Annotated in this window: 52 protein-coding genes and 2 pseudogenes (2 of these 54 only partly in view); 36 read left to right on the top strand and 18 right to left on the bottom strand. The window is 54.0% G+C overall.

Annotated elements, in window-relative coordinates; all coding sequences use genetic code 11:
* On the top strand, window positions 1-503 hold the 3' portion of the coding sequence (locus IB237_RS14430) for an SGNH/GDSL hydrolase family protein (RefSeq protein ID WP_192489341.1). It extends 127 nt beyond the left edge of the window; 503 of the gene's 630 nt are visible here — the last part of the coding sequence; its start codon lies beyond the left edge, outside the window; its stop codon occupies window positions 501-503.
* A 91-nt stretch (window positions 504-594) separates the two neighbouring features.
* Window positions 595-2,193: an ABC transporter substrate-binding protein gene (locus IB237_RS14425; protein WP_192489340.1), complete on the top strand. Its 1,599-nt coding sequence runs from the start codon at window positions 595-597 to the stop codon at window positions 2,191-2,193.
* 80 nt (window positions 2,194-2,273) lie between these two features.
* On the opposite strand, the gene IB237_RS14420 is transcribed toward IB237_RS14425, so the two are convergent.
* The 3 genes from IB237_RS14420 to IB237_RS14410 are packed head-to-tail and all read right to left on the bottom strand — an operon-like array spanning window position 2,274 to window position 5,244.
* A complete protein-coding gene (locus IB237_RS14420) occupies window positions 2,274-3,308 on the bottom strand; it encodes a sensor histidine kinase (RefSeq protein WP_192489339.1) in 1,035 nt (344 codons plus the stop codon).
* Between the two features lie 8 nt (window positions 3,309-3,316).
* A complete protein-coding gene (locus IB237_RS14415) occupies window positions 3,317-3,754 on the bottom strand; it encodes a response regulator (RefSeq protein ID WP_192489338.1) in 438 nt (145 codons plus the stop codon).
* On the bottom strand, window positions 3,751-5,244 hold the full coding sequence (locus IB237_RS14410; RefSeq protein ID WP_246787917.1) for a CHASE3 domain-containing protein: 1,494 nt from the start codon (window positions 5,242-5,244) through the stop codon (window positions 3,751-3,753). Before IB237_RS14410 ends, IB237_RS14415 begins: the two co-directional genes overlap by 4 nt.
* 696 nt (window positions 5,245-5,940) lie before the next feature.
* Here IB237_RS14410 and IB237_RS14405 point away from each other — a divergent pair.
* From IB237_RS14405 to IB237_RS14390, 4 genes are read left to right on the top strand one after another with little or no spacing between them, the layout of a single operon-like run.
* Window positions 5,941-7,539, top strand: a complete 1,599-nt coding sequence (locus IB237_RS14405; protein ID WP_192489337.1) for a peptide ABC transporter substrate-binding protein — start codon at window positions 5,941-5,943, stop codon at window positions 7,537-7,539.
* Between the two features lie 51 nt (window positions 7,540-7,590).
* Window positions 7,591-8,514: an oligopeptide ABC transporter permease OppB gene (gene oppB, locus IB237_RS14400; protein WP_192489336.1), complete on the top strand. Its 924-nt coding sequence runs from the start codon at window positions 7,591-7,593 to the stop codon at window positions 8,512-8,514.
* A complete protein-coding gene (locus IB237_RS14395; protein WP_192489335.1) occupies window positions 8,507-9,637 on the top strand; it encodes an ABC transporter permease in 1,131 nt (376 codons plus the stop codon). Before oppB ends, IB237_RS14395 begins: the two co-directional genes overlap by 8 nt.
* Before the next feature lies 1 nt (window position 9,638).
* Entirely contained in the window at window positions 9,639-11,240 is a 1,602-nt protein-coding gene (locus IB237_RS14390; protein ID WP_192489334.1) for an ABC transporter ATP-binding protein, read from the top strand.
* A gap of 67 nt (window positions 11,241-11,307) precedes the next feature.
* Here the strand turns inward: IB237_RS14390 and IB237_RS14385 are convergent, their stop codons facing one another.
* Both IB237_RS14385 and IB237_RS14380 read right to left on the bottom strand, forming a co-directional pair.
* On the bottom strand, window positions 11,308-12,339 hold the full coding sequence (locus IB237_RS14385) for a cyclopropane-fatty-acyl-phospholipid synthase family protein (protein WP_192489333.1): 1,032 nt from the start codon (window positions 12,337-12,339) through the stop codon (window positions 11,308-11,310).
* The gene (locus tag IB237_RS14380) at window positions 12,336-13,145 is read right to left on the bottom strand and encodes a DUF1295 domain-containing protein (protein ID WP_192489332.1); all 810 of its coding nucleotides are present in this window, start codon (window positions 13,143-13,145) and stop codon (window positions 12,336-12,338) included. Before IB237_RS14380 ends, IB237_RS14385 begins: the two co-directional genes overlap by 4 nt.
* A 237-nt stretch (window positions 13,146-13,382) precedes the next feature.
* Between IB237_RS14380 and IB237_RS14375 the strand changes: the two genes are divergently transcribed.
* The 9 genes and pseudogenes from IB237_RS14375 (at window position 13,383) to IB237_RS14335 (ending at window position 20,544) form a co-directional block, all read left to right on the top strand.
* Window positions 13,383-13,751 carry a DUF2147 domain-containing protein gene (locus IB237_RS14375; protein WP_192489331.1) on the top strand — a complete coding sequence of 123 codons (369 nt, stop codon included), beginning with the start codon at window positions 13,383-13,385 and terminating at the stop codon, window positions 13,749-13,751.
* Between the two features lie 53 nt (window positions 13,752-13,804).
* Complete coding sequence (locus IB237_RS14370) at window positions 13,805-14,818, top strand: alpha/beta fold hydrolase (RefSeq protein WP_192489330.1); 1,014 nt, start codon at window positions 13,805-13,807, stop codon at window positions 14,816-14,818.
* Window positions 14,819-14,854: 36 nt separating this feature from the next.
* Window positions 14,855-15,520 (top strand): annotated as a pseudogene (locus IB237_RS14365) (methyl-accepting chemotaxis protein); the annotation flags it as partial.
* A 263-nt stretch (window positions 15,521-15,783) separates the two neighbouring features.
* Window positions 15,784-16,539 (top strand): FadR/GntR family transcriptional regulator, encoded by a 756-nt coding sequence (locus tag IB237_RS14360; RefSeq protein WP_192489328.1) that lies wholly within the window; start codon window positions 15,784-15,786, stop codon window positions 16,537-16,539.
* Between the two features lie 69 nt (window positions 16,540-16,608).
* Window positions 16,609-16,923: a cupin domain-containing protein gene (locus IB237_RS14355; RefSeq protein ID WP_192489327.1), complete on the top strand. Its 315-nt coding sequence runs from the start codon at window positions 16,609-16,611 to the stop codon at window positions 16,921-16,923.
* A gap of 109 nt (window positions 16,924-17,032) precedes the next feature.
* Complete coding sequence (locus tag IB237_RS14350) at window positions 17,033-18,055, top strand: ABC transporter permease (RefSeq protein WP_192489326.1); 1,023 nt, start codon at window positions 17,033-17,035, stop codon at window positions 18,053-18,055.
* The gene (locus IB237_RS14345) at window positions 18,055-18,942 is read left to right on the top strand and encodes an ABC transporter permease (protein ID WP_192489325.1); all 888 of its coding nucleotides are present in this window, start codon (window positions 18,055-18,057) and stop codon (window positions 18,940-18,942) included. Before IB237_RS14350 ends, IB237_RS14345 begins: the two co-directional genes overlap by 1 nt.
* Window positions 18,943-18,946: 4 nt before the next feature.
* The gene (locus IB237_RS14340; protein WP_192489324.1) at window positions 18,947-19,783 is read left to right on the top strand and encodes an ABC transporter ATP-binding protein; all 837 of its coding nucleotides are present in this window, start codon (window positions 18,947-18,949) and stop codon (window positions 19,781-19,783) included.
* Window positions 19,783-20,544: an ABC transporter ATP-binding protein gene (locus IB237_RS14335; RefSeq protein WP_192489323.1), complete on the top strand. Its 762-nt coding sequence runs from the start codon at window positions 19,783-19,785 to the stop codon at window positions 20,542-20,544. The genes IB237_RS14340 and IB237_RS14335 overlap by 1 nt, the downstream gene beginning before the upstream one ends.
* A 208-nt stretch (window positions 20,545-20,752) precedes the next feature.
* Here the strand turns inward: IB237_RS14335 and IB237_RS14330 are convergent, their stop codons facing one another.
* The 8 genes from IB237_RS14330 to IB237_RS14295 all read right to left on the bottom strand — a co-directional run bounded on the left by IB237_RS14330 (window position 20,753) and on the right by IB237_RS14295 (window position 30,311).
* Complete coding sequence (locus IB237_RS14330; RefSeq protein ID WP_192489322.1) at window positions 20,753-21,799, bottom strand: glutathione synthase; 1,047 nt, start codon at window positions 21,797-21,799, stop codon at window positions 20,753-20,755.
* A gap of 9 nt (window positions 21,800-21,808) precedes the next feature.
* A complete protein-coding gene (locus IB237_RS14325) occupies window positions 21,809-23,683 on the bottom strand; it encodes a flavohemoglobin expression-modulating QEGLA motif protein (RefSeq protein ID WP_192489321.1) in 1,875 nt (624 codons plus the stop codon).
* The gene (locus tag IB237_RS14320) at window positions 23,680-24,498 is read right to left on the bottom strand and encodes an N-formylglutamate amidohydrolase (protein WP_192489320.1); all 819 of its coding nucleotides are present in this window, start codon (window positions 24,496-24,498) and stop codon (window positions 23,680-23,682) included. The genes IB237_RS14325 and IB237_RS14320 overlap by 4 nt, the downstream gene beginning before the upstream one ends.
* 301 nt (window positions 24,499-24,799) lie before the next feature.
* Window positions 24,800-25,621, bottom strand: a complete 822-nt coding sequence (locus IB237_RS14315; protein WP_192489319.1) for a sugar phosphate isomerase/epimerase — start codon at window positions 25,619-25,621, stop codon at window positions 24,800-24,802.
* Window positions 25,618-27,063, bottom strand: a complete 1,446-nt coding sequence (locus tag IB237_RS14310; RefSeq protein ID WP_192489318.1) for an enolase C-terminal domain-like protein — start codon at window positions 27,061-27,063, stop codon at window positions 25,618-25,620. Before IB237_RS14310 ends, IB237_RS14315 begins: the two co-directional genes overlap by 4 nt.
* 1 nt (window position 27,064) lies before the next feature.
* A complete protein-coding gene (locus IB237_RS14305; RefSeq protein ID WP_192489317.1) occupies window positions 27,065-28,228 on the bottom strand; it encodes a dihydrodipicolinate synthase family protein in 1,164 nt (387 codons plus the stop codon).
* Between the two features lie 11 nt (window positions 28,229-28,239).
* The gene (locus tag IB237_RS14300; protein WP_192489316.1) at window positions 28,240-29,382 is read right to left on the bottom strand and encodes a Gfo/Idh/MocA family protein; all 1,143 of its coding nucleotides are present in this window, start codon (window positions 29,380-29,382) and stop codon (window positions 28,240-28,242) included.
* Window positions 29,383-29,615: 233 nt separating this feature from the next.
* Complete coding sequence (locus IB237_RS14295) at window positions 29,616-30,311, bottom strand: TetR/AcrR family transcriptional regulator (RefSeq protein WP_192489456.1); 696 nt, start codon at window positions 30,309-30,311, stop codon at window positions 29,616-29,618.
* A 118-nt stretch (window positions 30,312-30,429) separates the two neighbouring features.
* On the opposite strand from IB237_RS14295, the gene IB237_RS14290 reads away from it, so the two are divergent.
* From IB237_RS14290 to IB237_RS14265, 6 genes and pseudogenes are all read left to right on the top strand, one after another.
* Window positions 30,430-31,719: an ABC transporter substrate-binding protein gene (locus IB237_RS14290; RefSeq protein WP_192489315.1), complete on the top strand. Its 1,290-nt coding sequence runs from the start codon at window positions 30,430-30,432 to the stop codon at window positions 31,717-31,719.
* Between the two features lie 108 nt (window positions 31,720-31,827).
* Entirely contained in the window at window positions 31,828-32,679 is an 852-nt protein-coding gene (locus IB237_RS14285) for a carbohydrate ABC transporter permease (RefSeq protein WP_246787955.1), read from the top strand.
* A complete protein-coding gene (locus IB237_RS14280; RefSeq protein WP_192489314.1) occupies window positions 32,672-33,547 on the top strand; it encodes a carbohydrate ABC transporter permease in 876 nt (291 codons plus the stop codon). The genes IB237_RS14285 and IB237_RS14280 overlap by 8 nt, the downstream gene beginning before the upstream one ends.
* A 17-nt stretch (window positions 33,548-33,564) precedes the next feature.
* The gene (locus IB237_RS14275) at window positions 33,565-34,578 is read left to right on the top strand and encodes a Gfo/Idh/MocA family protein (protein WP_192489313.1); all 1,014 of its coding nucleotides are present in this window, start codon (window positions 33,565-33,567) and stop codon (window positions 34,576-34,578) included.
* Window positions 34,571-35,638, top strand: coding sequence for a Gfo/Idh/MocA family protein (locus IB237_RS14270; RefSeq protein WP_192489312.1), 1,068 nt, complete (start codon window positions 34,571-34,573; stop codon window positions 35,636-35,638). The genes IB237_RS14275 and IB237_RS14270 overlap by 8 nt, the downstream gene beginning before the upstream one ends.
* Window positions 35,639-35,675: 37 nt before the next feature.
* Window positions 35,676-36,751: pseudogene (locus tag IB237_RS14265) on the top strand (ABC transporter ATP-binding protein).
* Window positions 36,752-36,768: 17 nt separating this feature from the next.
* On the opposite strand, the gene IB237_RS14260 reads toward IB237_RS14265, so the two are convergent.
* Both IB237_RS14260 and IB237_RS14255 read right to left on the bottom strand, forming a co-directional pair.
* Entirely contained in the window at window positions 36,769-37,821 is a 1,053-nt protein-coding gene (locus tag IB237_RS14260; protein WP_192489311.1) for a polysaccharide deacetylase family protein, read from the bottom strand.
* 26 nt (window positions 37,822-37,847) lie between these two features.
* A complete protein-coding gene (locus IB237_RS14255) occupies window positions 37,848-39,053 on the bottom strand; it encodes an ATP-grasp domain-containing protein (protein ID WP_210323944.1) in 1,206 nt (401 codons plus the stop codon).
* Between the two features lie 258 nt (window positions 39,054-39,311).
* On the opposite strand from IB237_RS14255, the gene IB237_RS14250 reads away from it, so the two are divergent.
* From IB237_RS14250 to IB237_RS14215, 8 genes are all read left to right on the top strand, one after another.
* Window positions 39,312-40,136: a class I fructose-bisphosphate aldolase gene (locus IB237_RS14250; RefSeq protein ID WP_192489310.1), complete on the top strand. Its 825-nt coding sequence runs from the start codon at window positions 39,312-39,314 to the stop codon at window positions 40,134-40,136.
* A gap of 27 nt (window positions 40,137-40,163) precedes the next feature.
* The gene (locus IB237_RS14245) at window positions 40,164-41,318 is read left to right on the top strand and encodes a Gfo/Idh/MocA family protein (RefSeq protein WP_192489309.1); all 1,155 of its coding nucleotides are present in this window, start codon (window positions 40,164-40,166) and stop codon (window positions 41,316-41,318) included.
* Window positions 41,318-41,989, top strand: a complete 672-nt coding sequence (locus IB237_RS14240; RefSeq protein ID WP_192489308.1) for a D-lyxose/D-mannose family sugar isomerase — start codon at window positions 41,318-41,320, stop codon at window positions 41,987-41,989. Before IB237_RS14245 ends, IB237_RS14240 begins: the two co-directional genes overlap by 1 nt.
* A complete protein-coding gene (locus IB237_RS14235) occupies window positions 41,989-43,038 on the top strand; it encodes a carbohydrate kinase family protein (protein ID WP_192489307.1) in 1,050 nt (349 codons plus the stop codon). Before IB237_RS14240 ends, IB237_RS14235 begins: the two co-directional genes overlap by 1 nt.
* Before the next feature lie 65 nt (window positions 43,039-43,103).
* A complete protein-coding gene (locus IB237_RS14230; RefSeq protein ID WP_192489306.1) occupies window positions 43,104-44,066 on the top strand; it encodes a substrate-binding domain-containing protein in 963 nt (320 codons plus the stop codon).
* Window positions 44,067-44,139: 73 nt separating this feature from the next.
* A complete protein-coding gene (locus IB237_RS14225) occupies window positions 44,140-45,642 on the top strand; it encodes a sugar ABC transporter ATP-binding protein (RefSeq protein ID WP_192489305.1) in 1,503 nt (500 codons plus the stop codon).
* 15 nt (window positions 45,643-45,657) lie between these two features.
* Window positions 45,658-46,644: an ABC transporter permease gene (locus IB237_RS14220; protein ID WP_192489304.1), complete on the top strand. Its 987-nt coding sequence runs from the start codon at window positions 45,658-45,660 to the stop codon at window positions 46,642-46,644.
* A 13-nt stretch (window positions 46,645-46,657) separates the two neighbouring features.
* Window positions 46,658-47,671, top strand: a complete 1,014-nt coding sequence (locus tag IB237_RS14215) for a hypothetical protein (RefSeq protein WP_192489303.1) — start codon at window positions 46,658-46,660, stop codon at window positions 47,669-47,671.
* A gap of 19 nt (window positions 47,672-47,690) precedes the next feature.
* On the opposite strand, the gene IB237_RS14210 is transcribed toward IB237_RS14215, so the two are convergent.
* From IB237_RS14210 to IB237_RS14200, 3 genes are all read right to left on the bottom strand, one after another.
* Window positions 47,691-48,710 carry a LacI family DNA-binding transcriptional regulator gene (locus tag IB237_RS14210; protein WP_192489302.1) on the bottom strand — a complete coding sequence of 340 codons (1,020 nt, stop codon included), beginning with the start codon at window positions 48,708-48,710 and terminating at the stop codon, window positions 47,691-47,693.
* 75 nt (window positions 48,711-48,785) lie between these two features.
* A complete protein-coding gene (locus IB237_RS14205; protein WP_192489301.1) occupies window positions 48,786-49,088 on the bottom strand; it encodes a DUF6522 family protein in 303 nt (100 codons plus the stop codon).
* Between the two features lie 105 nt (window positions 49,089-49,193).
* Window positions 49,194-50,420, bottom strand: a complete 1,227-nt coding sequence (locus IB237_RS14200; protein WP_192489300.1) for a Xaa-Pro peptidase family protein — start codon at window positions 50,418-50,420, stop codon at window positions 49,194-49,196.
* A 235-nt stretch (window positions 50,421-50,655) separates the two neighbouring features.
* Between IB237_RS14200 and IB237_RS14195 the strand changes: the two genes are divergently transcribed.
* The 7 genes from IB237_RS14195 to IB237_RS14165 form a co-directional block, all read left to right on the top strand.
* Window positions 50,656-52,179, top strand: coding sequence for an ABC transporter substrate-binding protein (locus IB237_RS14195; RefSeq protein ID WP_192489299.1), 1,524 nt, complete (start codon window positions 50,656-50,658; stop codon window positions 52,177-52,179).
* 173 nt (window positions 52,180-52,352) lie between these two features.
* A complete protein-coding gene (locus IB237_RS14190; protein WP_192489453.1) occupies window positions 52,353-53,318 on the top strand; it encodes an ABC transporter permease in 966 nt (321 codons plus the stop codon).
* Window positions 53,315-54,178, top strand: coding sequence for an ABC transporter permease (locus tag IB237_RS14185; protein WP_246787915.1), 864 nt, complete (start codon window positions 53,315-53,317; stop codon window positions 54,176-54,178). Before IB237_RS14190 ends, IB237_RS14185 begins: the two co-directional genes overlap by 4 nt.
* Window positions 54,175-54,984, top strand: coding sequence for an ABC transporter ATP-binding protein (locus tag IB237_RS14180; protein ID WP_192489298.1), 810 nt, complete (start codon window positions 54,175-54,177; stop codon window positions 54,982-54,984). The genes IB237_RS14185 and IB237_RS14180 overlap by 4 nt, the downstream gene beginning before the upstream one ends.
* Entirely contained in the window at window positions 54,981-55,733 is a 753-nt protein-coding gene (locus IB237_RS14175; protein ID WP_192489297.1) for an ABC transporter ATP-binding protein, read from the top strand. Before IB237_RS14180 ends, IB237_RS14175 begins: the two co-directional genes overlap by 4 nt.
* A gap of 62 nt (window positions 55,734-55,795) precedes the next feature.
* Window positions 55,796-56,395: an ANTAR domain-containing response regulator gene (locus IB237_RS14170; RefSeq protein ID WP_192489451.1), complete on the top strand. Its 600-nt coding sequence runs from the start codon at window positions 55,796-55,798 to the stop codon at window positions 56,393-56,395.
* Between the two features lie 64 nt (window positions 56,396-56,459).
* Window positions 56,460-57,671, top strand: partial view of a CmpA/NrtA family ABC transporter substrate-binding protein gene (locus tag IB237_RS14165; RefSeq protein WP_192489296.1) — the 5' portion only. Its footprint extends 84 nt past the window's final position; 1,212 of the gene's 1,296 nt are visible here — the first part of the coding sequence; it begins with the start codon at window positions 56,460-56,462; its stop codon lies beyond the right edge, outside the window.

Below are 57,671 nucleotides of genomic sequence, written 5' to 3'. Positions count from 1 at the left end.
TCCTTTCAGAAGGGCTTGGCGGCCGGACCACATGTTATGATGACCATGCCGGGCCGGCGTGCCGCAATGGCGCCAAGGCGCTGGAAGTAGCGCTGGCAAGCCATATGCCGCTCGACCTCGTTATCATCATGCTTGGCACAAATGATATCAAACCAACCCATGGCGGGCGTGCCGAACCCGCCGTGACCGGCATCCGCCGGCTTGCGCAGATCGTTGATACGTTCCCTTACAAGCCGCGTGATGCAAAGCCAAAGCTGATGATCGTTGCGCCACCTGCCTGTGTTGCCGGTGCGAGCGGCGTTCCGGCGGCCGGACGCGATATTGCAGAATCGCAGCGTCTTGGCCCCCTATATCGCAAACTTGCCACAGAACTTGGCCATTTCTTCTTCGATGCTGGTTCTGTAGCAAAGTCATCCCCGGTTGATGGTGTTCATCTGGAGGCTGACGAAACTGCAAAGATAGGAAAAGCACTGGCAGCACCTGTTGGTGAAATCCTTCGCTGATCCATCCGGGCCTGTGGAGGAACAGGCCGGTCTGTATATTGAAAACTTGGAGAGCCGTCATTCCACAGGAAACGGCAAATTGGGAGGAAATATGAGACACTTTCTTGCTACAGCGGCCCTCGGCGCGCTTTTGATCGGCGCTTTGCCAATCAATTCGTTTGCCGAGACACCCAAGGATCAGCTCGTCGTTGCGACAACAATGAGCAATATTCTGACGCTTGATCCCGCTGCAATTACCGGCCGTGAAACCGTTCAGGTACTCAACAATACCTATGACACGCTGGTCATTCTGTCGCCAGAAGACCGCAGCATCCAGCCGCGTCTTGCAGAGCGTTGGGAAGTCGCCGAAGACCGCATGTCCATTCGCTTCCATCTGCGCAGTGATGCCAAGTTTGAATCCGGCAATGCCGTGACTGCACAGGACGTTGCCTGGAGCCTGAAGCGTCTGCTGGTTCGCAATCTTGCGCAGTCTTCGTTCCTAAAAACCCGTGGTTACAAGGTTGAGAACGCTGACAAGCTGTTTGTTGCTGAAAACGACAACACATTTGTCCTCAACCTGCCGCAGCCGGATGACCCGAGCCTGCTGCTGATGATCCTTGCCCAGAACGGTCCAGGCTCAATCATCGACAGCAAGACAGCTCTGGCCAATGAAAAAGACGGTGACCTTGGTGCCAGCTGGCTGACCCTGAACTCGGCGGGTTCTGGGCCTTTCAAGCTGACCCAGTGGAAGTCGAATGAATTTATCATTCTCACTCGTAATGATGACTACTGGGGTGAAAAGCCCGCGATGAAGCGCGTTCTCATGCGCCATCTGCCTGAATCGCAATCCCAGCGCCTGATGCTTGAAAAGGGTGATATCGACGTAGCATATTCCTTGCAGGCGCCTGACCTGCGTTCGCTTGAGGCAGACAAGGATATTGCCATTGAATCGACGCCCGGTTCGGGCTTCTATTACCTCAGCGTCTCGATGAAAGACGAACGTTTCGCCAATAAGAAAGTGCGCGAAGCATTGCGTTACCTGATCGATTACGAGGGTCTCGATAAGGCAATCATGCCGTATTACGGCAAACTGCATCAGCGCCCGATCAGCACCGGTTTCCTCGGAGCGCTGCCGGATGAAGGTTACAAACTGGATATCGAAAAGGCCAAGGCTCTGCTGGCCGAGGGTGGCTTCCCGAATGGTTTCAAGACAACGCTGCGCGTTCTCTCAGAAGATCCGTTCATGAAAGCCGCAACGGCCATCCAGAACACACTGGCACAGGCCGGCATACAGGCTGAAATCATCAGCGGTTCTGGCGACCAGATTTACGGTGCGATGCGTGAGCGCAAGTTTGAACTGCTGCTTGGTCGCGGCGGTGGTGGCCAGCAGCCACACCCTGACAACAATCTGCGTTCTATCGCCTACAATCCGAACAATGCAGACGATGCAAAGCTAACCAACTATCAGGGATGGCGCACCAGCTTCTACGACGAGAAGCTGAACAAGATGATCGAAGATGCGTTGCTTGAGCGTGATATCGCCAAGCAGGGCAAGCTCTACGAAGACATTCAGACCTACATGGATGAAATCGTCATGTCGATCCAGCCGTTCTCTGAAGTCGTTGACACCGCTGCTTTCCGTAGTGACGTGAAAGGTATGATTGTCAGCCCTTGGCTTTCGCGTTTTGAAAGTATCAGCAAGGATCGTTGATCCCGCCTTATCCTCCCAAAGGCACAGAAAGGCGCGTGTTACCACGCGCCTTTCTGCTTTAGGTTTGAAACCTATGCCGCTTAGATGACGACAGGGACTGCCCAGGTCAGGCGAACATGTCCGCCTGGTGTGCTGTCATCGTAATCCAGTGTCGCATCCAGTGTTTTGCACATGGCCTTGATAAGCTTAGTGCCTAGGCCGGTGCCCTTTGGAGCTGCCGATGGATTGAAACCGATCCCGTCATCATCGACACACAGCTGAAGCTGGTTGTTCTCCATCTGGCGTAACGTGACTCCAATCTGTCCCTTGCCTTCCGGGTAGGCATATTTGAGGGCGTTGGAGACCAGTTCGGTGACGATCACACCCAGCGCCACGGCCTGATCGGCGGTGACAAACACTGCCCTCAGGTCGGTGGTAACATTGATGTCAGAGGATGCGCCACCAGTGCGTTGCAAGTCGTCAATCAAGGCGCCGAGATAGACATCGAGGGCGACAGCGCCGACATTTTCCGAGGTGTAAAGACTGCGATGAACGCCAGCGATTGCTGCAATGCGACTTTGGGTTTCGTGAAGCGCGTTCTTGGCTTCATCACTGATGACGGTGTTGGTCTGCAAGCGGATCATGGCCGAAACAAGTGACAAACTATTGGCTACACGGTGGTTCATTTCCGCCACCATCAGTTCTGCCCGTTCCTTAGCGACGATCAGCAACCGGTCGGCCTCGTCCTTTTCCCGTCTTAGTTTGGCATTGTTCAGTGCCTGATCGATAGCACTGGCCAAGAGCGGGAAAAAGTCGTCGGTTACGGTTTTGATGACGTAGTCCGCAGCGCCGCCCTTAAGCGCGTTGATGGCAATCTGCGCATCGCTGGACCCTGTTACATAGAGAATTGGAACCAGTGTAGATTTACAGCCAATTTCTTCTAGAAAATGTAAGCCAGTCTTGTCCTGAAAATAATGATCCAGGACAACTGCGTCGTAGGTGTCGGCCATGAAGGCCTCAATGCCGGCTGCAACGGAGGCTGCATGAGTTACACTGTAATCGTAGCGACCAAGAATACGCTGCGCCAGCCTTGCCAATGCCGGATCGTCGTCGATGTATAAAATGCGAGCCGGCATTGAATTCCTCAAGGCACCTGAATAACGGAGAAAAACAGGCCCAGATTGCGGATGGCGGTTGCGAATCCATCATAATCGACCGGTTTGGTAATATAGACGTTTGCGCCAAGGTCATAACATTTTTGGATTTCACGTTCGTCGTCAGTTGTTGTCAACACCACGACCGGAAGCCGGCGCGTGTGTTCATTTGTCTTGATCTGCTCAAGGATATCGATGCCCGACATGTCCGGCAGGTTCAAATCCAACAGAATTAGCAGATAGCGGTCCTTGCTCGGCAGACCATCACGGTTTTCGCCGAGAATGTAGTCGAGCGCCTTCTTGCCCAGGGTGAAGGGGACGATTTCGTTATTGACGCCGGCACGGCGGACATTTTTCTCGATAAGACGGGCGTGTCCCTCATCGTCCTCGATCATGACGATAGTGACTTCCTGGCCAGAAGCTTTCATAGCTCGTTACTCCTTGGGATTTTGGTCAAATCTGAAGGCAAAATCAGCCGGAAAGTGCTGCCTTTGCCTGGTTCAGAATCCACCGTAATGTCTCCTCCTAAATTTCTTATTAGTGACCGGACGTGGGCAAGTCCAATTCCTTCGCCTGGTTGGTCCTGCTCACCTGCACGCCGGAACAACTCGAAAATGCGCTCCAGGTCTTGACGTCCGATCCCGCGACCATTGTCTTTGATGTCAATGCGCACACGGCCATGTCCATTGCTGTAACTTCTGACGGAAAGCTGCAAGGGTCGACCTGGCTGCTGGTATTTTACCGCGTTGTCGAACAGGTTGCCAAAGATTTGGTCTAGCGAAATGCGATCGCTGATAACGTGCCGCACGTCCATCGAGATGGAGATATCGCCACCTGAACTGGTGACCTGGTGATGGACGCTGGCTGATGCCGTGTCCAACAAGGACTGAAGGTCTATCTTTTCGGGGGTAAGCTTGCGGCGTCCGTCGCGGGAAATCTTCAGGATGGCATTGATCAATTGATCCATTTTGCGCGTCGATGAACGAATGAAGGTGATTGCCTCCGGCAAGTCTTCCTCCACGGCAAGACGGGCATTGCGAATGTCCTGCTCGTCAGGCTTTTTTTCATCCGCCAGAACATAGGCGGTCAGGTGTTTGACCGAACTTTCAAACTCGCTCAGAAAGCCCATGATATTGACTAGGGGCGCACGCAAATCATGGGTCACGATATAGGCGAAACGCTGGATTTCCTGGTTGGCGCGAATAAGGTCTTCAGTGCGTTCGTTCACGCGTTCTTCCAGCCCCTTGTTTAGATACGCCAGTTCAGCCTGGGCGCTTGAAAGTGCACGAATGTGCTGCACGATGATCGCAAGCGCGCCACCAACAACGCCCAGTATGGCAATAGCAGCTGTTATCGTCAGCCATTGCAATATTCGCGCGATATCGATCTGCTCAGAAACAATGATGCGCAACCTATCGTCTACCGTTGTCTGGTAGGTGGAGAGGATATCGCGAATTTCATCCATGTATCGGAGACCAGAATCGGTCCTGAGTAGCGAGATAGCGCCGTCAAAATCGCCATTCTCGGCGAGGGCAAGCGTGCGGTTTGTCTCTTCAATTTTTGCGTCTGTAAGCTTGTCCAGTTCTGGCAGCTTCGCGGCAAGTACTGGGGTATCGGAAAGGCTTTCCCGCAGCTTCGGCCTGATATCCGGCAGTCGCGCCATGGCTTCGTTGTATGGTTCGAGATATTTTTCATCTCGCGAAAGTAAATAACCTCGCTGACCAGTTTCAGCGTCTTGCATGGACGTCAGCATATTAAGGACCTGCGCACGGATGGTGCGTAGCTGAAGAATTTCCCGTGAATAATCGTTGTTGGCATTAACGAGCCATAACGATGAACCAACCATAACGATAAGCAGAGCAATCCCTGCAACCAACATGAGCAGGGTTGATCGTGCAAAGTTTGTCATTCGTGCCATGAAAGATCCGGGTCAGGTAAATTGCCTCAAACATCGAAAGGCAAGGGGAGGGTAGGTATGAGGGAGAGACGTATCACACTTCTGTCAGAAATGTTGCGTGGTTATATGATGAAGTGTTGTTCGTCTCATGTTCTTGCCCGTTTCACGTAATGCGACCCAAAGTAACGTGTCGAACGCATTTTCGTTCCAAGCGCTGCTCGGTTTTTTTTGTTCGATGCTGTGATTTGTCCGATACGCAACGTTTCATCACGGCTCTGTCGCGGCGTTGGTGCATTATTTTGTCCTGCGGCGGAAAAACTACGTACCGAATTGTGGAAAACTGTACGGTCTATTTTGCGGGCTCGTTACAATCCAAAACTGTATTTCAGACCTGTTGTCATTTGTGCCTCGTCGACTGAAACGTTGCAGTGTATATGAATGTTTCAATAATGCCCGGATTGGTCGTCTATTGTTGCGAACTCCAGTGAGTGTTTGAATTTTTGTTGCGCGTAACGGCGTGCTTTTTCTTTGGTCTTATCAACTCAGGCTCTATGTATAAATTTCCTTCAAATAAATGATCGCACACCTATGCAACCTATGAGGGATTAAATCCTGTGTGTTCAGCGCTGAATTGATGTCATTCGATGTGAAGTATCTTGCTTTCCATTCAAAACTGTCATTCCTTGCCCATTCCTCGAAAAATCTGGGAGATAAAAAATGAACTCATTCAAAACAACAACAAGAGCAGCTGTTCTGCTCGGTTCCCTCCTCATTGGCGCAAGTTCAGCCTTGGCTGAGACCGTTCTTCATCGTGGCAACTCGGGTGAGCCACAGACCCTCGATCAGGCGCAGACTTCGATCAATATCGAAGCGTTCATTGTCAAAGACCTCTATGAAGGTTTGACGATTTACGACGCTCACGGCAAGATCATTCCTGGTGCGGCAGAAAGCTGGACCGTTTCTGATGATGGCACCGTTTACACTTTCAAGCTGCGTGCCAACGCAAAGTGGTCGGATGGAACGCCTGTAACTGCGCAGGACTTCGTTTTCTCCTACAAGCGCGTTGAAGACCCAGCCACTGCTGCGAAATACGCGAACATTCTTTATCCGATCAAGAATGCCGAGAAGGTCAACAAGGGCGAAGCGCCTGTTGACGAACTTGGCGTCAAGGCCGTGGACGAAAAGACGCTCGAAATCACGCTTGAGCGTGCGACGCCATTCTTCCTCGAGCTTCTGGCTCACCAGACTGCATTGCCGGTTTCGCAGGCAAGCATTGAAAAGAACGGCAAGGACTTTGTTAAGCCCGGCGTGATGGTGTCCAACGGCGCCTACAAACTTCAGGCACACGTTCCAAACGACAGCTTGACTGTTGTTAAGAACGAGAATTTCTGGGACGCAGAAAACGTCAAGATCGACAAGGTCGTTTTCTACCCAATCGAGGATCAGGCTGCATCGGTTCGCCGTTTTGAAGCCAAGGAAATGGATCTGGCCTACAACTTCTCGGCAGATCAGATCGACCGCCTGACAAAGGCTTACGGCGATCAGGTTCACGTTTCGCCGACGCTGGCAACCTATTATTACGCTTTCGACACCCGCCAGGAGCCTTACAGCGATGTTCGCGTTCGTCAGGCCCTGTCCATGGCCGTAGACCGTGACTTCCTTGCCAAGGAAATCTACAGCGGTTCGCAGGTTCCTGCCTACTCCATGGTTCCTCCTGGTATCGACAGTTACGGTGAGCCATCAAAGGCCGACTTTGCTTCGCTCTCGCAGCTTGATCGCGAAGACAAGGCTATCGAACTGATGAAAGAAGCCGGTTACGGTGAAGGCGCAAAGCCGCTGGAAATCGAAATCCGCTACAACACCAACCCGAACCATGAGCGTGTGGCAACCGCAATCGCGGATATGTGGAAAAACACATTCGGTGCCAAGGTTTCCCTGGTTAACCTCGATGTATCCTCGCACTACGCTTACCTGCAGGAAGGTGGCAAGTTCAACGTAGCCCGTGCTGGCTGGGTTGCTGACTATGCCGACGCTGAAAACTTCCTTGCGCTTTCGGTTTCCACAAATACGACGTTCAACTACGGCAAGTTCAAAAATGATGAATATGATGCGCTGATGAAGAAGTCGTATGAAGAAGCCGACATGACTGCGCGTGCAAAAATCCTGCATGAAGCAGAGGCTATCCTGTCTCGCGAGCAGCCGGTTGCTCCGCTTCTGACTCAGGCTGATCTTTGGCTCGTTTCCAGCCGCGTAAAGGGCTGGGAAGATAACGCTGCAAACGAGCATTTGAGCCGTTTTCTGAGCATCTCTGAGTAACAATAAGTGGCACGGCGGCGTCCCGCCGTGCCATACCGGAGTTAACGAACCATGTTATCATTTATTCTGCGCCGATTGGCGAGCGCGGTGCCGACGCTGTTTATTGTCGTCACGATTTCGTTTTTCCTGATGCGCTTTGCGCCGGGTGGACCTTTCAACCTTGAACGTCCGTTACCGCCTCAGACGATGGAAAATCTGATGAGGACCTATCAGCTGGATCAGCCATTGTGGCGCCAGTACATTCACTACATCACCAATGCCGTGACCGGTGATTTTGGACCGAGCTATATCTACAAGGACAACACTGTCGCCGAGTTGATCGGAAAAGGTCTGCCTTATTCGCTCGAACTTGGCTTTTACGCGCTGCTTTTGGCACTCGTCGGCGGCGTATTGGCTGGTACATTGGCTGCCTTGAGGCAGAACAGTACCTTTGATTTTTCACTCATGTCGGTTTCGACCGTTGGTATTACCGTACCGAACTTCGTTGTCGGTCCCGTGCTGACGCTGGTTTTTGCCGTTCTGCTTGGTTGGTTGCCAGCCGGTAGCTGGGGCGACGGATCGCTGCGTTATCTCATTCTGCCCATGATCGCACTTGCCCTGCCACAGCTGGCGGTGATTGCACGTCTGACACGTGGTTCGATGATCGAAGCGCTCAGGATGGACCACATTCGCACCGTCAAGGCCTATGGTCTTCCTGCAAGAACGGTTGTCATCATCCATGCGATGCGTGCCGCCATGTTGCCGGTTGTTTCTTACCTTGCACCGTGTGCTGCAGCCTTGCTGACCGGTTCGGCTGTCGTTGAAACGATCTTCACTATCCCAGGCGTAGGGCGCTACTTCGTGCTTGGCGCTATCAACCGTGATTATACGCTTGTTATGGGCACCGTTGTTCTCATTGCGATCTTCGTTATCGTTTTCAATCTTGTGGTCGACATCCTTTACGGCCTTCTTGATCCGAGGGTTCGCCATGACTGATATGTCTGCAAACACGGCTCCGCTGCCGGCTACAAAAAGTCGCAGCCTTTTCCAGCTTGCCGCTCAGCGGTTCCGTAGAAACCGTGCGGCAATGGCCGGTTCGATCATGCTGGCGCTGATTGCGCTTTTTTCTTTCCTTGGTCCACATTTCCTGAACCACACCTATGACCAGGTGTTCCCATCCTATGTGTCCATCCCGCCGAGCCTTGAGCCACGTCCGGATGTCACCAATCTTCAGGGTGTTGTTGAGGGAATTGCTTCGCGTGCGCGCGTTGATCTCAAGGAGTTCGAGGTCAGCGGACAATCTTTCACGGCGACCGTAACCTCGGATAGCGAGATCGATCCGCGCACCACGCGTTATTTCGATCGCGCCAATGAGTTCGAAAACACCAAGGTGACAGCAACCGAAGACGATGGCCGTACGCTGAAACTGGAAGGCAACGTCAACCGCGAATACTTCTTCTTTGGTACCGATTCCAACGGCCGTGACCTTCTGGTGCGTGTCATGCTCGGTGGTCAGATTTCGATTGCTGTCGGCATTCTCGCAAGCCTTGTGTCACTGGGCATCGGTGTTATCTACGGCGCGACGTCTGGTTACATCGGCGGACGTGTCGACAACGTCATGATGCGTATTGTCGAAATCCTCTACTCGCTGCCATTCGTATTCCTTGTGGTGGTGCTGGTGGTGTTTTTCGGTCGCAGCTTCATCCTGATCTTTCTGGTGATTGGTGCGGTCGAGTGGCTGGATATGGCGCGTATCGTGCGCGGGCAGACGCTTGCATTGAAGCGGCGTGAGTTTGTCGGTGCAGCGCAGGCGTTGGGATTGACGGATTGGCAGATCATTCGCCGTCACATTATCCCTAACACGATTGGCCCCGTTGTGGTGTTCGTTACCGTTGTTGTTCCAAAGGTCATTCTTCTTGAAAGCTTCCTGTCCTTCCTTGGTCTCGGTGTTCAGGCGCCGCTGACAAGTTGGGGAGCGTTGATTTCAGAAGGCGCAAACAATATCCAGTCTGCACCATGGCTTTTGATTTTCCCGGCCACCTTCTTCGTTTTGACGTTGTTTTCTTTGAACTTCGTTGGTGATGGCCTGCGCGATGCGCTCGATCCGAAAGACCGCTGACATGAATGACACATCACAAACCATTCTTGCCGTTCGTGGACTGAAGGTTGATTTCACCACGCCTGACGGAACGGTGAATGCCGTCAAGGGCATTAATCTCGACGTCCGGGCAGGGGAGACGCTGGCTGTCGTGGGTGAATCCGGCTCCGGCAAAAGCCAGACCATGATGGGTATCATGGGACTTCTGGCAGCCAATGGCCAAGTGCAGGGTTCCGCCAAATATCGCGGCCATGAACTTGTCGGCTTGCGTTCGGATGAGCTCAACACCATCCGCGGCGCCAAGATTACCATGATCTTCCAGGAGCCGATGACCTCGCTTGATCCGCTCTACAAGATCGGCAAGCAGATTGCAGAACCTATCCTGCATCACCGCGGAGGCAGTCGCAAAGAGGCACGCGCGCGTGTTCTGGAATTGCTGGAACTGGTTGGTATTCCTGATCCGGCACGTCGCATCGACAGCTATCCGCACGAGCTCTCTGGTGGCCAACGTCAACGTGTCATGATCGCAATGGCACTGGCCAATGAACCGGACATTCTGATTGCCGATGAGCCGACAACAGCACTCGACGTGACAATCCAGGCCCAGATCCTTGACCTGCTCAAATCCTTGCAGCAGCGTTTTGGTATGGCCATCGTGTTGATTACGCACGATCTCGGAGTGGTGAAGCACTTTGCTGATCGTGTCACGGTGATGCGTCGCGGCGAGGTGGTTGAGGCTGGTTCCACAGCAAACATTTTTGAACGTCCTCAACAGGACTACACGAAAATGCTGCTGGATGCCGAACCAAGCGGACGCAAGCCGGACGTGGCGGATGAGGCGCAGGTCGTGCTGTCCGGGCAAGCCGTAACCGTCGATTACCAGATTGCTGGCGGGTTCCTGTCGGGCAAAAAGAGCGCGTTCCGCGCCGTCAATGGTGTCGATGTCACATTGCGACAGGGACAAACAATTGGCGTTGTCGGGGAGTCCGGTTCCGGAAAATCCACGCTCGGCCGCGCCCTGTTGAAACTGGTAGAGGCCAAGGGAAAGGTCGTGTTCGAAAAGACGGACATTTCCGCTTTCGATCGAAAAGCCATGCGGCCCCTTCGCAAAAAACTGCAACTGGTGTTTCAGGACCCTTACGGTTCACTTTCGCCGCGCCAGACGGTCGGTGAGATCATCACTGAAGGCCTGTTTGTGCATGAGCCACAACTGAGCCGGGCAGAGCGAGACCAGCGTGCCATCAAGGCGCTGCAGGAGGTTGGCCTCGATCCCGACGCCCGCAATCGTTATCCGCATGAGTTTTCAGGCGGCCAGCGACAGCGCATCGCCATTGCACGTGCCATCATCCTGAAGCCCGATGTCGTCATTCTCGATGAGCCGACGTCTGCACTTGACCGCTCGGTTCAGGGACAGGTTATTGACCTGCTGCGCGACCTGCAGAAAACGCATGGTCTGTCGTACATTTTCATCAGCCATGACCTGTCGGTTATCAAGGCGATGTCCGACTACGTCATGGTTATGAAGGACGGCAAGGTTGTTGAGGAAGGCACGACAGATGCAATCTTCGAAGCACCGCGTGAAACTTACACGCAGACGCTGATGAACGCCGCTTTCACAGCGTAAAACCGAGGTGGCATAAGTAATAAAATCCCCCGGCTATTTGGTCAGGGGGATTTTTTATTGGTCAGGTTTACGGTTGATTTGGTGTGAGCAAGTAGTGCCCAACCCCCCAGACGTCGCCATTGTCGTGACCGAACAGGCCGGCTGTCGCCAGGAAGAACAATCGCCAGCGACGCTCCCAAAGATGAGCGTCCTTGCCATAGACGGTTTTTAACAACGGTCTAATCTGGTCGATTTCGCGGTCGAAATTTGCCAGCCAATCGATAGCCGTTTGTTGATAATGTTGGCCAGACCAACGCCAATCCTGTTCAACGGTGAAGCTCTCTCCAAAGCGATAAGGCAGATCATAAGCGGGCATGATGCCGCCGGTGAAGAAATGATGGGCAATCCAGTCTGCGGGATTGTTATGGTCGAAACGATAGGAGCGGTTCTTGTGCGTGAAAACATGCAGGAACAATTTTCCGTCCGGTTTCAACCATCCATGTACACGTTCAAGAAGGGTGTGCCAGTTGGACATGTGCTCGAACATTTCCACGGAGACCACTCGATCAAATGTTTCTTTTGTTTCAAAAATATTCATGTCGGCCGTGACGACGCTGAGGTTGGTATGGCCTTTATCCTGAGCTTTGGCGGTTATGTATTCGCGTTGGGAAGCTGAATTGGAAACAGACAGGATTGTCGATCTGGGAAAGTTTTCGGCCAACCAAAGGGAAAGCGAGCCCCAGCCGCAGCCGAGTTCTAGGATTGTCATGCCATCCTCTATTCCGGCATGTTTGACTGTCTGTCTCAGTGCCTCGCGTTCCGCATCTAGAAGGGAGGTAGTTAGATCGGGATAGAAACAGCATGAGTATTTTCGCCGTGGGCCGAGCACCAGCGAAAAAAACTCCGCAGGCACTTCGTAATGTTGCCGGTTGGCGTCACTCGTGTGCGTCGCAACGGGAAACTTGGCCATCTCAGACACGAATTCAATTTCCCGGTCATGGGGAATGGTTTCCAGACGGTGTTTGGTGCGGTTACACAGGAAGTCAATTCCAGCAAGCGTCATACCGTCTGATAATGGCATTCTCTCCGCCGCATTGATGGCAAAGGCCAGCATGTTCATTGTGTTGCTCCTTGTTCAGTGGCGGAGTTCTTTTTGCGGGGACCGGGGAAGAAAGCGTTGACACGGGCTTGCAAGGCTCGAAATTTTTCGCCGCGACTTCTCAACATATGCTCTTCAAGTGGTGGGATGCCGGAAACGTGCACCAGCAGCCAGTACATCATGGCAGGCGCAAGCAATGCCAACCAGCTCCAGCCGCCAGTGTCGATCGCCAACAATGGCCAAGTGCACCAGAATAACCATTCAAAGAAGTAATTCGGGTGGCGAGAGTAACGCCACAATCCAATTTCACATACACCCGTTTTGGCTTCTGGAGTTTTTCTGAAACCCGCCAATTGGGCGTCTGAAAGGCTTTCGCCTGCGAGAGCTATGACGGCGATGCCAAGTGCAATCAAATCAACAATCCGAGGAAACGCGCTTTCGTTGCTGGCGGCCAGATACACTGCCAAAACCAGTACAAATGCCGCGGCAGCTTGTATCTGCAAGAACCAGAATAATCTGAACGAGGCCGCCTTTCCCCATTGTTCAATGAACTTGGCGTAGCGGGGATCTTCCTTGGCGCCCTTTGAGCGTGTCCCGATGTGGGCTCCAAGTCGCAACGACCACAATGCGATGACAACGGAGATCATGATGCGGCGTTCGCTTGCGCCATCAGCCCAAATTGCCGAGGCAATGCCACCAAGTCCGACGGCAAATGACCAGATCGTATCGATCCAGCCGCTGTTGCCGGTCCTGCGCTGCGTGGCCCATGCACCGAACATTGCAAGAGAAAGACCGGCTGCTGCGAAAATGAGGAAACTGAAATCCATTTCTACCGCCTGTTGCACAGCAATGTCACACTGCTTTCATCACCTATCTACGGAACTGACGGCATTCTGGTTTCGTTTAACGGGCAAAATATTCAAATAAAGATTCCTGGCGGAACTGAACCGTTTCCAATAGCCACTCGTATTGCTTCTGTAGATGTGAATTCGCACCAGTCGCTGTCCGCGACCTGTTGCTCCAGTCGGTTCAATGCGATTGGAGCGTGAAGAGGAGTGTGGGGTATGAAATGGATATTACCAGTTTCAGTCATCCTTTGCCTTGGCTCGAACTCTGCCATGGCAGAGGATATTTTCGGGCAGTGGTCGCGCGGTGATGGCAATGCCCGGGTGAAGATAGACCAGTGTGGAGCCAATATCTGTGCGACGAATACCTGGATAAAACCGGGTACACCGAAAGAAAAAACCGGTGACAAGCTTATCATGACCATTTCGCCTGCCTCAGATGGTAAATATTCCGGAACCGCTTTCGATCCTCAGCGCGATCTTACCTACAAGATCAGCGTTGAGGTGAAGGGCAACAACATGACGACCAAGGGCTGCGTACTTGCCGGTTTGCTGTGCAAGGGCGTTCAATGGACAAGGCTGGATTGACGTCATGACTACAATCGACATGGATGCCAATCAGTGAGAATGTCAGGAGCAAAATGGTCATTCGGGGCGTGTTCTATGTGGTTCTCGGCGCTCTCATGATGACGTTGGCATCAGGGATAAAAGCTCCAACTTCGGCAAATCCAGTCGAGGACGAGCGCCTCATCGATGTTGGCGGGTTCATGATGAACAGCCTTTTGCTGGAACCCGCACACAAGGCTGATTTGCCGGCGATTGTCTTTATTCACGGCGCTAGCACCAGCCTGTTTGATCCATTGGTCGCCTTTCGCTCGAGTTTGGAGGGACGCGCCAGACTGCTGTTTGTTGACAGACCAGGTCATGGTCGTTCGCAGATCGGCGGCGAGGGCAACATTTTGCCGGATGGACAGGCGGATGCCATTGCAAGTCTGATGGACAAGCGCGGCATCAAAAATGCAATCGTGGTTGGTCACTCTTACGGTGGCGCAATTGCTGCTGCGCTTGCTTTGCGACATCCAGAGAAGGTGACGGGACTGGTTTTCCTGTCGCCTGCGGTTTATGACTGGCCGGGCGGCGTCTCGTGGTATTATGACGCTGCGCGTATCCCGATCAGCGGTGTTTTGTTCAGCACCCTTGTTGCGCCACCGGCAGGGCTGTTGGCGATTGGCGCTGCGACAAAGTCAGTGTTTGCACCAAACCCCGTACCGCAAAACTATATAGCTCAAACCAAAGCATTGCAGGCTTTGCGCCCGGTTGCTTTCCGTCACAACGCATTGGAAGTCGCATCTTTGAATGCGTGGGCCAAAACGGCATCCCGCCAATATCCCGAGATAAAAGCAAGGACAATTATCATCACCGGTGATGCTGATAAGGTTGTGTCGCCGGAGATACATTCGAAACAGCTGGCACATGCCATCAAAGGCTCGAAGCTACTTGTCGTGCACAATCTTGGGCACAAACCGGATTACATCGCGGGCGATCTTGTCGTCGCAGCAATTGAGGTTGCGGCCGGCAAAAAACGGGATCTTTCGCGGATACTAAAATCTGTCGAACGACGCATAGCTGGTGATGGGCGTAAATCTCAAATGTAACGGTTCAAATTGCCCCGAGTGGCACACTAACCGGAGCGCAGTGCTGTTAAAGCCATGGAGAAGATCGAAAAATCCTCGACGGAGATTTCCAATATCATCGGTGTGATCGATGAAATCGCCTTCCAGACAAACCTTCTCGCATTGAATGCCGGTGTAGAAGCTGCGCGCGCCGGTGAGGCAGGCGAGGGCTTTGCGGTTGTCGCACAGGAAGTGCGGGAACTGGCACAGCGTTCCGCTGCCGCAGCAAAGGAAATCAAAGCGTTGATCCTGATGTCGACAGATCAGGTTCAGGAGGGCGTTCAACTTGTCGATGAAACAGGCAAGGCGCTGGAAGCCATCGTTGCCGAAGTTCAGGAAATCAATCGACATGTTTCGGCGATCGTTGACGCTTCCCAGGAACAGTCATCCAGTTTGCAGCAGATCAACACTGCCGTAAACCAAATGGACCAGGACACGCAGAAGAATGCGGCCATGGTCGAGGAGACCACTGCTGCAAGTCATGGTCTTGCGCGTGAGGTTTCATCGCTCAACCAGTTGCTCGGCCAGTTCAAGACAACGTCGGACGTAGCAAGCGCAGTACAGGCTGCACCATCGGCAAATGTGCCAAAATATAGCGCGTCCCCCGTTCGTTCATTGACGAACAAGCTTGCAACGGCCTTTGTCGGCAATGCGGCGCTCAAGGCGGATTGGGAAGAGTTCTGATAGTTAAGCAGAACCCAGCCACAATGAAGGCCCCGATGCGATGCGTCGGGGTCTTTCTCCTTTTTATTAGACAGGTCTTGTCCCCAAGCGATTTCAAATAGATATTTGTTGCGGTGTAACTGGGCTTTTCCGGCGGAATCGCAACAAATCTGTTGTATTTTGTCTTCTGCCACTCAGCAAAGTGGCAGCACTTTCCATATCTTCTTGCAATAGACCAAGTACCCGGTAACATACCAGACAGATTTTGTGCAGGTGAGGCGGCAATGGACGTGGAAAGCAGAGCGGGCGTGGAACACGGTAAGTCGCTGGCGTCAAAAATCAGCTCTGCGCTGCGGCGTGATCTGATGGAGGGTGTGTTCCGCCCGGGAGACAGACTTCCCAGCGAAAGTGCTCTGAGCCGCGAGTATTCGGTCAGTCGCACGGTTGTGCGTGAAGCAGTTGCCATCCTGCGTGCGGATGGCCTTGTGCACGCTCGCAAAGGTGCTGGAATATATGCGCTTGAATTGCCGCAAGAGCAGGACAAGCCTTTCAAGGATCTTACGACTGAACGCATTTCATCGGTTATCGAACTGCTTGAATTGAGGACTGTTTTCGAGGTCGAATCGGCTGGTTTGGCGGCGTCACGACGCTCTGCCGCGCAGATAGAGATGATTCTTGATGCTCACCGGAGCATTGGGGAGTGTCTTGCCACTGGCATGCCGACCCGTGATGCCGACTTCAATCTTCACCTCGCCATTGCCGAGGCTACTCAAAACCGGCGTTTTCCGGAGTTTCTGCAGCTTATCCGCTCTGGCATCATCCCGCGTGGCGAGTTGCAGGGATCTGCTCCAGGCTCTCGGCCGAAAGACTACAATCTTCACCTCCAAGAAGAGCACGGCCTGATCGTTGATGCGATCATTGAGGGCGATGCTGATCTGGCTCGAGAACGCATGCGCGCACATCTGCGTGGCAGTCTGGATCGCTACAAGGTGTTGCTGCGCTCGAAAGCCAAGGAAAGCGAAGAAATCACTCAGGCATAAACAGCTGTATTGTCAGACAGGCTGAGATATATGTATGATGACATGTTTAGTGTCATCAAGGAGGCATATATGACTCTTCCCAAGTTCCCGGTTGTTTCACCGGACGCCGGCGTTCTCCGTCAGGTCCTTTCCGAATCCCCAGAGTTGATGGTTGTTTCATTTCGCTTCGAAACTGGAGCAGAAGGTAAGCTTCACAAGCATCCACACGTCCAATCCACCTATGTTTCCAAAGGAAAATTTCGGTTTTTCCGTGATGGCGCAGCCTATGAATTGAAGGTTGGCGACAGTCTCGTCATTCCTGGAAACATTGAACATGGCTGTGAATGCCTGGAAGAGGGGGAATTAATCGACTGCTTTACCCCCCGCCGTGATGATTTCCTATAAGCGATGTAACTTGACAGTTTTATAAACCTGTGACAGGTTGATCAAAATTTGTCAGACAGGAAGGGAGCCTGTTAAGGCGCACTTCCCGCGGCTGGCAAACGGAGGAAACATGTCATCACGTCGCGTACAATTTAATGGTTGGGCCGAGCAGATTGGGACCATAGCTGTCACCCTGCTCGGCTTGCTTATGCTTACATTTTTCATCGGCCGCATGATGCCTGCCGACCCGGTGCGGGCGATCGTCGGTGAAGATGCGACACGGGAGACCTATGAGCAGGTCTTTCGTTCGCTCGGTCTTGACCGCCCCGTGTGGGAGCAGTTCTTCTTATATCTTCGCGATGTGCTGACCGGTAATTTCGGCACGTCTATCCGCACCGGTCAGCCTGTCATCCAGGATATTCTGCATGTCATGCCGGCGACGATTGAGCTGGCAACCTTTGCCATCATCATTGGTGCAGGCCTTGGTGTGCCGCTTGGCGTGTTTGCGGCGGTAAACAAGGATCGCTGGCAGGATCATGCCGTGCGTGTCGTCAGCCTGTTTGGCCATTCCATGCCGATTTTCTGGACCGGTATGATCGCGCTGATCGTGTTTTACGCCCATCTTGGTCTGGTTGGCGGTAGTGGCCGTATGGACCAGTTCTATATCGGTCTGGTGGATGAGCGGACGGGTTTCCTGCTGATCGACAGCCTGCTGGCCGGTGACATGGATGTGTTCTGGTCGGCGGTAAACCACCTCATTCTTCCCGCCAGCCTGCTTGGGTATTCGTCATCGGCCTATATCACCCGTATGACCCGCAGCTTCATGCTGGATCAGCTGGGTCAGGAATATGTCACCACGGCACGGGTGAAAGGCCTTTCCAGCCGACAGACCGTCTGGTTACACGCCTTTGGCAACATCCGCGTTCAGCTCGTCACCATCGTGGCGCTGGCCTATGGCTCACTGCTTGAAGGTGCCGTGCTGATCGAAACGGTTTTCGCATGGCCCGGTTTTGGCCAGTATCTCACCAGCAACCTGATTATCGGCGATATGAACGCGGTGATGACCTGTGTTCTGATCGTGGGCGTCATCTTCATCGGGCTTAACCTGTTGTCTGACGTTCTCTACCGCTTCTTTGATCCGAGGACACGCTGATGACCACGCAAACACAAAGCACAGTGCGTCTTCCCGCCTGGTTGAATGCCCTGAAAAACATTTTTGTTTTTCTGCTGAAAAGTCCGACCTCGACCTTTGGTCTGATCGTTCTGGGACTGCTTATTCTGGCGGCGGTTTTTGCGCCATTCATTGCCACACATGACCCCTATGCTCAGGATCTGGTCAACACCCTGCAGGCACCCGGTAACGGACATCTGTTCGGTACGGACGAGTTGGGGCGTGATATTTTCAGCCGCCTGATCTGGGGCGCCCGTATCACGCTGACAATCATCTTCCTGGTGTCGATCATCGTTGGCCCGATTGGACTGATTGTTGGCACGGCGTCCGGTTATCTCGGTGGCAAGTTTGATACGGTGATGATGCGGATTACCGATATCTTCCTGTCTTTCCCAAGCCTCATCCTGTCGCTGGCCTTTGTTGCGGCGCTTGGGCCAAGCCTCAACAATGCAATCATCGCCATTGCCTTGACCTCCTGGCCACCGATTGCCCGTCTGGCACGCGCTGAAGCAATGACCTTCCGCAATGCCGATTACATCGCAGCGGCACGTCTTCAGGGTGCGTCACCCATGCGCATCATCGTCAAGTCGATCATGCCCATGTGTCTGCCATCTGTTCTCATCCGTCTGACACTCAATATGGCAACGGTGATCCTGACAGCTGCTGGCCTTGGCTTTCTCGGTCTCGGTGCACAGCCACCATTGCCGGAATGGGGTGCGATGATCGCGACGGGACGGCGTTACATGCTGGATAGCTGGTGGCTGGTGACCTTCCCGGGCGTTGCCATCCTGTCGGTCAGTCTTGCCTTCAACCTGTTGGGCGACGGTCTGCGCGATGCACTCGACCCGAAGCAGATGAACCGGAGATAAGACGATGGAAAAGACCATTCTCGACGTTGAAAATCTCCGCATTCGTTATGGTGGCTCCGCCACGGAAGCCGTGCGCGGAGTGTCCTTCACCCTTGGACGCGAACGTCTCGGCATTGTTGGGGAAAGTGGCTCTGGTAAATCGACCGTAGGGCGTGCGCTGCTGAGACTGCTGCCTGGTGCGACCATTACCGCCGACACATTGCGTTTCGACGATCTTGACCTTCTGTCTCTTTCAGAGCGGCAGATGCTCAAGGTTCGCGGTCGCCGCATGTCGATGATCCTTCAGGATCCGAAGTTTTCGCTGAACCCGATCCGTCGGGTCGGCGATCAGGTGGCTGAAACCTATTTGCGGCATTTCAAATGCGCCAAGTCGGAAGCCAAAGACAAGGCACTGGCCATGCTGGAGGCGGTGAAGATCCGTGATCCGCTACGTGTTTACCAGCAGTATCCGCACGAGATTTCTGGCGGTATGGGCCAGCGCGTGATGATTGCCATGATGCTGTTGGCCGATCCTGATCTGGTGATTGCCGATGAACCAACTTCCGCACTTGATGTGACCGTGCGCCTTCAGGTGCTCAATATTCTCGATAGCCTTGTGCGCGATCGCGGTATTGGCCTGATCATGATCAGTCACGACCTTAATCTGGTGCGCAATTTCTGTGACCGCGTTCTTATCATGTATGCCGGCCGCGTTGTGGAAACACTTGAGGCGCGAAATCTGGATAATGCGCAACACCCTTACACGCGTGGTCTGCTCGCTGCACAGCCGCGTATTGGCGGTTCGCGTGCGCCGCTTGCGGTGCTCGACCGTCGTCCTGAATGGCTGGAGGAAACTGTCTGATGTCCGTTTCTGTTGAAACTCGCGATTTGTCCATTTCCTTCGGTACTGAACCCAATGCGGTCAAGGTTCTGCCCGGCGTATCATTCTCTGTTCAGCCGGGAGAATGTTTTGGCCTCGTCGGTGAATCCGGCTCCGGCAAGTCCACCGTTCTGCGTTGCGTATCCATGCTGACCGATTTCTGGAAGGGCGAGGTGCTGATCGCGGGCAAATCCGTTCGGGATATGCCGCTGATCGATCGTTGCCGCATCCTGCAAATGGTGTTTCAGGATCCCTATGGTTCCTTGCATCCGCGCCAGTCGGTGCGCACAGTTCTGAATGAACCACTGGTCATCCACAAGCTGGGCGACAGAGAAGAGCGTATGCGCAAGGCCATCACGGATGTTGGCTTGCCGGTGTCGTTCCTTGATCGTTTTCCGCACCAGCTGTCCGGCGGCCAGCGCCAGCGCGTTGCTATTGCCCGTGCGCTGATCCTGGAGCCATCCTTGCTGCTATTGGATGAGCCAACTTCGGCACTGGATGTGTCTGTTCAGGCGGAAATTCTCAACCTGTTGCAGCGTCTTCGTGAAGAGCGTGGTTTTACCTACATCATGGTTACACACGATCTGGCTGTGGTTGACCATATGTGCGACCGCTTTGCGGTGATGCTCAGAGGCGAGATTACCGAAATCCTGCCGCGCCAAGCCATCGCCGGAAACGGTGCCACGCATGATTATGCGCGTGAACTGATTGGCGCATCTCTGGAGTATGAAGGCGCACATTGAAGTGCTTGGCTTTTGATAAATCGCAGGAAAGGTGTTTCGATAATACAAACCCGGCGTAATTTTCGACCCAATATGGGGTATGATTAAGCCGACATATCGTATTTTCCATAGGGCTGCGCCTCCATTGCAGCCTGTGTCCCCGGGGCATCAGCCCAACTCCTCCCCACTTGCCCGGCATTTTTGCCGGGCATTTTTTCTGCGAAGTGTTTTAGATTGCCGCAAGGATGCGGTTGCAGATCGGTTTACTGGCCGCTCTCTGCATGGTCACTTTTTGCTCGACCGCCTGAATGATTGTGTCGCTGAAATCTACACCGCTCAATTCTTTGATATTCCACAGGCCGCCCGGGGAAAAAACATTCACTTCCAGGATCTTGTCTCCGACAATATCGAGACCGACAAGGAACATTCCGTCCTCAATCAGCTTGGGGCGCATGACCTCTGCAAGCGCCAGAATGTCGTCATTGATTTTTACCGCCTCCGCAGTCCCCTTTGCATGAATGTTGGAGCGCAGATCGCCCTTGGCAGGAACGCGTCTCAACGCGGCATGCACGCCATTATGGACCAGTGGCTTGCCATTCATCATGAAAAACCGAACATCACCTTCGGTCGCAGCTGGCAGATATGCCTGCGCAATCAAATAGCCTTCGACGCTGATAGCCTCGAAAATCTGATTAAGGTTGGTTTCTTTGCTGGAGCTGATTTTGAAAACATTCTTTCCGCCTGATCCCTGTAAAGGCTTTACAACAACACCTTTGGGATGCTGTTCCACAAAGCTGCGCAGTTCATCCGGATTACGGGTGATCAATGTGGTCGGGCGCACAATTTCCGGAAAGCTCTGAAAATAGAGCTTGTTCTGTGCCTTGGCCAAGCCTTCAGGATCGTTGAGAACCACGACCCCGCGTTCTGCTGCCATTCGTCCGAACAGCACACCTGCATGAACCGCCCAAGGACGGGACGTAAGATCAAGGGAGGGATCGTTGCGCAACATCAATGCATCGATTTCACTGACGTCGAATGTCTTGCGCTCCAGAGCCTTGTCCTGCAATGCGGCATGGAAGGTTTCCGGCTTCTTATATTTAGCGTGGGGCAACACTGCGGCATGAACGGCGAGGCTGTCGTCATCACGCAGGCTGAAATCGCCGGGGCAGAGGTACACGACCTCATGCCCGCGATTCAGTGCTGCCATAGCCATCAGTGCGGTTGCAAACTGTGGGCCCTCTGACTCGATGGAATTTACGAAAAATGCAATACGCATATGTCCCTCCTAAAGATTTGCCATGTGTGATATTGGCAATCCCTTGCTGATGTCTTCCAGTCGCTTTTTGGCGCTGCTGTCAGCAAGAAATGCCGGATAAATATTTGGTGAACGCAGGAGGCCACGTTGTGCCAATTCCTGCATAATGGGAAAATGATCGGCAGCAATTTTGCCCATCCAGAATGGATCAAGTGATCCGCCATCGCGCAGATGAAAGACCACCTGGGCCAGACCGCGAAGATAGATAGCATCCTTGCTCAAGCCACCACCGCGATAAATCCTCAGTGTCAGGTTGAAAGCACCCGCAGCACTGAGTCCGTGGGTTTTGGTCATAAGATGAAATGTTTCGCTAAACGACGCTCCATCCAGCATTGCGGCGCAGGCAACGACGCGCGCTGCAATCAGTCGCAGGCGTTCACGTGTCATGCCGCCGGTGAGATATTCAGCCAGCACGGCCAGGCCTTCTTGAACACCTTCATATCCGGAAAGGCCTGTACGAAATAGACGCAGCCCCTGCGAGGATCCGTTGAAATAGGTCAAAAGATGCACGCCGATTTCATGGGAAAGTAGGGCATCGATCCGCCGCCGTTCCATGAGTGTATGGCGAGAAACCAGCAGTTTGCTGCCGGTGACCATCAAGCCCGGCGGCAAGTCGTCCCGTATTTCGACTCTTGCCGAAAACTCAGGAGAGAGATCATGATATGCCGCCACCATGTCACGGGACTTCTGAGCCACTTCATAACAATCTGCCATGGCGATCGCGCTTGCATCGTCATCCAGTTTGCAATGCGCAAGCACATCTTTGGCAAGAGAGAGCAAGCTGTCCTCGACCGGACCGTAAAGGGCGCGGCTGAAATCCGTGAAGCGGTGGGTATTCAACGATCGTAACATCGTCAGTTGCAGGTCTGTCTCCTGCTGCTTTTCTCTATAAAGACGATAAAGAACCGGATCTTCCAGATGTTCGAAAGCGATAGAATAGAGTTTTCGTTTTTGTGCTTCTACGTCCACGCCCAATGGTCGGTAGAGGAATTTTGGCTCACGCTCAAAATCGCTTTTTTCAAACTCCTTGAATGCCTGACCGGCGTTGATGGGCGTGACGGCGAGTAGAAAGTCGAAAGAAGACACGATCTCGTCCATAGCGCGATCTGCACGACGCACAGCGTCGACGAAAGCTTTACGGCCAAGTGCGCGGTGTGAAGCGGTTTCGAGCGCTCCGGTCTTGCTGCTATAGGCCGCGAAAGCCTGTAACCCTGCATCGGAAATGTTAGAGATCAGGCGTTCCCGCAGGTCTGGATAAAAAGCACCGGATTCCGGTTGTCGATAGATTGGTGCATAACGGACGGTGATGCTGGGAAAATCAATACCGGCTTTGCGCAATTTAAGCTGAGGGTCGTCTTCTGGACGCGGCGCTGTAATACGCGGTATTCGGAACATGACCTCTGCATCGCAGACAGCCTTGATGAAGGCCTCCATAGCGATATGTATTTCAGGACCGTTGCTCGCCGAAACAGAGACATTGAAGTGTGGAAGATATGGCGAGTCATCGGCTAGAAGGATGTCATGTTCGAGTTCACCGACATCCAGCAGCATGAACGCGCCAAAGGTCTTTCGCATGGCGTTGCCAACTGCCCTGATAAGAGGAGCGGCTTCATTCAGTGTATTGGCAATAAGATAAGATGCATTTGCCGCGACGACATCGCGGGCAGCTAGGTCCTTTGTACCGCCTGCAATGTGAACACACAAGAATGGCAATGGCCGGTCGATATGCAAACGCCCTGCCGTGCCGATATCTCGGCGAACCGGGGTGCCCGCCTGAAGGCAGTTGACGACATCATCCAGCAGTTCGTCATTCGCTGTTGTATTGATCAGAGGAACCACACTCATCGGGCATCCCGTACCAAGCTCTCAAGCATCTTGGCGCCCGCTGACACAAGTTCTCTCAACTCGGTAATCGCCTGCTGATCTGGCTCGCCGGTCCATTCATCCATGAAGATTTTCTTGAATTCGACTGCTATCGCGCAGCCGGTTTGCGGAAAGCGCTCGTGAATGAAACGGGTCTGCTCACCCTTGCCTTGGAATGCCACATTTTCTCGGACGTCCAGAAGACGGCCCTTAATCCGGCGTGACGCAAAAAGCTGTCCGAGTGCCGTTACAACACTGCTCCAGCGCTGCGTATCCATCGACCATGTCCCGATGTTGATATCAGGGGCCTCAGCTTGCGGTGTAGGGGCAACATCTGCTCCACCGCGGCGATGGTTATAGCTATGGACATCCAGTACGATGAACTGGCCGTGCCGCTTTTCCATACGCTTCAATACGGTTTCGAGCGTAGCGTAATAGTCATCATGAAATGAAAGGGATTGTTCAACTTCGTCAGAGGAAAGGGGCCGTTTCCAAACCTCAAGGCCCCAGGATTGTTCGGGTCTGCTGTAGACCGCATCGGGTTTGGCGCGGTTGAGATCGGTTTCAAAACGCGAGTGATGGACGATGATGCGGTTCTGGACGTCGCGAATAATCTCGCCGGTAAACGGATCTTCTTCTCGCAGCCTTTGATCAGCCGAAAGTGCCATGATATCGCTGATGTCAGCGCGCACGGCATGTCCGTCATGTATGGCAGTGGCAATAACGGGGCTGTCGGCAAATTCCAGCGTCCAGAGTTTCCCCGTAGCTGTCTTTTCGAAGCCGTCGTTGATACGCATACTGTCCCAATCCTTGCTTATGTTTTCAGGATTGGGAAATGATTGGTCAGGCCTGTTTGTTCCCTTGAAGAGTGTCCCAAGACAGCAATTTCTGGTTTTAGAAAAGGGACAGGCAGCGCGGCAAAGGCGATTGGCCGATGGAAAAGACTGGTGGGGCGTTGCCGTTTTTTATGTCGGCGGCTGATGCATTTTACGGCCGCTTTACATACTCGCACCATCAATGCGGCTCTAGTCGATATTAAACGCAATGTGGCAAGCAGACCCAACGTTAGGTGCTACCCTTGCTTTCGTCCGATATGCATTAGCAAACGGTTTGGTAGCGCTGGACGATGGTCGACAATACCTCGTCGACTGGATGGGCCAGCCAGCGGTGCGAGAAAATCTCCACCTCTTGGGGGCCATGGAAACCGGCAGCTTCTACCATGCGCCGGAAGCCTTTCAGGTCGATGACGCCATCTCCCATCATGCCGCGATCATTAAGCGGGTCCGTCGTCGGGACAAGCCAGTCGCAGATATGATGCGCCAGAATTTGACCGTTGCGGCCAGCGCGCGCCACCTGTTCCTTAAGGTCGGGATCCCACCACACATGATAAACATCAATGGCGACACCCGTGCCGTCTCCTAGCCTGTCACAAAGGTCGAGCGACTGCTTGAGTGTGTTGAAACATGCGCGATCTGCGGCGTAAAACGGATGAAGAGGCTCGATGGCCAGCGGAACGCCGGCCGCACGTGCATAGGGCAAAAGTGCCGCCATGCCATCCTCAACCATTTGTCTTGCTCCTACAATGTCGCGAGAGCCCTGTGGTAATCCGCCAACCACCATGACTAGGCAATCGGCGTTCATGGCGGCGGCCTCATCCACTGCGCGACGGTTATCTTCGAGCGCTTTTTGTCGTCCGGTCTCGTCCGGTGCGGGGAAAAAACCACCGCGACAATGGCCGCTGAGACGTATGTCATTTTGTTCGATGATTGTGGCGGCCTCTTTCAGGCCAACACCGTGAACCTGATCGCGCCAGGGAGAAATGGTGGTGATGCCGTGGGCAAGGCAGGCATCGATCAGTGCACCGAATGAACCACCCTGTTTGATCGTCGCAAAATTGATCGAAAGACCGTCGATGGTCATGATGTTCTCTCCTGATCTGACGAAGATGCTTGCAAAGCGTTGAATGTGGCTTTCGCCGCATCGGCATCGACCCCAAGTCCCTTGGCCGCGATAGCTGTCGCCAAAGAAATCTGGCCGTTGACGGCACTGAGTTTGGCTCGACCGTCGCCTGCATTACGGTAGAGATCCGGATGCGCACTCAGCCAGGCATGGTTTTCACCGTCTGTTGCTCCGGCCATGCCGCTAACATAGTGGTGACCGTTTCGCTCGATGTGGCGAAGACCGAGCAGGGCGGCCAACGCCAAATCCTGCTGAACTGCAATGCCAGCCTGCGTGGTCAGATCTTCCGCCGACATGAAGTAACCGCCGCTATTTTCGCCATTCCATTTTGAAATTCGCATGGCGTTCAGAACCGAACGGTAAAAGCCCTTGCATGATTTCGATGAGATGCCACGATACCCCTGCGCTTTCGCCAACAAAAAGGCGTCCGGTGTGCCATCCGATTCATCAATTTCAACCGGCACCTTGCCAGCAAGGCGGGATACGGATTGATTGAAAGCATTATGTCTGGCTATCGGCTGTTCGATGAACAGCAAGGAGCGTCGCAACTGTGCAAGTGCCGGTTCAGCATCAATCTGCGCCAAGAGATCAAGCACACTGTCTTCATCTGCGAACTGTTCGTTACCATCAAGTGTCACCTGATAGTCTGGCAGCGTCGCCAGAACTGCTGCTATGGCTTTCAGTCTTTCAGTGTCTTCTTTTGGTCGTCCCGATACCTTGAGCTTGAAATAGCGTAAGCCGTAGGTCGCGATTTCTTCTTCCAGGCATTCCGGCAAGCCATCATTGAGGCGGTGCCCCTTAATGTCATCAGGTCGCAGTGCATCTATGTAGCCGACCGTATGACGCAGAAAGAGGCTTGGTTGTGGTTTCAAACCTTCGAGGAAAACGCTTATATCAAATGCTGCAAGATCGGGCGTGGTCGATGCATTGATGCCGGGCAGGTTTATGCGGATTGCATCTGTAAAGGAGAGATCATTGAGCCTGCAAAGTGCGTCGAGAATGGCACGATCGACAAGGGCAAGTCCAAATGATGCGATCAGGCCATTAAAACCGCGCTTTGCCGCATCATTGTGATGCTGAGGCTCAATCCTCGCGTGAAGCTCAAAAGCCGTTGCAGGCTCTGCCGTTTTAGCAAGTGCGACCGCCATATGCAGCGATTGGCGTAGTTGATCTTCGTTCTCCGCATTTCCAAGGTCCGGGTTCTTGTCGAACCATTTGGGCACCATTAGCTCGGCTGCATAACCTTCCGCTATGCGTCCCTTGCTGTCCTCAATCGTCAGCGAAAGAAAAGCCTGCGTTGCTTCGGTCACGGTTGCCGCACCAAAACGAAACGGCACCCGCATGGCTAGACGCCGTTCGTAAATTGCGGCGTCCTTGATTTTTAAGACAGGTGTTTCGGACATCTCAATTGACACCTCGAACAGCGAGAAATGCTTTCATGCGATGTGTGGCTTCATCCGGGTCGGCCAGGACATTGGCCTTGTCAGCCAATCGGAAAAGCTCTGCAAAATGTTGGGTCGAACGGGTGCTTTCCTGTCCACCAATCATGGTGAAATGGTTTTGTAGTCCATTGAGGTAAGCAAGGAAGACAACGCCAGTTTTATAAAAACGGGTCGGGGCCTTGAATATATGGCGAGACAACGCAACGGTTGGCTCCAGAATGTCGAAGAACTCATTGTTGGCACCGCGTTTCAGACTGGCGAGTGCCTTGGACGCGGCGGGCGCGATGGAATCAAAAATGCCAAGCAACGCGTCGGAATGTCCGTGCTCATCACCGGCAATGAGTTCGGCGTAATTGAAGTCGTCGCCGGTATACATGCGCACGCCAGATGGCAGTCGGCGACGCATCAGTATTTCCTTTTCCTTGGAAAGAAGAGAGATTTTGATGCCTTCGATCTTGTCGGCATTGGCAGAAATCATTGCAAGGCAGGTATCCATCGCCGCCATATGATCGCCTGATCCCCAATAACCTTCCAGCGCGGGATCGAACATTTCACCCAGCCAGTGGATGATAACCTTTTCTTTTGCCTGTGCGAGAACGCGTGCATAGGTTTCGAGATAATCGTCAGGTGATTTTGCTGCTGCCGCCAATGCGCGACTTGCCATCAAGATGACCTGTCCACCTTCGCCTTGCACGAAATCCAGCTGTTCAAGATAGGCGTCAACAATCGCATCGAGGCTGTAATCGGTGCCGATCAGATGATCAGTACCGACGCCGCAGGCGATCAGTGCGTCCTTGCGACTTGCAGCTTCCTTCAGAGAGCGGGAAATCAGTTCCTGCGCCTGTGGCCATGCTAGCCCCATACCACGCTGGGCCGTATCCATGGCTTCGGCAACACCGAGCCCCAAATCCCAAAGCCGGTGGCGGAAGTGCAGCGTGCCTTCCCAGTCAATGGCCGGGGTCAGCCATGGATCGTTTTCCGCAAATGGGTCTGCGACAACATGGGCGGCTGCAAAGGCCACGCGGTTAAAATCTGCGGCACTGCGCTTTTCAAGCGCTATAGGTGTACCACTCAGTGTGTAGAGCTCGATTGAGCGATCATCTTTCGGTAGCTTGAGTTCGGTCATTGTCGCCTCCCTCAGGAAATGGTCGGAACATCGAGCCAGCGGCGTTCCTTCCAGGATTTTAGCCCTAGTTCTGCCAGCTGTACGCCCTTGACGCCTTCGATCAGGCCGTATGGCCAAGGATCATTGTCAACCAGATGTCGAACGAACATTTCCCATTGGGCCTTGAAACCGTTGTCATACACGGTGTTGTCAGGTACTTCCTGCCATGTCTTGTAAAAATCGATTGTCTGCGGCTGGTCCGGGTTCCAGACCGGTTTCGGAGTGTTGGTGCGATGCTGTGTCCAGCATTTCGTCAGGCCGGCCACGGCGGAGCCATGGGTGCCATCCACCTGAAAGGTCACGAGATCGTCGCGACGAACGCGAACTGCCCATGACGAATTGATATGAGCGATAACGCCCCCTTCCAGTTCAAATGTTGCATAGGCTGCGTCATCGGCGTCAGCAACGTAAGGGCGACCTTGTTCATCGAAACGCTGGGGGATGTGGGTTGCACCAAGGCAGCTTACCGCTTTGACTTCACCAAACAGATTGTCGAGCACGTAGCGCCAATGGCACAGCATATCGAGAATAATGCCGCCGCCATCCTTCAGGCGATAATTCCAAGACGGACGTTGCGCGGGCTGCCAGTCACCTTCAAACACCCAATAGCCGAACTCGCCACGAACCGAGAGGATTTTGCCGAAGAAGCCGCTGTCACGCAGCATTGCCAATTTGCGTAGACCCGGCAGGAACAGCTTGTCTTGTACAACGCCATGTTTGATGCCCGAGCTTTCAGCAAGGCGCGCAACTGCAATCGCTTCTTCCATGTTGTCGGAAATCGGTTTTTCGCAATAGACATTCTTGCCCGCCTTGATGGCCTTCGTTAGAAGGCTGCCGCGCATCTGGGTCGTGCCCGCGTCAAAAAACAGCGTGTCGTCCGGGTTGGCCAATGCGGCGTCGATATCCGTCGTCCAGCGCGCAATGTCATGCTTCTTGGCAATAGCCTCGATTTTTTCGCCATTTCTCCCGACGAGAATCGGATCAAGCATAACCTTTTCGCCACTTTTCAGTGTGACGCCGCCCTGATCACGAATGGCAAGAACAGAACGCACAAGGTGCTGGTTGTAACCCATGCGGCCAGTAATGCCATGCATGATGACGCCAATACGTTTCATGATATTTCCTCCCATGACCACCTTCTCCCAAAGGCGGTGTCTCCTAAGACAATGGCCGTTTGTAACCATTTGGTTATTTGTGAATTTGAAAGACCTGTTCTGTCAAGATGTTTTTCAAAATGTGGAGGCGCCATTTTCCTGTGCAGCGATGCGGCGTGGGTGATGCATGAAAAGACGGGTACGCAGCGGCGCGCGCCTTCAAGGCATCAGATGTATCTGCATGGATGGTCGCTTCAGGGTCTTATGCTGGCCAGCACGGTATCGACAATATGCTGTCCCCATCGATCGAGTTCTGCCGGTGCGGCAAGGTCCCGCTGGAAAATTGTTGAAAGCGTGTAGCGGTTCGACAGGTAAAAAAAGCCGAGTGACGCGATGGTCAGATAAACGTCGACTGGATCAAGGCCTGCTCGGAATTCACCGCTTTCAGCGCCGCGCTTCAGCACGTTTTCCAGTTCGGAGATAAAGTTGGAATGCATCTCGGTAATTGTTGTGGATTGCCTGAGATAGCGGGCCTGATTGAGGTTCTCAGTTGCCAGAATGCTGAGAAATTCCGGGTGATCCAGAAAGTAATGCCAGGTAAAAAGCGCGAGTTCTTTTAAGCCTGCAGACGGGGCCTTGTGGGTCAGATCCAGTCTGTGTTCTGCGTGGCGAATGTGGTGATAGGCGTCTTCAAGGACCGCAAGATAGAGCGCATCCTTGTCACCAAAATAGTGATAAATCATGCGTTTGTTGGTGCCGGCCCTGCGCGCCACAACATCAATCCGTGCTCCGGCCAGCCCCTTCGCTGCGACCTCGCGACGGGCTGCCTCTAGAATGGCCGCGCGTGTCCGTTCCGGATTGCGCTGTTGCGTAGACGCGCGTTTGCGAACAGGCTTCACGCTCTCGTTTGTGTCCGGATCAATATTGTTATTCGTATTTGTTTTATCCATCACGACACCCGCTTGACAATGCGTTCGATCAGTGTTCCCATGTAACCAATTAGTTATAAAACAGCAATAGCTGTTCTCGAGCATCATCAATTGGCATTCAATATGGGAGGAGTTGCCAATGTCCATGACGCTTCACAGGCGCACTGTGCTTTCGGGAGGCCTTGCGGCCTTAACTCTCGCAACTCTTGGCGGTGGTTCTGCCAATGCGCAGGCTGCGCGCCTTCGCATGTTATGGTGGGGTTCGCAGGAGCGAGCTGACCGTACCAACAAGGCCATTGAGGCTTATAAGACGGTAAAGCCCGACCTTGCGATTGCGGGAGAATTCGCAGGCTGGAGTGATTACTGGCCACGCCTTGCGACACAGGTTGCCGGGCGCAATGCTCCAGACCTGATTCAGATGGATTACCGTTATATCTTTGAATATGCGCGCCGCGGCGCGCTGGCGCCACTTGATGATTATATTGGCAAGGCGCTGAAAATTGATGATTTCGGCAAGATGAACATCGATTCCGGCCGAGTGGATGGCAAGCTTTACGGTGTCAATCTCGGTGTGAATTCCAGCGTTATGTTCTTTGATGCCGCAGCCTGGGAGAAAGCCAAGGCAACGCCACCATCAGCTGGCCAGACATGGGAAGAGTTTGCAGAAAATGCGACGATCTTTGGCAAGAACAAACCAAAGCCCGGTTATTTTGCAACGGCTGACTCCAGTGGTCTTGAGCCCAGTTATGAAAACTGGCTGCGTCAGAACGGCAAGTCACTCTTCACGCCGGAAGGCGGTCTGGGATACGATGCCAGCGATGCTGCCAAGTGGTTTACGATGTGGGCCAAGATGCGTGAAGCTGGCGCCTGTGTGCCCGCAGATATCCAGGCTCTAGATCAGCTGAACATCGAAACGAACCCGTTGACCACGGGCAAGTCGGCGACGGCTTTTGCCCACTCCAACCAGTTTGTCGGTTACCAGGCGCTCAACAAGGCCAAGCTGTCGTTGACATCCTATCCAAAGGTTTCCAAGGATTCGCCATCCGGTCACTATCTCAAGCCGTCCATGCTGATGAGCGTTGCCAATGGCAGTGCGGGTGCTGAGGCGGCGGTTGAATTTATCAACTTTCTCGTATCGGAGCCGGAAGGTGTTGATATCCTGGGTGTGGAGCGCGGCGTGCCAGCATCGGAAGCCATGCGTAGCCAGTTGGGTCCAAAGCTGAACGACGTCAGTCAGGCAATGGTGAAATATATCGCCGACATTACCCCTGATGTCGGTGACTTGCCGCCTGCACCACCACCTGGTGCCGGTGAACTGGCGTTCGTACTGACCCGCACCAGCCAGGAAGTATCGTTTGGGAAAATGACACCGGAGCAGGGCGGTGAGCGCCTTGTCACAGAAGCTGAAGCTGTTCTGAAGCGGAAGTAATCGCAAATGACCATGCAGTCTGACATTCTTGCGAGGGAGGGCCGTGAAACGGCTCTCCCAAAACGGGGCGGTTTGCGTCGTGTTTTTGATCGCAACTTCCACGCCTATATGTTTTTGCTGCCATGGCTGATCGGCTTTTTCGGCCTGACGCTGGGCCCTGCATTGGCCTCGCTCTACCTGTCATTCACCAATTACGATTTGCTGCAATCGCCCGACTGGGTGGGGGCATCCAACTATGTGCGCATTGCAACGGCCGATCCGAAATTTGCCGCAGCGATGAAGGTGACCTTTACGTATGTTCTGCTGTCGGTGCCGCTGAAGCTGGCTTTCGCCTTGCTGGTTGCGATGGCGTTCAATCGCGGCATCAAGGGGCTGACGCTCTATCGTGCTATCTTCTATCTGCCGTCGCTTCTCGGTTCCAGCGTGGCAATAGCCGTATTGTGGCGTCAGCTGTTTGCCTCCGACGGTCTCGTCAACATGGTTCTGTGGCAACTGTTCGGTTACGAGGGACCAAGCTGGGTCTCCAACCCGGATTATTCGCTCTACACGCTGGTTATCCTGTCTGTTTGGCAGTTCGGCTCGCCGATGATCATCTTCCTGGCCGGCCTTCGCCAGATCCCGCAGGATATGTATGAAGCCGCCGAAATGGACGGTGCCAGCAAAACACGTCAATTTTTCCGCATTACGTTGCCGTTGCTGACGCCAGTGATTTTCTTCAATGCGGTGATCCAGACAATCGACGCCTTCAAGGCATTTACGCCAGCCTTCATCATCTCCGAGGGTACTGGCGGACCGATCAATTCGACATTGTTCTACACATTGTATCTCTATCAGGAAGCCTTTGGGTTCTTCCGTATGGGATACGCCTCCGCTTTGGCATGGATCCTGGTTGTCATCATTTCTTTGTTCACAGCCTTCTCCTTCCTCAGCGCACGTTATTGGGTGCATTACGATGACTGATGCTGTTACCGACCCACGTCCGGGAACCGAAGTTCAACGTTCGCCGCTTCGCTCCACCTTGTTGCATGCGGCCCTGATCATCAGTTCGATCGGCATGCTTTATCCCATCTTGTGGATGATCTCCGGCTCGTTCCGACCGCAGGAGGAATTGTTCGGTTCCTCATCGCTTATTCCATCTGCACTTGATCTCGGCGGTTATATCCGTGGCTGGACAGGTTTGCAGGTCAGTTTCGGCCAGTTCTTCTGGAACTCGTTTTTCATCGCCGTGCTGGCAACCATAGGTAACGTGGTCGGATGTTCGCTGGCGGCCTTCGCCTTTGCGAGACTGCGGTTTGGTGGGCGCAATTTCTGGTTTGCCTTGATGCTGGGCACATTGATGCTACCCTATCACGTGGTGCTCATCCCGCAGTACATCATGTTTTTGGAGCTTGGCTGGGTCAACACATCACTGCCTTTGATCGTGCCAAAATATCTGGCGACCGATGCCTTCTTCATCTTTCTAATGGTGCAGTTCTTCCGGGGAATTCCACGGGAACTGGACGAGGCTGCGGTGATGGATGGATGCAGCCCCTTCCGTATCTACTGGAAGATCATGCTGCCCTTGTCTTTGCCGGTCCTAGCCACTGCCGCGATCTTTTCTTTCATCTGGACCTGGGACGATTTCTTCGGGCCGCTGATTTATCTGAACGATATCAATACCTACACGGTGCAGCTTGGTCTGCGCTCCTTCATCGACTCCACCGGTAGCTCCGACTGGACAGCCTTGTTCGCCATGTCCAACCTGTCGCTGATACCTGTTTTCCTCTTCTTCCTGTTTTTCCAGCGCCTTCTGATCGAAGGCATCGCAACAACCGGCATGAAACGCTGAAACGCCAAGGCATACCCATGAAACCTGTTCGATTTGCAGCCATAGGCATCAACCACGACCACATTACCGGGCAAACCCGTTGCCTGCTGGATGCGGGCGCTGAGTTTGTCGGTTTCCATGCAGTGGAAGACGACTTGTCCCAGGCCTACAGCGCGAAATTCCCCGGCGCACAGCGATTTGATGATAAGCGCCGCCTTATTGAAGACGAAACCATCGATCTGATTATCAGCGCCGCCATCCCCGATGAGCGTGCTGGCATCGCCATCCAAGCGATGAAGGCGGGCAAGGATGTGATGGTTGATAAACCTGGAATGACCACGCTTGAACAACTTGCCGAGGTGAAACGCGTTCAGGAAGACACTGGCCGCATTTTCTCTATTCTCTACTCAGAGCATTTCGAAAATCGAGCGACTGTAAAAGCTGGAGAACTGATTGCCGCTGGCGCAATTGGCAAGGTGGTGTCGACGGCCGGTTTTGGGCCACATCGCTTGCGCGCACCGACCCGACCCGAGTGGTTTTTCAAGCGGGAGCGATATGGCGGTATTCTGGTTGATATAGCGTCGCACCAATGCGAACAGTTCCTGTTTTTCACGGGGTCAGATACGGCCGACATCCTGTCGGCAACGGTTTCAAACCGTGCCAATTCGCAGTTTCCTGGCCTGCAGGACAGCGGTGATATCCATCTTTCGACTGCTGATGCCGATGGCTTTATCCGAGTAGACTGGTTCACACCCGAGGGGTTGCCGAGCTGGGGTGATGGTCGTCTGTTTATCACTGGAACAGAAGGCGCAATCGAACTGCGCAAAAATATTGACGTTGCTGGTCGTGAAGGTGGCAATCACCTGTTCCTCAGCGACAAAAAGGGCGTTCAATACATCGATTGCTCCAATGTGCAGCTTCCCTATGGTGCGCAACTGCTTGCCGATATCCGCAACCGTACCGAAACGGCGATGCCGCAGGCCCGTTGTTACGCGGCGATGGACATTGCTCTGAAGGCCCAGAAGCTGGCGGAGGATAAAATCCATGGCTAAGCGTTACAAGGTCGGCATTATCGGATGCGGTATCGGCAAGTCGCACATGGAAGAGGGATATTTTCCGCATTCCGACAAATATGAAGTTGCTGTGTTGTGTGATCTCGATGAGGTCAGGCTGAATGCGGTTGCTGACGAGTTCGGTGTCAAAACGCGGTCACGCCTGTCCGATGAGGTGATGGCTATGGACGATATCGACATCATCGATATCTGCACGCCGCCTGCCACCCATACTAAGCTCATCCTGCAGGCACTGGCCGCAGGAAAACATGTCGTTTGCGAAAAGCCTTTGACAGGATCATTGGCGGAAGTGGATGAAGTAAGGCGTGCTGAACAGACCGCAAAAGGCGTTCTTATGCCGATTTTCCAGTATCGATATGGTGAAGGTGTCGCGCAGGCACGTCACATCATTGAAAGCGGTTTGGCAGGGAAACCTTATGCTGGTACCACCGAAACCTTCTGGAAGCGTACTGCCGATTATTACGACAATCCATGGCGTGGACGCTGGGCAACCGAGCTAGGTGGTGTGCTGATGACCCACGCAATCCATCTGCATGACATGCTGACATATCTCATGGGGCCGGTTGAGCGTGTTTTTGCGCGCACGGCAACGCGGGTCAATGCCATTGAGGTTGAGGATTGTGTTTCAGCCAGCATTCTGATGCAAAATGGTGCACTTGTTTCCGCCACCTGCACGTTGGGGTCTCAGGAAGAGATCAGCCGCCTTCGACTCGCATTTGAAAATGTCACTTTCGAAAGCGTGCATTCTGCCTATTCGCCCGGGGATGGGCCGTGGCAGATCATTCCTGCAAATGAAGAGATTGGTTTGAAAATTGCTGAGCTTGTTAAAGAAATGCCGTCGATCGGTCGACGGTTCAACGGCCAGATGGCAGCCTTTTATGAGACGCTTGAAAAAGGAGAACGCCCGCCGGTGACGAGTGATGACGCGCACCGCTCCTTGGAGCTTTTGACGGCGATTTATCATTCAAACGATACCAACAGCGATGTTGCTCTGCCGATTACGCAGGCCCATCCGAAGTACAAGAGCTGGCGGCCTTAACAGGCTGGATCTAGGCTGCCGGACGGGAGGAAACGATATGGCAAGCAGCATTAAACTGGAAAAAATCGTCAAACGTTATGGTTCGCTGCCAGTCATCCACGGCATCGACCTGCAAATTGAACCGGGTGAGTTTACGGTTTTTGTCGGTCCTTCCGGATGTGGCAAGTCCACGCTGTTGCGCATGATTGCCGGGCTGGAAGAAATCTCCGGCGGCGAATTGCGCATTGATGGTGAGCGGGTGAATGAGACGGCTGCGTCCAAGCGTGGTATCGCCATGGTGTTCCAGTCCTATGCGCTCTATCCGCATATGAGTGTTTACAAGAACCTGGCTTTTGGTCTGGAAACGGCCGGTTACAAGAAGCCGGAAATCGAAGCACGTGTCAAAAAGGCAGCTGATATCCTGCAGATTGGTCCGCTGTTGCAGCGCAAGCCAAAAGCACTCTCCGGTGGCCAGCGTCAGCGTGTTGCGATTGGGCGCGCAATTGTGCGCGAACCCAAGATATTTTTGTTCGATGAACCTCTGTCCAACCTTGATGCCGAACTGCGCGTGCAGATGCGCGTTGAAATCGCCAAGCTGCACCAGACACTTGGCAGTACAATGATTTATGTGACGCATGATCAGGTGGAAGCCATGACCATGGCCGATAAGATTGTTGTGCTCGGGACGGACATATCATGCAGGTTGGCAAGCCGCTTGACCTCTACAACCACCCGGCAAACCAGTTCGTTGCAGGCTTCATTGGCTCGCCAAAGATGAATTTTCTCAGTGCGAAGCTGGCGGCCGACGATGGTTCAAAGCGAACTTTGGAGGTTGCAGGCCAGAAAATACAGCTTGAAAAACCATTGGCGGCGCAAGACGGCGAGCCACTGACGTTTGGTTTGCGGCCCGAACATGTTGAACCGCAGGCACAGTCCGCCACCCTTGGTCAGGGAGCTATTCAGCTTGTCGAGCATTTGGGTGGTTCGACCGTTGTCTACACCAATACAGTGGATGGCCAGTCTGCGACGGTGCTCCTGGACGGCCAAAAGCACATCAGGATTGGTGAAACCATTCCGCTGGCGTTTAATCTTGCGAATACGCACATCTTTGGCGCTGATGGACGCAGGCTATGAGGAGGCTCCATCCCCGTCTATTTTGCAATCTTGAACGGGATGCCGGACACCAGTGCTTTCACATAGCGTTTTTTCTGGAAAAGGCCGTTCAGGGAAACACGAGGTAGAAGTCCCATGGTGTCAAGACTGGCGCTCGAGAGAACACCCGGTTGCGTGGTGACAGCGACCGGGATGCCAGCACTTAGAACAGCATCCGCTTCGCGGTCTCCGGTTGCCGACTTGTAGCCGTAAGGATAAGAGAACGAGCGCGGCTTGACGCCTGTAAAGCCATGCAGTGTCGAAATCGACTGGCGGATTTCACTTTCCAGTCGTGCTCGGTCGACACGTTTCAGGTTCACATGTGTCATGGTATGCGCACCCATATGCGCAAATGCATCGTCGCTTACCAGTTGGCGCAACTCATCCGTTGTCATGATGAGATTATCGACAATTGTAAGCGGATCGACGCCATACTGATGCGCTGCCGCGTCAATGCGGGCAACAGCGGCGTCCTCATCATTTGCGTGGACGAAAGCGGCCAGACGGTCAAACGCATCGTATTTTTGCGTTACGCTTGCTGCGGTTATGATCTCAGTGCCTTGGCCAAAATCAAAGTCAAATTTGTCCTGTAGGCGGATCAGTGCCTCTGCGGTTTCCCACCACATGGAACGCGTGCGTTGTGTAAGGCCCGGCGATATGAATATCGTGTAGGGAACTTTGTATTTGCGGAAGAGAGGCGCCGCAAACTGCGCATTGTTGCGATAGCCGTCATCCAGCGTGAATGCGACAAAAGACCTGAGATCTGTCGGGTCGCTCAGCAGGGTTGGCAGATCATGCAAATGTACCGGCGTGAGGTTCAATTCCAGCGCGGCGTTGATCGCCTCCTCCAGAAATTGCGGGGTGACCGAGAGAATAGCGTTCGGGCCAAAGGCGGGTGGTGCATCCGGGCGAACATGATGCAGGGTAAAAATGAGGCCCCGCCCGCCGGCTTTGGGAAACAAGGCCCGAATACCGGGGATGGCAGAGACTTCGAGACCGGCCCTGATAATCTCGTATTTCAGGATGCGCTTTGCTGATTTCAAAGAGAACATGGGATCGGTCCGGTTGTCTCGCGATTTTACTTCTTTGACAGGTTGAGCACTCTGTGTGTCAATACACGCCATGCGGTTAACGGCAGGTCAAGCAGGCCTGGCAGGGGATCTTTCCAGGCAAACGCCGCCACGGCGCGCACTTTGGCGAAGGAGCGGATGAATGTTCCGATATCCAGATTACCGCGTTTGATGAGTGTCATGGCCGCGGCAAGGTCACGAACAGCGTAAATCCATGCTGTTCCGGGCTTTGCGGTGGCGGATACTGGTGTCTGATGTCCTTGGGCGATGTTCCACATGATTGGGCCGAAATCGACGCCGGCTGCGGCTGAAAGTGCGAGCCAGGCCCAGGGTCTTGGATTGACGTCGAGAATATTGAGGGTGCCGTTGAGAGCGTGGCGTTTGAATTCAATCTCGACCAGACCACTAAATGTCAGGGATGAGAGCAGCTTGTGCGATGCTTCGATTAGTGAAGGTTCGTTGACCACCTCGACATAGGTGCTGGTAAAGCCGAAATCGACCGGATATTGCCGGGTGCGGCGCGCCGTGAATTCAGCCACCGTTTTTCCATCATGCCACAAGCCGACATAGGAAAACTGGCTTTCGCCACCGCCAGGGATAAGTTCCTGCACAACAACATTGTGCGCACCAATTTCACCGGCAGCATCGGTGAAACTGTCAATAAATGTCGTCTTGTCATCGGCCCTGATGACTTTTGCCTTGACGATGCGGCTGTTTCCACCGCCCATATTGGGTTTCAAGATCACTGGGAACGTGGGCGCCAGCAAGTGCGCTTCTTGGGTGGATGCCAGCTCGTATGTGCGTGGATATTGCAGCCCCAGTTGCTCTGCACGCTTGTAGAGAAGAGGTTTGTCGCACAGCCATTGCAGCTCTTGCCATTGCGGTAACATGATGCGGTATGCCGCTTGTAGGATCTGTTTCTCTTGCGAGACCAGTAAAACCTCTGCGTCGCCAGCCGGCACCAAAAGACTACCTTGCAATGCGTGTTTACGAGCAAAATCCACAAGGAAGCCGGTTGCGTCCGCATGGTCCGCGCCTGGCCATTTGATCTGCTTTTGCACGAAGCGCGACCAGCCGGTGAGGGGGGAATCATTACTGATATAATGCACCTTTATGCCTGAGTGCCCGAGGCTTCTCGCCAATGCCAGTGCTCCGTGCGCTCCGCCAAGGATAACGACACCTGTCGATTGCGGTGAAATGGCTGTGCGTGGCAAGATTTTGGTCCTGAAAGGGCGCCGAACAAGGACGGCAAGGCGGGGCTGGTACGTTGGAACGATACGCCCAAATGGCAAGCAAACCCTTAATTCCTGCGGGACACACACCGATGCTGTCTGAATAGTCTGAGTGGCTTCGAATTGCCTATGCTTGCATATCTGAAACAATATATGGAAACGTTACCACATTTTTCTTGACGCTCGCTCTTGAACCCGATAGCAAAATATGGAAACGTTACCATATTGGGAGGAACCACCATGAAGGCAGCACGCCTCAATCGTCTTTTCGGCACGTCCGGAAACTGCTTTGACGTGGCAATTGACCACGGCATGTTCAATGAGCGCACGTTCCTTGCGGGCATTGAAAATATGAAAACCGCCATTCAGGTGATCGCTGAAGCAAAACCGGATGCCATTCAGCTTCCGCCGGGCACGGCGCCCCTTCTTCAGGCTATTCCAGGCAAGGATCGTCCGGCTCTGGTCCTTCGCACTGACATCGCCAATATCTACGGCAATCCGCTGCCATCCGTTCTGTTTTCAGAAGTGATTGACCGGGCTGTTGAACAGGGCGTTGTGCTGGATGCGGCCTGCGTCGTTGTCAATCTGCTGATGTTGCCGAACCAGCCTGAAGTTTACCGGGCCTGCGTGCGCAATGTGAACATTCTCAAGCGCGAATGCGAAATCTACGGCATGCCGCTAATGGTTGAGCCTCTGGTCATGCAGGACAATTCCAAGGGCGCTTATATGGTTGACGGCGCGATTGATAAAATCCTGCCTTTGGTACGCCAGGCTGCTGAATTGGGCGCTGATATCATCAAGGCCGATCCATGCGACAACGTTGAAGAATATCACCGCGTTATCGAGATTGCGCAGGGGCTTCCCGTGCTGGTGCGTGGCGGTGGACGCGTCAGTGATCAGGAAATCCTGTCGCGCACCAAGGTGCTCATGGAGCAGGGCGCTCGCGGCATTGTCTATGGTCGTAACGTAATCCAGCACAGCAACCCCAAGGGCATGACACAGGCGCTGATGGCTATCGTTCACGACGGTGTAACTGCAGAGGAAGCGGCACGCCATCTCGGCTAACCGTGCGGTAACGAAGGGAGGAATGTTATGACGAAGATTTTCCGCTTCGGCGTTATCGGCTGCGGTCTGATGGGTCGTGAATTTGCAAGTGCAGCCGCGCGTTGGCTGCACTTGGTGGACGCGAAAGCGCGCCCGGAAATTGTTGCGGTGTGCGATACGAACACCGCCTTGATGGACTGGTTCAGCGACAACGTACCAACCGTGCGACAGCGCACAACGGACTATAAGGAACTGCTGGCTAATCCCGATGTGGATGCCATTTATTGCGCCGTTCCGCATGTCCTGCATGCAGAATTCTACACGGATATCCTGCGGGCAGGCAAACATCTGCTCGGCGAAAAACCATTTGGCATGGATCAGTTACAAAACAGCGAGATCGTGAAGGTTTTGGGTGAAAAACCTGAGCTCGTGGTGCGTTGCTCGTCTGAAATGCCGTTTTTTCCTGGTGCGCAGAAAGTCATTGAGCTGGCGCGTGGTGGCGAGATGGGTGAGATTCTGGAAGTCGAAGCCGGCTTCCTGCATTCTTCCGACATTGATCGGCAAAAGCCGATCAACTGGAAGCGTATGGAACACATCAACGGCGCCTACGGTTGCATGGGTGATCTTGGCATGCACGTGCTGCATGTGCCGCTGCGTCTCGGCTGGCGCCCTTCCACCCTTCACGCACAATTGGTGAAGAAGGTAACGGAACGCCCAGACGGCAAGGGTGGCATTGCACCTTGCACCACGTGGGACAACGCGACTATCAGCGCTCGTGTCACGACGCAGGATCAGGACTTTCCCATGGTGCTCAAAACCTGGCGTATTGCGCCCGGTGAATCCAACACCTGGTATATCCGCATTCTCGGCATGAAAAAGAGCGCCTATTTCAGCACCAAGTCTCCACGCCAGTGGCAGTGGATGGACTATAATGGCGGCAGCCAGGCCTGGAGCACCGAAGATCTCGGATATGGTTCGCTTTTCCCTGCGATAACAGGCAAGATTTTCGAGTTTGGTTTTGCCGACGCCATCCAGCAAATGTGGGCCGCATTCGTTGACGAATTGGCGGGTGGTAATGGCAGAGGTTTCCATTGCGCGACACCGCAAGAAGCCGCTGCACATCATGCCGTGTTGACGGCGGCCTTGCAGTCTGGCCGCGAAAATCGCGTTGTTTCCGTCAATTATGCTGAGGGGGCGTCCTGATGAAGCGCTCCGAAATCAATACGGCCCTCAAATTTGCCGTCGAGATGCTGGATAACTGGAAATGGTCGCTTCCCGTGTGGGGCGACTGGACCGGTGAAACACTTGCAGCCCGACCCGAAGATGCTGCTTATCTGCGTGCTCACCAACTGGGCTGGGATGTGACAGACTTTGGGAGCGGTCGGTTTGCCGAGTGTGGTCTTGTGCTTTTTTGCCTGCGCAACGGCATCGTTGGGCAGGCAGATGAACGCACCTACGCTGAAAAACTGCTGTTCGTTGCCGAAGGGCAAATGACGCCCGCCCATCTTCACAAAGCCAAGATGGAAGACATCATCAATCGTGGCGGCGGTACACTGGTGATCGAGTTCTGTGCTGCGAATGAAGATGGTACGTCGAGCAGTGAAGATGTTGTTGTGCTGGTCGACGGCCTGCCACAGCTGTTGGCGCAGTGGGAAGAGCTTGAGCTGTCTCCCGGACAGAGTGTGACGATCCACCCCGGCCTTTACCACCGCTTCTACGGCAAGGCAGGCGACGGACCGGTGTTGGTGGGTGAGGTCAGCCAGGTCAATGACGACCGCAACGATAACTTCTTCCTTGAGCCGATTGGACGCTTTGCGGACATTGAGGAAGATGAGCCACCCTTCCGGCCGCTCTGGAACGAAGGGGGCGGCTGATGTCTTTGGGGGAGGAGACAAAAGGCGGACATTCTGGAGGTATCGTCTGCGCCGGAAATTTCATTGTGGACCGCGTCCATGCGCTGTCTTATTGGCCGGAGCAGGGTAATCTCACGCACATATTGCATCAGGACATCGGCGTTGGTGGTGGAGCCGCCAATGTTGTCACCGACCTTGCTTCGCTTGGTTTTCCCGGCGGGCTGTCTGCAGCCGGTTGCCTTGGTGATGATGCTGATGGCCTGTTTGTCCGCGAACGTCTTGCGCAACACGGTATCGATGTTTCCGGCATGGTGTCGTTAGGTGAAGCTGCCACAGCCCATACACACGTGATGACGGTTCCCGGGCAAAGCCGGACCTTCTTCTACCATGGTGGCGCCAATGATGACATGACGCAGGCGTCGATCAACATGGCATCCTATGCCCAACAGGGGTATCGCCTTTTTTATCTGGGCTATCTTATGTTGCTGCCGGGGTTGGACAAGCTTGATGGTCACGGTCGCTCCGGTGCCAGTCATCTGCTGGAAGCTGCGCAAAAAGCGGGATTGCTAACCTGCGTGGATTTCGTTTCCAGCGAGGACCCTGCCTTCCAGCGTCAGGTTGGCGTCGCTTTGCCCTATTGCGATTACCTCATCATAAACGAGATTGAAGCCGGGCGGGCAACGGGAATTGCCGTTCGTGACAGCCAAGGCAAGTTGCTCGTTGATGCACTTCACAAGGCAGGCAATAGTTTGCTGACAGGTGGCGTGCGGCGTGGCGCAATCATCCATGCACCAGAACTTTCTTTATGGCTTGAGCGTGGATGTGAGGCGATCACAACCTACTCGCTTCCGGTCGCAGTAGAAGATATCGTTAGCCCGGTCGGTGCCGGAGATGCTTTCTGCGCCGCTGTTCTTTACGGCCTGCATGAGGGCTGGCCCTCTGCCAGAATTGCCGCTGTCGCGCATCGTGCAGCGGCCCATTGTCTCGGTGGCGCAACGGCCACCGATGGAATTCCGCATATGTCCGTTCTCGTTGAGGAAACAAAGGAGACGAGACCGGCATTCGGCTAAAGCCCGGCTTTTCGCAGAAGGAGTATGCGAAGGCCGGTACCATCAACACAAGGGAGGAGAATAGCATGAAGGCATATCTTAAAGCCGCAGCATTGGGTTTGATTACATCTGTCAGCATGGCGCCAATGCTGGCACAGGCTGCCGACAAGCCGGTGGTGGCAAGCATCGTGTTCCAGGGCGACCAGTTCATGAAATCCTTGCAGGCCGGCATGCGCAGTGCCGCTGAAAAGGCCGGTGCGGAAATTCTTGAAATCAATATCGATGGCGATCAGGCCAAGGAAACGCAGGCGATCGATACCTATATCGCCCGCAAGGTGAATGCGATCGTCATTGCCCCGGTGTCTGCCAAGAACTCGGCCGCAGCTCTGAAGCGCGCCCGTGATGCAGGTATTGTGGTGGTTGCCGTAAATGGCGGCCTGACCGATGCCGGTATTGCACAGGCAACCTTCTCGACCTCAAACAAGGATCTTGGCATTTCCACCGGCAAGGCGGCAGGCAAGTTCATCACTGAAACTCTGGGCGGTAAGGCAAAGGTTGCCATTTTGGGCTTCAAGTCGCTGTTGCCCGAACAAAGTGGTGAGCGCACAGGGGGCTTCAAGGAAGCTGCAGCTGAAGGCAATACCGTTGATGTCGTGACCGAACAGGACGCATGGCTTCCGGAAAAGGCAGTGTCTGTCGCCACCGACATTCTCACCGCCAATCCTGACGTCAATGTGGTCTACGCGGCCAATGAAGGTGGTACGATTGGTGCCATGCAGGCAGTGCGCAATGCTGGAAAGGCTGGTTCCGTTTATGTCTTCGGTATCGACGGTTCCGAACAGCTTGCCAAAGGCTTGATGGCCAATGACAATGTTTTGCAGGCCGTAACGGCGCAGTCTCCATTCGACATGGGCGCACAGGGTGTCGATTCCGCTCTTTCCATTCTTAAGGGCGACAAGGTGGCTGAACAGACGACCGTTCCGGCTTTGCTGCTGTCACGCGCTGATCCTGACGGCGTGAAGGCCTTCGCCGAAAGCCTCAAGAAGTAAGGAAACGCGCACGGCATAATCAATTTATGCCGTGCGTATTCTCCCACCCTCCAGACAACATAACGGAGAACGTATGTCTTCCGTCCTCGAATTGCGTGGCCTCACCAAGCATTATGGCCGGGTGACGGCGCTTGACGACTTCAACCACTCCTTTGAACGGGGGAAGGTTCACGCCCTGCTTGGTAAAAACGGTTCAGGCAAAAGCACCTTCATCAAGATGATGTCCGGTGCCACCGAACCGACAAGGGGCGAGATCCTTCTGAATGGTGAAGTATGCCGTTTTTCGCGCCCATCCGACGCGCTGGAAGCGGGTATTGTCACGGTTTATCAGGAGCTAAGCCTTGTGCCACATTTGAGTGTGGCCGAGAACATCTTCATGGGACGTTTGCCCAAGCGCAAAGGCACGCCGTTTATTGACTGGCCTGCGTTGCGCAAGCGTGCGGCCCAACTGCTGAATGATATGGGGGCGGGTGACATTGATCCGGATATTCCGGCTGGTGCCTTATCCGTCGGACGCCAGCAGGTGGTGGAAATCGTCAAGGCGATGTCGTTCAAACCCATTGTGCTGCAATTGGACGAACCGACCTCGGCGCTGGCACAGGCTGAAGTCAAACAATTGTTTGAGCTTGTCCGGCGTCTGCGGGATCGCGGTGTGACGATCATCTATATCTCGCATAGACTGGCAGAACTGACCGAGATTGCCGACACGGTTACAGCGCTGCGGGATGGTGTTTTCACGGGCTCCTGCTCGATTGAGGAGGCGACACCTGCGGTTATTCTTGAAATGATGTTTGGGGAAATCCAGCCGGTTCATCGCCCGTTGCACCCCAAAGAGCGGACCAAACCAATCCTTTCGGTGCGCAACCTGTCGCTTGCCCCATTGCTAAAAGACATTTCCTTCGACCTTTACCCCGGTGAAGTGGTCGGTATTGCGGGAATGCTCGGCTCGGGCAGAACGGAGCTTTTGCGGGCGATCTACGGCGCAGGACCGCATGATGCGGGTGAAATTGTCGTTGATGGCAAGACCGTTTCGAATGTCTCCATCTCTGTCATGAAAGCATTTGGTATCGGCTACACCTCCGAAGACCGCAAGCATGGAGGACTGGCGCAAATCCTGTCCAGTCATGCAAACCTGTGTCTTGCCGCCATGCAGCGGATTGGCAAACTCGGTTTCATAACCACCGGTCGTGAAAACCCTTATGTCAAACGGCAGATCGACAATTTGCTGATCAAGGTGGGAGATCCGGCGCTGCCCGTTTCCAGCCTTTCCGGCGGTAACCAGCAAAAAATCGTGGTTGGTAACTGGCTGAATGACGACCCTCGCATACTGCTTTTTGACGAGCCAGGGCGCGGCGTTGACGTGTTGGCCAAACAGCAGATCTACAACATCATCTGGGAACAGGCGACGCGCGGCCTTGCCAGTATCGTGGTCTCCACCGAACTGGAGGATTTGGTCGAATGCTGTGACCGCATCCTCATCTTGCGTGACGGCATTATCGCCGACGAATTCGTCAATGAGAAGCTTGATCCCAAAACCCTCTATGCCGCCTGCATGGTCCGGCACCAAACCCATTGAATTCAGGAGATTTCCATGACGCTTTCCGGCGGAAAAATCGGGACCTTCGCACGGCGGAACTCCATGCTGATCATCCTCATCGGCCTGTACGTGCTGGTGGCGTTCACTGCACGTGGGTTCATGTCGCTTGATAATCAGCTCAATATTTTGCGCACCATCGCCGTACCCGGCATGATCGCATTTGGCATGACACTGCTGATCATTGTTGGTGAAATTGACCTTTCGGTCGGTTCCATGGTGGCGGCCTCATCGTGCCTTGTCGCCTGGCTGGTGTCATGGATATCAGGCGGTGACTTTGAGCCCGCCATATGGGTCGTTATTGCCGCCTTTGCACTGACATTCGCTTTCGGCGCCGGCATCGGCATCTTTAATGGCTGGTTGAGAAACCGCTTCATGGTGCCGACCTTCATTTCCTCGCTGGCGATGATGGCAACGCTTGCCGGTTTGGCCAATCTGATCACCGACGGAACACCGATCGAGTCCTTCCCGTCATGGTATTACTTCATCGGAAGCGGACGCATATTCCACGTTCCGGTACCGGTGTATCTGCTGTTGATTGCCTTTATTATCGCTTACGTTCTGGCCAATTACACCAGCTTTGGACGCTCGGTTTATGCCATCGGCGGTAATGCGGAGGCAGCTCGCCTTTCAGGTCTTGCTGTGAGCCGCACCCGCACCTTGTGCATGATCATCACCAGCCTTTTTGCCGTCACGGGTGGCATCGTTTATTCGTCGCTTCTCAATTCCGGTAATCCGACCATTGCCAAAGGCATGGAATTGGAGGTCATCTCTGCCGTCATCATCGGCGGTGTCAGCCTGTTTGGGGGCAAAGGATCGATATGGGGAGCCTTTGTTGGTGTGTTGTTTTTAGGTGTGCTTTTGAACGCTATGACCTTGTGGGGCTTTAACCCCTACGCGCAGCAGGTGGTTCGTGGCGCACTGATCCTTGGAGCCGTATTCATCAATCTGATCATTGATCGTCCACATGCCGGCCATGGCTGAGGAAGACAAGCACATGCAAAATCTGTCGATGGCATGGGATCGGGGCGAGGCAGCACTGCAAAGTCTGGGCGGCATGCTGGGACCGGTATCGTTTATCCTTGAGGACGGACGGTCAGTTTCGCCTTTGCATGTTGCTCCCTGGGCAAATGAGGATATGGCCGATCAACCGGCCATCCTTCAGCGTTTGCGTGGTGAATGGCCCTGCGTGCCATTTGGTGCGGTTCCGGACCGGCCACTTCCCGAGCGCTGGCGCGAGGCGCAAAGACACGCTGTCATCTCTGATCCTGCTTTCGATGATCCGCATGGCTTTGGTTCAAACCACCATTGGGCCATCTCGGCTGGCGGTGATGGTGAGCTTGTTGCGGAAATTGAATATCCTCGGGAAAGCGTGATCAAATCCCTGCAAAGGCGTATTGTAGCTGTGACGGGTAAAGCGGGGCTCGAATTTGAGCTGACGATCACGGCGCGGCGCGATTGCGAGATACCGATTGGCCTGCATCCCTGTTTTGCTTTGCCGGAAACGCCTGGTGCCATCAGGCTTCACACCGGTCCGCACAGTGGTGTGTGGACACACCCTCTGGATGAACGCCAGCCATTGTCGCGTTTTGCAGAGGATCAATGTTTCGCAGACCTGTCCGCTTTGAAGAGCCGCGACGGCGATGAGGTCGATGCCACCGCTTTACCATTTGCCGGGCAATCCGAAAATCTTCTTCTGGTAACGGGCATTGAAGGGCGGTTGGCTCTCGACAATCTTGAGCAGAATTATTGCACCGTTCTTGAATGGGATCGTGAAAGCTTCCCGAGCCTGATGTTGTGGATGTCCAATCGCGGCCGCAGCCAGCGCCCGTGGCTCAACAGGCATCTGGCACTTGGGGCAGAGCCAGTGAGGGCGGCGTTCGATCTCGGTGTGGGCATTTCAGCTGCCTCAAATCCGCTCAACCAGGCAGGTGTGCCAACAGCGTGGCGTTTTACGGCCGGTGAAAGCCTGACAACACAATATTCGATTTCAGCTTCTGTTCTGCCATGACCGCAATATTGCCACCGGGTTAAAGCCGTGCAGGCCCGGTGGATTCACGCTCAACCAGAGTAACCGGCAAGCGCAGCACTCCCATGGCTGGAAGGTCCTTTTCCTTGCGGTGTGCATCAATCAATTTTTCTAACCGCTCGACAGCCTGCAGACCAACCTCACGAATGGGCTGTGCGACAGTGGTAAGGCGCGGCAACATGTGTGACGCTTCCGGCAGGTCATCAAAGCCGATCACCGAATAATCCTGCGGCACCGAGTGCCCTTGGTGGTGAATGGCATGGATGGCGGCAATTGCGGCAATATCGGTTGTCCCAATCAGCCCCGTTACGTCGGGACAGTCGCGCAACAGCTGTTGCGCCATCTCGTGGATTTCCGCAAAGCGATGTTCCTCGCCAATTGCTTCCTTGGCAGGCGCAAGTCCGTGAGCAGCAAGTTCCTGGCGCACACCGTCAAGGCGCAACTGAATAGGCTGGCTGTGACCGGGTGCGCCGATGACGGCGATTTTGCGGTGGCCAAGGTCGAGAAGATGTTTCGCCATCATGCGTCCACCCTCGATATGGTCAGCCATAACAGCATCTTTCGAAATGCCGCTCATTTCGCGGTCAATTCCGACGATTGGAATTTGTGTATTGGCGAGAGAACGGAAATGCGACAGGTCGCCAAAGGCGCTTGCAACAATGACGCCGTCGACACGCTGCGACAAAAGCATGGAAATATAGCGTTCTTCATGTTCGCGGTTTTCAGCGGTGCTGCAAATCAGCGTCTGATAACCCCGTTCAAAAAGCTGTTGTTCGATGCTGTGGGCAAGAATACCAAAAAACGGCAGATCGATTGATGGCAACAACAAGCCAATCATGCGGCTTGGTTCGCCGCGCAGCATGCGCGCGCCCTTGCTCGGGGTGTAGTTGAGTTCCTTGATTGCCGCCTCGACCTTTTCACGTACATCTGCGGACGTGTAGCCGCTGTTGTTCAGCACGCGCGAGACTGAGGTAACGGAGGTTCCCGCCAATTTGGCAATGGTTCTAATGCTTGTTTTCACGTCGATGGGTTCCATACCCAGAGGGTATTCAGTCAATACTTGGAAAAAGCGATGTTCACAAGTTTTATCAGTGCCTTATCGTGATTGAGGCGAGACAAAACGGATGGTCTCATCATGCAATTCGCCATCGGTCCCCAGTATGGCCCGCCACTGCCGGTTGCCACACCGCAAGGTAAGCCGCCAGGTGTTGGCGTCACTGTCGCGGCCTTCCTCGACCAGACTGTGAACGAGGTTGCGCCGCATCAGGTCGCGCACGGCATTTTCCTGCAGGCCGAAGCGGCTGGCAATGAATTCTGCATCGAGAATGAAGTTTCCGTCTTCATCGCGCTTTGCAGAAGGGGCTTTTTTGTCAGGTGATACTGTTGGAGGCTGGCTCATGGTGGCTGGTGATTTCCGCACAAATGGCGTTGGTTGTTTTCGCTTGAGGATAATGCGCAGACGCGCGATGCGCCAGTGATCGACTGACGCATCAATTCCTGAATTTCAAACGATCGATACGAGCTCGCGAGAAAGACGGTTCATGGTATCTGCGCCAGTGGATGTGATCAGGAATTGCTCCTCGATCATCAGTGCACCAAGGCCATTGGCATAAAATGGCGCTTCCAATGCCAGCACCATATTGGGTTCTATGGTGATGTCATTGCCATGTGAGATAAATGGCCATTCTTCGATGCCAACTGCGGCGCCAACCGAGTGGCCGAAATGGCCGCGATAATATTCTTCAAAGCCGAGTTTGCGCATGTTTGCCAACATGACCGCGTGGACCTGCCCGAATGTATTGCCGGGTTTGAGGGCGTCCCCACCGATAAGAAACGTTTCGAGCAACGCCTTATAGACTTCGCTGGCAAGTGGTGACGGCTGACCAAAGACGAATGTTCGCGCACCATCGGAGGAGTATCCACCGACGAGCGTACCGACATCGGCCTTTATTAGGTCGCCGTCTTTGACAGTTGCTGCCATGTTTTGCAGATCTGCGCCGATGGAGATGTAATCCCAGTGTCCTGAAAGAACCTCACCATTGGCGATTGCTGCATCTGTCGCACCTGTGAGCCACGAGGTGGATAAATCCTTGATGCTGGAACCTGATTTTGCTGATTTTGCCAGCCGTTGCAACCCGGCTTCCGCATAGGATGCAGCATTGCGCAAACGCTGGATTTCAGAGGGATTCTTGATCATCCGCAGCCGTTTGACGATGCCGGAGGCGTCCTGCCAGTCGACTGTCGGGATCGTCTTTTTCAGTTTCGTGAAATCGGCGGTGGGCATGAATTCGAGATCGACACCGAGGCGTGCATGATCGAGACCACGCTCCTTTATGATGTCGGCCAGAAGCTGAAAACATGCCTGTTGGTCAAAAGTTTCAGGCCTCGGCCCAATATTATTGCTGTTGCGATAGGCCGCATTGATGTCTGAAATGGAGGTTGCCTCGTGGAGAGACACGGCATCGATCCAGATGCGGTGTGAACGCAGATCGATCGATTGGCGCAAATGGCCTGTCCCGGCAAAAACATGGTCGCTGACGACTGCGGCGAGCCTCGATGTGCTGTCGGCCGGGACCAGTGCGATAGCCGAGCCCGCACGCCCCCACATGGTGGCAACGCCCGCGCTTATGCCGGTCGCATAACGGAAGGTTTCCGGCTGGAATAAAACCATGCCGTCCAGCCCCGAGGCGCCCAGCAGTTGCTGCGCCCGTTCGCGATCCATATCCGCCATAATGTCCTCTTGTCGTCGATTCCAGATTTGATGGAATGAAGTTTATCCTGTCCGACGAAAACATGCCTCTGCCAATTTAGCAAAAAATCTCTACGTAATGATCTTCAATCGAGATAAATTTCTATGAAACAATTATAAATAGGTGTTCAGCCAGATATCGATCCTATCGGCGTGATTGTATAATCTCTGTCGACGGCAAGCCACAACAGCCAGCAATTTCGAACAGGAGAATAACATGAGCGGTTTCAAAACCCGCAACGGCACCATGAAACACACCAACCGGGCTGTAACGACCGCACTTGCGATCGTGCTTGGAGCCGGCGTGTTCACGCATGCGTTTGCTGCTGAAAACAATCCGGATGCTACAATCAATATCGGTTCGCTCTATGAGCCACAGAACCTTGATAACACCGCCGGTGCAGGTCAGGGTATCAACGAAGCCTTTAATGGCAACGTTTATGAAGCGCTTTTCCGCCTTGATGATGATGGCTCCGTACAGCCCGCCCTGTCGAAAGAGTTCACTGCAAGCGAAGATGGTTTGACATACACCTTCAAACTTCAGCCTGGTGTGACCTTCCATTCGGGTGCGCCGCTGACCTCGAAGGCCGTCAAGTTCTCTATTGAGCGCGTTGCTGCGCCGGAATCGAAAAGTTCGCGCAAGAACAGCCTGAAGACAATTGCCGGTATCGAAACCCCTGACGATGAAACGGTTGTCATCAAGCTGTCGTCGCGTTCGATCTCGCTGCCGTATAATCTCAGCTATGTCTGGATCGTCAATGATGAAGCGACGGACCTGCAGGCGAAAGAAGACGGTACCGGTCCATATGCGCTCGAAGATTGGCGTCGCGGTTCATCGCTGGCCATCAAACGCTTTGACAAGTACTGGGGCGAAAAGCCGAAAAATGGCGAAGTTGTTTTTCAGTATTTCACCGAAGCAACTGCGCTGAACAATGCGCTGCTGACCGGTTCGGTTGATGTGATCACCTCGGTGCAGAGCCCGGATTCTCTGGCGCAGTTCAAGGATAATCCTGACTTTACCGTCAGCGAAGGCAAGTCCACCACCAAGCTTTTGCTTGCCTATAATGACCGCGTTGCACCATTCGACAACGTCAAGGTTCGCAAGGCGCTCGCCCGCGCAATTGATGACGAAAAGCTGCTCAAGGCCGTTTGGGGTGATTACGGTACTCTGATCGGTTCCTTCGTACCGCTAACCGATCCATGGTATGTCGATCTGACCAAAGTTGATGCCTATAATCCTGACAGCGCCAAGGAATTGTTGAAGGAAGCCGGCTATCCCGATGGCTTCACCTTCACCATCGACACGCCGAACTACGACCCGCATCCGATTGCTGCCCAGTTTATCCAGAGCGAACTGGCCAAGGTGGGCGTGAAGGTCAACATCAACATCATTACCGCCAATGAGTGGTACACAAAAATCTACAAGGCGCATGATTTCCAGGCGACCCTGCAGGAGCACGTGAACCACCGTGATATCGTGTTCTACGGTAACCCGGACTTCTACTGGGGTTATAACAACCCTCAGGTTGTTGATCTGATCAAGCAGGCGGAAGCCAGTGCAACGACCGATGAACAGACCGCAAAACTGACCGAAGCAAACAAGATCATTGCTGAAGATGCAGCCAGCAACTGGTTCTATCTCTATCCGCAGATTGTTGTTTCGAAAAAGTCGGTCGGCGGTTATTCGCTGAACGGATTGAACTCGCAGTTCTTCGCTTACGACATCACCAAAGCCGAATAAGCAGAGAAACTCTATACTCGACACAGAACGCCGCCTGAATTATTTTCCGGCGGCGTTGCTGCGTTTGCTGTAATCCGTTGATCTTGTATAAGGAAATGGTCAGAAGCAAACTGTGAAATGTCAGCCGATGAGCGGACCGGACGTCGGCAGCTCATGCTTGAGAGGTAAGCGTCATATTTTCCTATCTTGTTCGCCGCTCGGCCATTCTGGTCCTGTCGGTTGTTATCGCTTCTCTCGTCCTGTTTCTTTTGCTGCGGCTGCTGCCGGGTGATCCTGCCAATGCGCTTGTTTCTGTCGGTGCCGATGCCGTGCAGATTGAGGCAGCACGCCGGCAAGTTGGTTCCGATCTGCCACTTTACGAGCAGTTTTTGCGCTTCATCAGCAGTCTTGCACGCTTTGACCTTGGAAACTCATTCGTCAGTGGTGCGCCCGTGCTGTCTGAAATCGGCAAGCGGTTGATTGTGACCGTACCGCTCACGTTGATGGCGTTTTTTGTTGCGATCGCGATCGCTGTTCCGCTCGGGATTTTGTCGGTGGTGCGTCAGAACCGCTGGTATGGGACGGTGATATCCGTCGTTTCACAGCTCGGTATCGCGGTTCCAGTCTTCTGGATCGGCATTCTGCTGGTCGGCATTTTTGCGGTTAACCTGCGGCTGTTTCCATCGGGCGGCTTTCCGTCTCGTGGATGGCAAACCGCGCCTGCCGCGTTTCAATCCCTTGTGCTGCCCGTTGCGACCATCGCCATCGTCATGTCAGCCTCTTTGATCCGCTATGTTCGTTCTGCGACGCAGGATGTGCTGGGCAGTGATTATCTGCGCACCGCACGTGCGCTCGGTGCGACGTTTTCGCAGGCGCTGATCCGCCACGGAATTCGAAACGGCGCTGTGCCGGTCATTTCCATTATCGGTATCGAACTGGCGTCCACATTGCTTGGCGCTGTGGTGGTTGAGCGGGTGTTTTCGCTTCCCGGCCTCGGCTCCATGCTGCTTTTAGGCATTGAGCAGCGCGATTATCCGAATGTTCAGGGCGTGCTTTTTATCTCGACATTGTTGGTGCTGCTTGTCGGTTTTGCGGCTGATCTGGCGCAACGAATTATTGATCCGCGATTGCGCAATCGTGTAGTAGGAGGTGGCGCATGAGCGATCGTCATATGACCCTTCCTGTGGAGACAGCCGAAGCGAAGATAAAACTGCCATTGCCGCTGCTGATTGGTGGTCTGTTTGTCGGGTTGCATCTGGCAATCGCGCTTCTGTCACTGTTTTGGACACCTTACGGTGTCAGCGACATGGTGGGTGGGAGGCTTGAAGGTCCATCGCTCATTCATTGGGCGGGAACCGACAGGCTGGGCCGCGACCTGATGACACAAATCATGATTGGCTCGCGGATCGCTCTCATTGTCGGCTGTGGTGCGGTTGCCATCAGTGCATTGATCGGGGTGACAATTGGCATACTCTCGGCATTTGCAACGCAGACACTGGATGATGTGCTGGCCGCGACGCTTGATATTCTGATTGCCTTTCCGACACTGCTTCTGGCCATGCTGATTGTCGCCTCAAGCGATGGAGCAAGCCTTTGGACTGCAATCCTTGCCATCGGTATTGCCGGTTCTGCCATTGTCGCCAGACTGACCCGCATTCTGGCAAAGCGTGTCTTGGCGATGGATTACATAACGGCCTCCAGAATATCTGGAACCTCGTGGCTGGGCATCGTTCGTATTCACGTCCTTCCCAACATCTGGCCGACATTGATCGTCAATTTTGCCCTGCAATTCGGCTTGGCCGTCATTGCGGAGGCGTCGCTCTCCTATCTTGGACTTGGCGCGCCGCCCCCCAATGCATCGTGGGGCAGATTGCTGCAGGAAGCACAGGCATCCGTTTATACAGCACCTTTTGGTGCCATTGCTCCGGGTCTTGCTCTGGTGTCTCTGGTGATCGGGTTGAACTTGTTTGCCGATGGCCTGCGTGATGCGGCAGATCCAACACGCAGGAGACAGAGATGAGCGTTTTGCTGTCGGTTGAAAATCTTGAAATCGAAACCGCAGGCCGCAAGCTGGTTTCAGGCATCTCCTTCTCAATCTCCCAGGGTGAGCGGGTTGGACTTATTGGTGAGTCCGGCTCGGGCAAATCATTGACGGCGCTTGCTGCTATGGGGCTGCTGACCGACGCCATGCGAGCAAGCGGCTCTATTATCCTTGATGGACAGCAGGTGATCGGGGCAAAAGACCGTGATCTCGTGCCTTTGCGCGGCAACAGCGTGGCGGCGGTATTTCAGGAGCCGATGACAGCGCTTGATCCATTGATGCAAATTGGCGACCAAGTCGCAGAAGTCGTATCTCGCCGTGCTTTACGCGATCGGCAGAGAGCTTCGAAGGCCGAGATTCACAAACGGGTTGTGGCGTTGCTGGAGCGCGTTGCATTGCCGGATCCGGAGCGGATTGCTGCGTCTTGGCCGCATGAAATCTCCGGCGGCCAACGGCAGCGTGCGGCGATCGCAATGGCCTTGGCCTGCCGCCCCAAGCTGCTGATTGCGGATGAACCGACAACTGCACTTGATGTCACAACGCAGGCCGAAATCCTGAAACTGCTTGAGGCGCTCGTGCGGGATGAAGGCATGGGGCTGCTGTTTATCAGTCATGACTTGCCAGTTGTTGCGACGGTAACAGAACGCGCACTTGTTTTGCGGCAAGGAGAGTTGATTGAGCAAGGACCAGTAGGATCCCTGTTTTCTCAACCCGCGCATCCTTATACGCAGGGGTTGGTTGCCGCGGCCCGTGCCTTTGACAAGGCGTTGGAGATTGCGTCATGAGCCTGCTGAATTTGTCCAATGTGTCGTTTTCCTACACCGCAGGAAAACCGGTGTTGCATGAAATCAACCTGACGCTGGAGGCTGGCAGCAATCTGGGAATTGTTGGCGAATCCGGTTCCGGTAAAACAACCATGCTGAAGCTCTTGCTCGGGCTTCAGCGAGCGTCTGCTGGACAGGTTTCTTTCCGTGAAGAGGCGCTTGATATCAAAAATAGCGGTTTCATGCGTGGCTTTCGTCGCAGCGTGCAGGCCGTGTTTCAGGATCCCTATTCGTCGCTTGATCCCCGTCAGCGTGTGTTCGACATTATTGCCGAACCACTGCGTTCTCTCAAAATCGAAACAGATATCACACGGGCTGTGTCGCAGGCTCTGGCAGCGGTTGACCTGCCTGCGGATGCACTCAAACGTTATCCTCATGAATTTTCCGGTGGTCAGCGTCAACGTATTGCGATTGCCCGTGCGATTGTCTCAAGCCCCGATCTCATCATTGCTGACGAAGTGGTCAGTGCCCTTGATCTCTCCACGCGCGCCCGTATCATCGAGTTGCTGCGGGACCTGTCAAGACACATGACTTTTGTTGTGGTGTCGCATGATATTGCACTCGTTTCCATGCTTTGCGACAGGTTGATCGTACTTGAAAAGGGCAAGATCGTAGAGCAGGGCGCGACACGCGATATCCTCGCCAACCCTTCCCACAGCTATACCCGTAACTTGCTTGCCAGCACACCCCGCATGCCCAGGGCCGGCTGAACCTTCTCATCAATCCCCCGAACTCGAATGATGGGGGATTGCGCAACGTGCTGCGCTGCGTCATGAATTGCGCCATGACGCACCCGGACCTGACAATCCTCGTTATTGATGAAAACGCTATCCGTGCTTCCATTATCGAGGAAGGCTTGCGGGAGGCCGGGCATAGTCGTGTCACAGTCATCCATGAGGTCCATGGAGTGGCGCGTACCATCGAGACACTCTGTCCTGATGTCATCGTTATCGATATCGAAAATCCGAATCGCGACATGATGGAGCATCTGTTCCAGTTAACCCGGACGGTTGGGCGGCCGATTGCCATGTTTGTGGATCGCTCGGATACGGCCTCGATTGAGGCGGCTGTTGAAGCGGGTGTTTCCGCCTACATTGTTGACGGGTTGAAGAAGGAACGGGTCAAGCCGATCCTCGATATGGCAGTCAGTCGCTTTAATGCGTTTAGCCGTTTGCAGCGTGAACTGGCGGAGGCAAGATCGGCGCTGGAAGAGCGCAAGATTGTTGAGCGCGCCAAGGGCATCTTGATGAAAATGCGCGGGCTGTCCGAAGAGGAGGCCTTCGCGCTGCTGCGACAGACCGCCATGAACGAAAAGAAAAAACTGTCTGAAATTGCGCAAAGCGTGGTTACAGCCGCCGGTTTGCTGATGTAACGCCCGGAGGAGAATTGATCTCGGGCGTCACGCGCACACTGACGGTAGATGTGGAGTGAATGACATGACGGCAAACGGTAGTGGAACCAACAGGCAGGGTGAAAACGCGGCGTCTCATGCTGCGCCGGAATTGATCGGTAACGACCGACAGCGCACACTGCGCGCTGGCTTCATTCCACTGGTTGATGCGTCTGTGCTGATTGCTGCCGCAGAATTCGGATTTGCTTCCAAAGAAGGCCTGAGCCTTGATCTGGTGAAGGATGTTTCCTGGGCGAATGTGCGCGACAGATTGGCGTTTCGCCAGTTCGATATAGCGCACATGCTGTCGCCCATGCCTGTGGCCTCAATGCTTGGCCTTGGCTCAAACCCGTCGCCGACCATCACGCCGTTTTCTCTGGGACGTGGCGGTAACGCGATTACGCTATCCAGTCGGCTTTTCGTCAAAATGCGCGAGACAACCGGTTTGTCGGAAACGGCAAATGCGTTGGAAAACGCTGTCGCACTCAAGCGGGTGCTTGAAACTCTGCGTGAGCAGGGTGAGCCACAGCCTACCTTCGGTGTGACTTATCCGTTCTCATCGCACAATTATGAGTTCCGATATTGGCTTGCCGCCGGCGGCATTGATCCTGATCGTGATGTCAAACTTGTCGTCGTGCCTCCGCCTCTCACCTCGGATGCGTTGGCTGCGGGCGCTATTGATGGTTTTTGTGTCGGAGCGCCATGGAATATGGTGGCCTCTGAGCGCGGTGTTGGCAAGATTGTCGCCGCCAAGCAGGACATCTGGCCTTCTGCACCTGAAAAGGTCATTGGCATGCGCCCTGAATGGGCAGAAACACAGCAGGAATGTGTGGCGCGGTTGCTCGTTGCGCTGGACGCGGCGGCGCGGTGGTGCGATGCGCCTGACAATCATGATGCGCTCAGCAGTGCGCTGGCTGACCCGCGCTACATCGGCGCTTCGCCTGAGATTTTACGGCAAGTACTGGCGGGTGAGTTCAACATTGATGATCGCGGCAACCGTCGGGTCATCAGCCGTTATTTCACCTTCCATGGTGACCATGCCAATTATCCCCGGCAGAGCCAGGCCCTGTGGATTTATAGCCAGATGATCCGCTGGGGGCAGACGAGTTTTTCATCGCAAGGAGCCGATGCTGCCGCATCTTCATATCGGCCTGATATCTATCGCGCAGCACTCGGGGACGTAAGTCTACCGTCTGATGCTGATATTCGCGTTGAAGGTGCTGATACTGATGATCGTTTCATGGACGGACATGTGTTC

Origin of the sequence: Agrobacterium sp. AGB01 (assembly GCF_014851585.1) — a bacterium.
GTDB lineage: Bacteria > Pseudomonadota > Alphaproteobacteria > Rhizobiales > Rhizobiaceae > Agrobacterium.
This window is presented reverse-complemented; position numbering and strand designations above follow the sequence as displayed.

What these genes read in the sequence shown, in the direction of transcription:
- IB237_RS14245 (WP_192489309.1), top strand. Translation starts at nt 40,164, where the DNA reads ATGACGAAGATTTTCCGCTTCGGCGTTATCGGCTGCGGTCTGATGGGT.
- IB237_RS14295 (WP_192489456.1), bottom strand. Translation starts at nt 30,311, where the DNA reads ATGGATAAAACAAATACGAATAACAATATTGATCCGGACACAAACGAG.
- IB237_RS14305 (WP_192489317.1), bottom strand. Translation starts at nt 28,228, where the DNA reads ATGACCGAACTCAAGCTACCGAAAGATGATCGCTCAATCGAGCTCTAC.
- IB237_RS14390 (WP_192489334.1), top strand. Translation starts at nt 9,639, where the DNA reads ATGAATGACACATCACAAACCATTCTTGCCGTTCGTGGACTGAAGGTT.
- IB237_RS14300 (WP_192489316.1), bottom strand. Translation starts at nt 29,382, where the DNA reads ATGAAACGTATTGGCGTCATCATGCATGGCATTACTGGCCGCATGGGT.
- IB237_RS14420 (WP_192489339.1), bottom strand. Translation starts at nt 3,308, where the DNA reads ATGCCGGCTCGCATTTTATACATCGACGACGATCCGGCATTGGCAAGG.
- IB237_RS14220 (WP_192489304.1), top strand. Translation starts at nt 45,658, where the DNA reads ATGACGCTTTCCGGCGGAAAAATCGGGACCTTCGCACGGCGGAACTCC.
- IB237_RS14180 (WP_192489298.1), top strand. Translation starts at nt 54,175, where the DNA reads ATGAGCGTTTTGCTGTCGGTTGAAAATCTTGAAATCGAAACCGCAGGC.
- IB237_RS14380 (WP_192489332.1), bottom strand. Translation starts at nt 13,145, where the DNA reads ATGGATTTCAGTTTCCTCATTTTCGCAGCAGCCGGTCTTTCTCTTGCA.
- IB237_RS14285 (WP_246787955.1), top strand. Translation starts at nt 31,828, where the DNA reads ATGTTTTTGCTGCCATGGCTGATCGGCTTTTTCGGCCTGACGCTGGGC.
- IB237_RS14405 (WP_192489337.1), top strand. Translation starts at nt 5,941, where the DNA reads ATGAACTCATTCAAAACAACAACAAGAGCAGCTGTTCTGCTCGGTTCC.
- IB237_RS14315 (WP_192489319.1), bottom strand. Translation starts at nt 25,621, where the DNA reads ATGACCATCGACGGTCTTTCGATCAATTTTGCGACGATCAAACAGGGT.
- IB237_RS14410 (WP_246787917.1), bottom strand. Translation starts at nt 5,244, where the DNA reads ATGGCACGAATGACAAACTTTGCACGATCAACCCTGCTCATGTTGGTT.
- IB237_RS14385 (WP_192489333.1), bottom strand. Translation starts at nt 12,339, where the DNA reads ATGAACATGCTGGCCTTTGCCATCAATGCGGCGGAGAGAATGCCATTA.
- IB237_RS14275 (WP_192489313.1), top strand. Translation starts at nt 33,565, where the DNA reads ATGAAACCTGTTCGATTTGCAGCCATAGGCATCAACCACGACCACATT.
- IB237_RS14230 (WP_192489306.1), top strand. Translation starts at nt 43,104, where the DNA reads ATGAAGGCATATCTTAAAGCCGCAGCATTGGGTTTGATTACATCTGTC.
- oppB (WP_192489336.1), top strand. Translation starts at nt 7,591, where the DNA reads ATGTTATCATTTATTCTGCGCCGATTGGCGAGCGCGGTGCCGACGCTG.
- IB237_RS14360 (WP_192489328.1), top strand. Translation starts at nt 15,784, where the DNA reads ATGGACGTGGAAAGCAGAGCGGGCGTGGAACACGGTAAGTCGCTGGCG.
- IB237_RS14320 (WP_192489320.1), bottom strand. Translation starts at nt 24,498, where the DNA reads ATGCGTATCAACGACGGCTTCGAAAAGACAGCTACGGGGAAACTCTGG.
- IB237_RS14240 (WP_192489308.1), top strand. Translation starts at nt 41,318, where the DNA reads ATGAAGCGCTCCGAAATCAATACGGCCCTCAAATTTGCCGTCGAGATG.
- IB237_RS14350 (WP_192489326.1), top strand. Translation starts at nt 17,033, where the DNA reads ATGTCATCACGTCGCGTACAATTTAATGGTTGGGCCGAGCAGATTGGG.
- IB237_RS14335 (WP_192489323.1), top strand. Translation starts at nt 19,783, where the DNA reads ATGTCCGTTTCTGTTGAAACTCGCGATTTGTCCATTTCCTTCGGTACT.
- IB237_RS14215 (WP_192489303.1), top strand. Translation starts at nt 46,658, where the DNA reads ATGCAAAATCTGTCGATGGCATGGGATCGGGGCGAGGCAGCACTGCAA.
- IB237_RS14345 (WP_192489325.1), top strand. Translation starts at nt 18,055, where the DNA reads ATGACCACGCAAACACAAAGCACAGTGCGTCTTCCCGCCTGGTTGAAT.
- IB237_RS14200 (WP_192489300.1), bottom strand. Translation starts at nt 50,420, where the DNA reads ATGGCGGATATGGATCGCGAACGGGCGCAGCAACTGCTGGGCGCCTCG.
- IB237_RS14280 (WP_192489314.1), top strand. Translation starts at nt 32,672, where the DNA reads ATGACTGATGCTGTTACCGACCCACGTCCGGGAACCGAAGTTCAACGT.
- IB237_RS14340 (WP_192489324.1), top strand. Translation starts at nt 18,947, where the DNA reads ATGGAAAAGACCATTCTCGACGTTGAAAATCTCCGCATTCGTTATGGT.
- IB237_RS14170 (WP_192489451.1), top strand. Translation starts at nt 55,796, where the DNA reads ATGAATTGCGCCATGACGCACCCGGACCTGACAATCCTCGTTATTGAT.
- IB237_RS14370 (WP_192489330.1), top strand. Translation starts at nt 13,805, where the DNA reads ATGGTCATTCGGGGCGTGTTCTATGTGGTTCTCGGCGCTCTCATGATG.
- IB237_RS14250 (WP_192489310.1), top strand. Translation starts at nt 39,312, where the DNA reads ATGAAGGCAGCACGCCTCAATCGTCTTTTCGGCACGTCCGGAAACTGC.
- IB237_RS14235 (WP_192489307.1), top strand. Translation starts at nt 41,989, where the DNA reads ATGTCTTTGGGGGAGGAGACAAAAGGCGGACATTCTGGAGGTATCGTC.
- IB237_RS14355 (WP_192489327.1), top strand. Translation starts at nt 16,609, where the DNA reads ATGACTCTTCCCAAGTTCCCGGTTGTTTCACCGGACGCCGGCGTTCTC.
- IB237_RS14205 (WP_192489301.1), bottom strand. Translation starts at nt 49,088, where the DNA reads ATGAGCCAGCCTCCAACAGTATCACCTGACAAAAAAGCCCCTTCTGCA.
- IB237_RS14425 (WP_192489340.1), top strand. Translation starts at nt 595, where the DNA reads ATGAGACACTTTCTTGCTACAGCGGCCCTCGGCGCGCTTTTGATCGGC.
- IB237_RS14415 (WP_192489338.1), bottom strand. Translation starts at nt 3,754, where the DNA reads ATGAAAGCTTCTGGCCAGGAAGTCACTATCGTCATGATCGAGGACGAT.
- IB237_RS14330 (WP_192489322.1), bottom strand. Translation starts at nt 21,799, where the DNA reads ATGCGTATTGCATTTTTCGTAAATTCCATCGAGTCAGAGGGCCCACAG.
- IB237_RS14195 (WP_192489299.1), top strand. Translation starts at nt 50,656, where the DNA reads ATGAGCGGTTTCAAAACCCGCAACGGCACCATGAAACACACCAACCGG.
- IB237_RS14375 (WP_192489331.1), top strand. Translation starts at nt 13,383, where the DNA reads ATGAAATGGATATTACCAGTTTCAGTCATCCTTTGCCTTGGCTCGAAC.
- IB237_RS14270 (WP_192489312.1), top strand. Translation starts at nt 34,571, where the DNA reads ATGGCTAAGCGTTACAAGGTCGGCATTATCGGATGCGGTATCGGCAAG.
- IB237_RS14185 (WP_246787915.1), top strand. Translation starts at nt 53,315, where the DNA reads ATGAGCGATCGTCATATGACCCTTCCTGTGGAGACAGCCGAAGCGAAG.
- IB237_RS14175 (WP_192489297.1), top strand. Translation starts at nt 54,981, where the DNA reads ATGAGCCTGCTGAATTTGTCCAATGTGTCGTTTTCCTACACCGCAGGA.
- IB237_RS14395 (WP_192489335.1), top strand. Translation starts at nt 8,507, where the DNA reads ATGACTGATATGTCTGCAAACACGGCTCCGCTGCCGGCTACAAAAAGT.
- IB237_RS14325 (WP_192489321.1), bottom strand. Translation starts at nt 23,683, where the DNA reads ATGAGTGTGGTTCCTCTGATCAATACAACAGCGAATGACGAACTGCTG.
- IB237_RS14310 (WP_192489318.1), bottom strand. Translation starts at nt 27,063, where the DNA reads ATGTCCGAAACACCTGTCTTAAAAATCAAGGACGCCGCAATTTACGAA.
- IB237_RS14290 (WP_192489315.1), top strand. Translation starts at nt 30,430, where the DNA reads ATGTCCATGACGCTTCACAGGCGCACTGTGCTTTCGGGAGGCCTTGCG.
- IB237_RS14225 (WP_192489305.1), top strand. Translation starts at nt 44,140, where the DNA reads ATGTCTTCCGTCCTCGAATTGCGTGGCCTCACCAAGCATTATGGCCGG.
- IB237_RS14260 (WP_192489311.1), bottom strand. Translation starts at nt 37,821, where the DNA reads ATGTTCTCTTTGAAATCAGCAAAGCGCATCCTGAAATACGAGATTATC.